The organism is Spirosoma migulaei, from assembly GCF_054776855.1.
This window is the reverse complement of sequence record NZ_BAAHBG010000022.1, coordinates 1-57671: the sequence shown is the minus strand read 5'-3', so window position 1 is coordinate 57671 and position 57671 is coordinate 1. Positions and strand designations below refer to the sequence as shown.

Sequence of the window (57671 nt, the reverse complement as noted above, 5' to 3'; positions counted from 1 at the left end):
ATCAGGTGGTGTTGTGGGTAAAATGATTTCTCCTCAATCCATTGCCGTAGCCGCAGCAGCCGGTAATCTGGTAGGTCAGGAGTCTGAATTGTTCCGCTTTACGGTGAAGCATAGTTTCTTCATGCTACTCCTGATCTGCCTGATTGTACTGGCGCAGGCCTATGTACTGAAGTGGACAATTCCTGTGTACGAAATGCTCGGCACGACGAAAACGACTACTAGTCTGGATGCATCACGAGGGTATGTGTACCTTTTGGGATTGGCTATTTTGTTAGTCACTCTGGCATCGACCATTGTCATGCTGGTGAAAAAGAAGCCCCAGACACCGAATCTGGTGAGCTGATTTTATATGAACAAAAAGAAATTTGTCCATAGAGCGGCCCGTCGTTACGGCACAGAGAACATAGAGTTATTTGGAGCCTTCGGATCTCTGTGCCTCTGTGGTAAAAAATAATAGGTAAACTGAAACCCTATCCTTAATAAACGTGATGAAACGATTCATTTTTCGAAGAGAACGTATGCTGGCATTCTTTGTGATGCTCTGCATAGGTACCTTGAACGCCCAGGTAGTCAAGCGATCGAATGTACCCGCCCCAGCTTTTGAAGTTACCGGAAGTATTTATCCCTGGGAAGTACATGATGAAGGCATTGATCTGATACTCGACAATATGACCAGCATAGCCGGGATAAATTCGGTGTATATGCTGGCGGTTATGCACCAGGAGCATCGTCCGTTCAACAACGATAAATTACCCGGAACCTTTACGTTTAACCATAATCCGGTTCGTAGAGAGTGGGATGCCGAAGATTCCAGAGCGTATTTCCGTCCCGACATGAGCCTGTACGGGCGGATTAAACCCATGTTTTCAAAGTACACCTGGCTCAACGAGACCGACTGGCTGAAACTGGTTCTGGATAAAGCCCACGCACGCGGTCTGCGGGCGGGTGCGGAGGTTTCCCATACGTACATTCCGGTGGAATACCTGAATCAGCATGAAGAGTTTAAGCAGCGGGATATCAACAATAACCCCGTTGAGCGGCCTTGCACAAATCACCCCGATGTGCGTGAATACTTAGTAGCCCTCTACGGCGATCTAGCTAAAAACTACGATGTCGATTATGTTCAGACCTGTATGCTGCTCTTTAGCCGGTCCGATGATCCCGTAAAAGGAGGTACGTGTTTCTGTGAATCCTGCAAACGCAAAGCCAAGGCGATGGGCTTTGATCTGGAAGCGGCTATCCCCGTTCTGAAAGACAATCCGTATGCACAACCGCAGTTGGATAACTGGCGTAATTTCCGGAAAGCATCCACGACCGAGATCTATAAGTTAGTGACGGATAAACTGCACGAGGTAAATCCAAAAATTGACTTTCGCTTGAATGACCTCAATGACCGCACATCTGGATTAGCCCTGGAAGAGCTAAAAAACAACATCAACTCCGTTCACTTATCAACGCACACGGAGCAAAATGGCTATCAGAAATCAGATCGTAAATCCAGGATAGCCACTACTAAATACTTCATGGGAAATGATATTCCCATTATCCCTGGCGTACCAACCCGCTTGCTCACTACACCTGAAATTGTGAAATCCAGCATCAAGATTTCGGTGGATGGGGGTGCCAAAGGAATCGGTGTCAAGCACTACGACGGCTCACCGTATTCGTTGCTTCGGGCTGTACGGAATGGCCTGAGCGAAGCGGGTGTTACCGGATTTACGCCCATTATGGGTATGGAAGTTGAAAACATGACACTCACGGGTTATACGCCTGATAAGTTCCTGATTGAGCCCAGCGTACAGACAACCAGCAAAGGAACGGCAAAATCGACCTTCACGAATCCATCGGGTGTTTATGATATTGTGGTATCCTACGCGGATGAAAAAGGGGGGCAGGGCAGTTTGGCGGTATCCGTTGCTGGAAAGCAGAAAGCATCCTGGAAGCTGACGGATGATGTTGACTGCTGGAAACGCAAGACTATTCCCAACGTGAAAATCAATACGGGCGATGAAATTGAACTCGTTGGCATGGCCAATGGCAGCGAAACCGCCCGTGTCGATTTTATTGAATTTATAGCGCAGCCCGTAGCTGGCAAATCGAAAGCTTCGGCAAAGGCGCACTGATTGTACATTGCTTTTTGCATCATAGGTTGGTTTGGAAATCATGGCGGATATTCTGCCATGATTTTTTATCCTGATGATCACACTTAAAGTATTCAATTTCTCAAAGAAATAGAACGCGGATCTTTATGATCAATATGATTAAAATATGATATTGAAAAATCATAATTGATCGTAATAATCTGCGGGCCATAAATAACATGACTAAAGACAAGGTAATTGGATGGATTGGGACTGGGCTTATGGGAAAGCCGATGGTCAAACACCTGCTACAGGCAGGCTACAACGTAAACATCCAGAATCGGACAAAAAGCAAAGCAGCTGAATTGATCGAACTGGGGTGTACCTGGTATGATACCCCAGCCGAGGTGGCTATTAATTCCGATATAGTTGTCACGATCATTGGTTCACCACTTGATGTGGAGGAATGTTATTTTGGGCAAGAGGGGCTATTTACAGGCATAAAACCCGGTACCATTTTAATCGATATGACAACGACTAAGCCAAGTCTTGCCATAAAGATTGCGGAGGTTGCACGTACGCACGGTGCCCAATTTATAGATGCGCCCGTTTCGGGTGGCGAGGTAGGCGCTATCAATGGAACCTTATCGATTATGATCGGGGGCGATAAATCGGTGTCTGACGCTGTGCTTCCCCTGTTTGAGACGTTCGGTAAAAATATTGTGTTTCAGGGACCTTCCGGTTCAGGTCAACATACCAAAATGTGCAATCAAATTACGATTGCGGGTACCCTGATTGGCGTTTGTGAGGGGTTGATCTATGGCCTGAAAGCGGGACTTAACTTAACCACTATGCTGGAGTCAATTTCCAAAGGGGCAGCGGGTTGCTGGAGTCTGGATGTGCTTGCTCCAAAAATTGTCAGAGGAGATTATTCGCCGGGATTCTCGGTCGATAATTTCGTGAAAGACTTACGCATAGCCCTGGAAGAAGCAGACGCTATGAACTTATCGTTACCCGGTCTGGCGCTGGTCAAACAACTCTATACGTCTATTCAGGCAATGGGTAAGGGTTCGTCGGGCAATCAGGCGTTATACCTTGCGCTTGAAAAACTGTCTGCTATGGACGAGCGCTAGTTTAATGTGGCGTCAGAGTAAGCATCTGACGCCACATTAAAGTACGTACTACATCAGAGCTGCGCCAAAAACCCCGGCGCTATCGCCAAGTTTGGGTTTCAGAAACAGGGTGTTGAGCCGTCCGTCGTTAAACACGTATTTTTTAGCTCGTTCCACCCCTTCCGTATATAACAAGTCGATGTTGCCAACGCCCCCGCCAAGCACAATGGCGTCGGGGTCGAGCATGTTTACGATTGTAGATACCGCTCGCCCAAAATACTCCAGCAACCGCTCAACGGTAGCCGTTGCGTAAGGGTCTGTGCCCTGATAATAACGATCAAGGATTTCTTTCAGGTTGCGGCTTTCGCCACTCTGTTCCAGGTAAAAGCGTTGAAGTGCCGGTCCGGAAATAACCTGTTCGTTACAGCCGCGTTTCCCGCAGTAACATGGATAGCCGTTCTCTTCCAGAATATTATGGCCCCACTCGCCACCAATCCCCTGCCGACCAGCCTGAACGATGGGTATTCCGTCGTAACCGCGAAAAACCACACCACCACCAACGCCGGTTCCTAAAATAACCCCAAAGACCGCCCGAAAATCGGGGACAACGTCCTGTACAATCCCCATCGTGGCTTCCGATAAGGCAAAGCAGTTTGCATCATTGGTGGTCGTAACAGGCACACCCAGCGCACGAGCCAGATCATCCCGGAACGGCTTCCCATTGATGCAGGTCATGTTCGAGTTTTTCATCGTACCGGTTGCGGGATCGAGTGTACCGGGTGTACAAAAACCGATTTTTTCTGGCTGGAGCCCCGTTTCAGCTTTGAGCAATTGGATTAGCTTGCCAATCTGGTTCACGATATGCTCATAGCCATAATGAGCTTCGGTATCAATGCGTTTGCGAATAATTACCGCGTCGGGTGAGGGGGCGGATAACACAACGCCTTCAATTTTGGTGCCGCCTAAATCAACACCCCAATAGGTTTGCATTAGGTAAGGGTTTACTGTTTTAAGTTCACTGTATTCGGTTTTAGGTTTACGGTTGGCTGGCGCGAGAATAAGCTTGCGCCAGCCAACCGTAAACCTAAAACCGAATACTATAAACCTTTTTTATTTTAAGTCAGTGATCGCGCAGAAGTCCATATCCCCGTAGTCGAGGTTTTCGCCGGCCATACCCCAGATGAAGGTATAGTTTGATGTACCAGCTCCGGAGTGAACGGACCAGTTGGGTGAAATAACGGCCTGTTCGTTCTGCATCCAGATGTGGCGGGTTTCCTGAGGTTGCCCCATAAAATGACACACACTTTGTCCCTGAGGCACTTCAAAGTAAAAATAGACCTCCATACGCCGGTCGTGGGTATGGGCGGGCATGGTATTCCAGATACTGCCTGCTTTGAGTTCGGTCATACCCATCTGCAACTGACAGGTTGGCAAAACGCTGTTTACCAATAACTTGTTGATGACTCGATGATTGGCAGTTTCCATGCTGCCTAACTCAACAACCTCCGCTTCGGACCGCGAAATTTTTCGGGTTGGGTAGCTACGATGAGCTGGGGTGGAGTTCAGGTAAAACTTAGCCGGATTGGCATCGTCGTGAGAACTGAACTGGACATCCTGTGTTCCCTGTCCAATGTACAGGGCCTCTTTGTATTCCAGATCATAAGACGTACCGTTTGCCACCACCCGGCCTGGGCCACCAACATTGATGATGCCTAACTCGCGACGTTCCAGGAAATAAGTGGCTTTGAGCTGGTCGGGTGCCTGCAGTTTAAGGCGTTCAGCAACCGGCATAACACCCCCCGTCAGGTACCGATCAAAAAACGACAATACCCAGCGAAACTGATCGACTACAAACAGCTTTTCGATAAGGAAATTCTGTCGGAGCTGGTCGGTATTCATTCCTTTTACTTCGCCGGGTGAGTTGGCGTATCTACTCTCGAAAACAGTTTCCTGTTCGACCTGGCTATTTGCAAGAGGAGTTAATTCAGTTTGCATAAAAGATAGGTGGCCTGCTAATAGCAAGCGTTTAGGTATTTTCCCGTAAAATAAGCACAAAATACGTTGGCTTCTGTGCTCTACTAGCGTTTCAGTCTACAGAGAAATAGTCTTGAACTGGCCTGAAATACCCTGTAAGTTGATAAAATTTTGGGAGTTAGTGTGCTATCTAAAAACCCCTAAATCCCCTAAAGGGGACCTTATCTGAGAGTAAGCAAAGTCCCCTTTAGGGGATTTAGGGGTTTTTAGGCTGAGAAAGAGCTAATTTTTAGATAGTTTCTTACTTCACTTTGTAAAACTTCGCCCCGAACAGGAAAATAACAGTGTAGCAGATTATGGGTAGATAGTAGGCATTCGCTACATCATGCTCAGCTGCCATACCCATCAAAAATGGGAATACAGCCCCCCCCGCTACACCCATTGAAATAAATGAGGCTGCCTGTTGTGTATGCGATCCCAGGTTTTTTAAGCCCAGACTAAAAATGGTTGGGAACATGATGCTGAAAAAGAAATTGAGCATCAGTAACGCAATAAAGGAAGGCCAACCAAAACTCTGCGTAATGATGAGGCACATCAGAATATTAGCAGCTGCGAAGATGGCCAGTAACGTATGGGGAGCAATAAAGCGCATCAGGAAAGTACCCACAAAACGTCCGGCTAGCATCAGACCCATAAACAGAACCATGTAATTGCCCGCCGTGGCATCGGAGAACCCCATTTTTTCATGGCCATAATTGATGAAAAATGCCCAGGTTCCTCCCTGTGCGGCCACATTAAACGTTTGCGCAATTACCGCCCAGACGAAGTGCGTATGTTGAAAAAGCGTTTTGCCAGGTTCAACGTCCACATTCGCTGCCTCAGGGTTGGTCGCTCCGTGTGGGTCTGTTAAAGCGGGTACTTTTACGAAGGAAAAAAGAATTGCAATAGTGGTAATAACACTGCCGATAGCAATGTATAAGGTTTTAACAGAAGTAAGATCTGTACTGCCCTCGGTGTTATTTCGTAGCAGAAAATACGACCCGATAGCTGGCCCGATAATGGCACCTAACGCATTGAATGCCTGCGCAAAATTGATCCGTTGATCGCTGGTACGCTGATCGCCAAGGGAGGCCACAAATGGGTGAGCAACCGTTTCGAGTGTGGAAAGGCCACAGCCGAGTATGAAAAGGGCAATCCCAAAATAGGTAAAGGAAACAGCAGCCGCAGCGGGGACAAACAAAAACGCACCGATTGCAAACAGAGACAGCCCCAGCAACACCCCATTTTTATACCCAAACCGCTTCATAAAAAAGCCAGCCGGGATACCCATGACGAAATAGGCGCCAAAAATAGCAAACTGAACAAAGGCAGACTGGGTCTTGGTGAGGCTCAGAACGTGCTGAAAATGCTTGTTTAAGACATCGCCCATGGTGATGGCAATACCCCAAAACATGAAAAGAGACGTGACAAAGACAAGGGTTACGAGGTATTTACTGTCGGTAAAAGTAGCTGGCGTCGATTTGCCAGTTGCGGTTGTTGCCTGCATGAGAGTAGGTTAATTAATAGCTAAGTAAGTAATCGAGTGTTCGGGCCCTCCGTTGATAAGTATGCACGTCTACAATTGTAAAGGCATTTTCCTGGCTAAAATACCCTTATCGTCTTCAGTTACTCGTTCTATGTAGCCAGCCTCATTCAATTTAGCTTAGTTGGTTACGCCCGATTTGGATGACCCAGATGGATTAGCTGGTATATACATTAGCGGAGAGGAGTAGCTAGACAAACTAGTTTACTTTTCATTCTACTAAATCGAACACGCTAACTGATGGAAAAATCATTTCTTGTCGTACTGAGCAGCTTGATGATCAGTCTACTATCTTCTGCCAATGCCCAAACAGGTACTTTAAAACCGGTATGGGAATCCGATACAACGCTGCGCACACCTGAATGTGTATTAGTTGATCCTGGCAAAAACGTCTTGTATATAGCTTGTATCAACGGAAATCCGACACTAGAGAACAAGAGCAGTTATATTGCTAAAATAGGTCAGGATGGTAAACTAATTAAACTGAAATTCACCGAAAATCTCAATTCGACCAAAGGCATGGGGATTATGGGCGACAAACTGTATGTTACCGAAATGACTCAGGTCGCGGAGATAGCGCTGTCTACCGGTAAGATCCTCAATCGCTATCCGATCGAAGGGGCTAAATTTCTCAATGATATTGCTATTGATACCCAAAAGGGAGTGATCTACGTTACCGATTCGAATGATAGCAAAGTTTGGTCGATCACCAATGGAAAAGCCAGTATTGTCTTGGCGGGTGCTCCACTGAAAGGCTGCAACGGCCTTTTGGTGGAAAATAATCAACTACTGATTGGTAATGGCGATGGTTCTCTACTGACGCTGAATCCTACGACCAAGCAACTGAATACAATAGCCAAAGGCATGGGCGGTATTGATGGTATTGTGGCGTTGGGAAACAAAACCTACATGGTAACTGAGTGGGGTGGCAAAATTTGGTACATTCGCGCCGATGGAACGACTGAACTGAAAATGGATACCTCAAAAGAGAAAATCAATTCGGCAGATATTGGGTACAATCCAACTACCCAAATGCTGTTTGTACCTACCTTTTTTCACAATACAGTTAAAGCGTATTCCCTCAAATAAGCTTAAGTCAAGTCTGTTCGGAATATACAATTCCGAACAGACTTTCCCTTCTTGTTAAATCGAATAGTCGCATAATTACTTACAACATACACCTCACCCTGACTTTCGAGAGGAAGCGAAGATTGTAGAAAACGCTCCTTTTCGTGTAGATAGTCGTTTATTGATTTAGTAGGTTTTTACCGCTTGAGTTTTTGCTTAGTGTAATCTCTTACAGGTAGTACATGAACGTGTTACTCCTGGTAACAGGGCTATCCTGCATCGGAATCTTGCAAGCCGTTCATCATTTTAGAACGTTATAATCTCTCTCAACACGGCAAGCAAACGAATTACCTCAAAACTTTAGGGCAATTAAAGCAGGGGCAAAGGCCGCGAAGGTTGTAAAGCCTGCCACCTGACGATACGGTCTCAACTCTGAATGCTGGCTTACCTGACTCGCCAGAATATTGGTCGCGAGAAAGCCGGTCAGGTGGATAATGGATAAATACTTGTGCAGCTTGACCCCGCTGCGTGCTTTTTGATCGGCCATACGTTTAGGGGGCGCGGATAGCGAAAGCAGGGCCGTTGTGCCATAAGCGATATTGGTGATTGTTAGTGCCGTTTGCTGGGCACTGAGTAGCTGATCATAATTGCTTCCTGTGGCCTTGTTCAATTTCAGATCCAGAATACCCTGCGCCAAAAAACCTGCCAGGGTTGCATACCCTGTAACTTTGTGGGTGATCAGCATGAACTGGCGCACCTTAAGCTCTTTCTGTCGCCCTTCAAGCGTAAGGGGAGCAACCTGCATGGCCCGAAGCAGTCCATTGGGTCCCCAGAAAATCCGTTGCGTAAAGAGCATTTTATGGGGTAATAGCAGCGAATCTGCCGAACTAGCCAGCAATTGATTGTCGGACGAAGCTGTTGGCTGCCGGACATAGGATGTGTCCTGTGCCTGAACCTGTAGACCAAGAAACAGGAGGAGAACGAAAAGTTTTGCCATGAGGAAAAGCAGACGTTTTAAATAAGAATGAGTAAATAGAAAGTGAGCGTACAGAATGGGCTTCTTTTTTCACCGTACGTGGGAAATTCGCCCTTGGTTGCGTTAGGGCCTAGGTTATACGGATAAGCTTTTTCATAGTACTTGCCAGCCTGGAACCGTATTTGTTTTTAACCTGATTGGATTTTGCCCCGCAAATGGCGACGTTTGCGCCGTTTCTTTTCAACTAGCATTTCCTTCCATGAACGACTCGAAACTTAGTGAACTCTTCCCAACCAGCGAAGCCCAGATCCCTGCCGAGTACCGAATTGAACCCATTCACCAGCGCGAGTATTTGCTTGACGGCGAAATGCGTCAGTGGACTGGCGCTGTTTCAGAAGTATACTCGCCCGTTTGTTTACCAGATGCGGAGGGTACGTTACAACGTCAGCTCGTCGGTAGTTTTCCCGTAACAGGTCCTACCGAAGCCGTTGAAGCCCTGAATGCTGCTGTAGCTGCTTACGATAATGGCCGGGGTGAGTGGCCCCAGATGTCGGTGGCGGGCCGGATTGCCTGCATGGAAACCTTCATTGGGAAAATGCTGGAGCAGCGGACGCTGGTTATTAATCTGATTATGTGGGAGATCGGCAAGAACCTCGCCGATGCAACCAAAGAGTTCGACCGTACCGTGAAATACATTTACGATACGATCGATACGCTCAAAAATATGGACCGCAACTCGTCGCGGTTTCGGATCGAAGAAGGAATTATCGGGCAGATTCGGCGGTCGCCGTTGGGGGTTGTGCTGGCGATGGGGCCGTTTAACTATCCGCTCAACGAGACCTACACCACGCTGATTCCGGCGATTCTGATGGGAAACACAATCCTGTTCAAGACACCCAAACATGGATCACTACTGCATTATCCGCTCTTGGAAGCGTTCCGTACCAGTTTTCCGAAGGGTGTTGTTAACTCCCTCTATGGCCGGGGTGCCAACGTGATTCCGCCGGTTATGCAGTCGGGAAAAGTTAATGTCCTGACGCTCATTGGCTCCAGCCGGGTAGCCGACGAACTGCAACGGCAGCACCCGAAACTCAATCGCCTTCGGTCGATTATGAGCCTGGATGCCAAGAACGCAGCCATCATTCTGCCCGATGCGGATTTGAACATAGCCGTTCAGGAATGTCTGCTGGGTACCTTATCCTTTAACGGCCAGCGTTGTACGGCTATTAAAATTATCTGGGCGCATCGGTCCATTGCCGATAAATTCCTGGCGCAATTTGGCCCGGAAGTGAGTAAACTAAAACCCGGAATGCCCTGGGATGCCAAAGTGCAGATTACACCCCTGCCCGAACCAACCAAACCACAATACCTGGCCGATATTATTGCCGATGCGGCAGCGGGTGGGGCGTCGATCGTGAACGAAGGTGGCGGAGAAACGGTGGCATCCCTGTTCAAGCCAGCTGTGGTTTATCCCGTTAAAGAAGGAATGAAACTGTACCGGGAAGAACAGTTTGGTCCCGTAATTCCGGTCGTTGTGTATGATGATGTCGAGGAGTTTATCGACTACCTGATTACGGATGATCACGGGATGCAGGCGAGTATTTTTGGTACCGACACTGCTGAGATCTCTAAGCTCATCGATCCATTAGTGAACCTTGTTAGCCGGGTAAATATCAATGCGCAGTGTCAGCGTGGGCCCGATACCTTTCCGTTTACGGGCCGTAAGGATTCCGCTGAGGGAACGCTGTCTGTGGAAGACGCTCTGCGCTCATTCTCTATCCGGTCGGCGGTGGCTACGAAAGATACGCCGGGGAATAAAGCCATTCTGAATGACATTGTGGGGCATCATCAGTCCACGTTCTTAAGTACGAATTTTATATTTTAATGTAAAGTCGCCCGTCCCGGTCGGCGTGTAGGCAAAAAGCTTACATTCATCTTTAACACTTCGCACCGACCGGGACGGGCGGCTCTACCTATGCTCACTGCCACTAAACTCGTCAAGACCTATAAGTCTGTTCCGGCCGTTCGGAATGTATCCATCACACTCGAGCCGGGTCAGATTATGGCGCTTGTGGGTGCCAGTGGATCAGGTAAAAGTACCCTGCTGAATCTGCTGGCGGGTTTGGCCGATGCGGACACGGGCGAAGTCCGGCTCAACGACGAACGGATACTGGGTCCATCGGAAGTGCTGGTACCGGGCCATAACGATATTCGGCTGGTTCATCAGGAATACCAGTTGATGCCGAATGTATCGGTACGAGAAAACATTGCCTACGCGTTACGTTTCTTCGAGAAAAGCTACCGGGATTTTCGGGTTAATGAATTGTTGAAACTCTGCCGTTTGACCGATGTACAGGATCGGATTCCGCGTCAGGTATCGGGCGGAGAAAAACAGCGGACGGCCATTGCCCGCGCCATTGCCGATAAACCGGCTGTTTTGTTGCTGGATGAGCCATTCAGTCACCTCGATTTACCCAACCGACTCATTGTTCGTGATTTGTTGTTCGATCTGGTTCGGCATGAAGGGACCGGGTCGCGCTCGACATCCTGCCTGTTTGTGACGCATGATGCCTCAGATGCCCTTTCAATTGCCGATACATTGGGGATTCTGCGCGATGGAAAACTGATCCAACTGGGCGCACCCGTGGACATTTATCATCGACCCGTTACGGCCTATGCGGCACGGATGACGGGGCTGGTTACTGTTCTCAAAGCAAAATATTTACCGCTGCTGGGTTTGCCCGAATCTGAGAATCCGGAAGCCTTGATCTGCCTGCGTCCTGAACAGCTTAAACTCGATACTACAGGTACGCCAGCCACGGTTCGGGCGGTGTATTTTAAAGGAAGCCACTATGAGCTTGACGTGGCTCTATCGCGCTACGTATCACTCCGGTTACTTACGTCCCGCGATGATGTGCAGGTAGGGCAGGTTGTTCAGATAAAGCTGACCGATAAGCCCCTATGGCAGTTGAAAGGGTAGGAGATGGAGGAGCCAGAATCTTACTTTCTATAACTATTCGGATTGGGGGTCAGTTGTGATATAAATAATCCAATGACGCGTTATGGAAGCTAAAGATGAGCAGCACGATCCTGGTATTGATGAACCCAACGGAACAGGTGATTTCCTAGTCGGTGAAGAAACGGAAAATGTCAAACCTACCGGTGTAGACGATAAATCGACCGGAATGGGCGATGATGATTATCTGGGGAAAACGAATAGAAAAGGAGAGGAAGGGGATTAAAGGGATGAGTGGGAGGAAAGGGAAAACAGAAATGTCTGTTTTCCCTTTCCTCCCACTCATCCCTTTAATCCTTTTTATAACAGCCTCTTGATCAATTGTTCAACCGAAATGCCTTCCGCTTCTGCCTTAAAGTTTCGGACAACCCGATGGCGCAAAATTGGCATGGCTACAGCGCGAACATCTTCGATATCAGGCGAGTATTTGCCTGTTAGTAATGCATTGCACTTGGCGGCCAGGATAAGCGCCTGCGATGCCCGTGGACCAGCGCCCCATTCTAAATACTGGTTGGCGTCTGGAGCCGCCATGTCGGTATTGGGTCGGGTTTTGTGAACGAGTTTGACCGCGTATTCAATTACATTATCGACCACCGGAACCCGGCGCACCAGGTGTTGAAACTCCCGAATTTCTTCGCCCGTAATCACACGCTGAACATCATATTTGTTGTCGGACGTCGTGTTTTTTACGATGTCGACTTCGGATTGATACGACGGATAATCCAAGTAAATATTGAACATGAAGCGGTCCAACTGGGCTTCGGGTAGCGGATAGGTACCTTCCTGCTCAATTGGGTTCTGCGTAGCCAGTACGAAAAATGGCCGACCCAGGCTGTATTTCTGACCGGCAATCGTTACCGAATACTCCTGCATGGCTTCCAGTAGGGCCGCCTGTGTTTTAGGGGGCGTCCGGTTAATTTCGTCAGCCAGAATAATATTGGCGAAAATAGGCCCTTTAATGAACTTGAAATTGCGCTCCTGATCCAGGGTTTCGGAACCTAGGATATCGGATGGCATCAGGTCAGGGGTGAACTGAATCCGGTTAAAATCCAGATCCAATGCTCCCGCAATTGTCTGAATCAGCAGTGTTTTCGCCAAACCTGGCACACCAACTAGCAAACAGTGCCCCTGACAAAAGATAGCCGTTAACAGCAGTCGAACAGTTTCGTCCTGACCAATTACGACTTTCGAGATTTCACTTTTAAGTTTTTGGTAAGAATTGGTAAGGGCTTCGGCAGCCGCGACGTCTGATGTGTAGGGCATTGTAATGAAAAATGTATAATGAAAAATGTATAATGGTTAGGCTTATTGGCTAATGAATTCTAGTACCTTAACTAGCAGCACTCATTATTCATTAAACATTATCCATTATCCATTAATTGCCTCCTCCGCTGAGGTTGGCTGCACTATTTTGGGTTGTACCAAATATTCGGCAACTGTGGAATTCAGGATCGACCGTGATGTATACATCGGCAATTGATTTTTTGAACCAGTCGTCAATAGCGCGGTTCTTTTTGTTTTGAAGCACAATTGTCTGCAATTTCTCGAAGTCTTTGGTGAAATCGGCCGTGTGGGGCGGAACCTTACTCTTAAAATACAATAATCGTACCGCGCTTTTGCCATCTTCCGTACGGTAAGGCAGTGGAGCCGAAATCTTTCCCACCTGCATGGTATCGAGCATCTGGAACATGGCGTATTCCATTGAGCCATCCATAGCCATCCGGCTGCTGCCTGACTGCGGATCGCGCAATAACCCACCCGCATCAGCGGTATTTTTGTCTTCCGAATAATCGTGAGCGGCCTTCTCGAATTTCAGCGAATCGAGTTGAATCAGGTTCCGAAGACTGTCCAGGTAGCGGGTCGGTCCCGATAAGTCCAGGCGGTTGTAATCGGGTCGAAGCAGAATGTGTCGGGCGCGGTATTCAGCACCGCGGGTTTCCAGCAATTGGATCAGGTGCAAACCAAAATCCGATTCAACAACGTCCGACATTTCATTTGGTTTCAGTTTCAGGGCTGCGCCTTCAAAAGGAGCCACCATCGCTCCCCGTTTCGCAAAACCTAAGTCGCCCCCTTTCTCACCTGAGCCAACATCTTCCGAGTTTTCTTTGGCAAGCTTGGCAAAATCTTCGCCTTTTTCAACCCGATGCTTAAATTCCAGCAATCGCTGCCGGAGGGCTTCTTTCTGTTCTTTCGTCGGTTTGGCAAAGCGAACGATCTGACCAACTTCTACGTCGGCGGGCATATAGGGAAGGCTATCTCTTGGAATCGCATCGAAAAACTTACGCACGTCACGCGGAGTCACTTTCACGTCGGTCGTAATTTTTTGTTGCATTTTCTGGACAACCTTCTGTTCTTTCACCTGGGTCCGCAGCTCACTTTTGAGCATTTCCAGGCTCTTGCCATAGGCTTCAACAATACTTTTTTCGGAACCAAACTGCTGCACCATGTACTGCATGCGGGAGTCGAGTTCGCTGTCTACGATTTTGTCATCAACCACAACCGAGTCAATCTCGGCTTTGGCCAGCATCATTTTGTTGACAACGAGACTTTCCAGCAACTGACATTTTTGCGGAGGTGTCTGGTTTTGACCAACGTAGGATTGGTAGGCTTCGTCGAGATCAGACCGTAGAACATAGTAATTGTCTACTTTGGCGATGATCTTGTTCAGACTAACTCCCTGACCCTGCCCAAAACTGGGTGCCGTCAGGAAACAGCCAACCAAAATAAAGAGCACACTGCTGATTACTTTTTTCATATTCTCAAATATACGTACAGAACGGCAAGCGGTCTGTGTTTTAAGAAATTTTAAGTGGAATTTGGGGTTCGGTGGAGTTAGTGAGTAGTGAAGTAAGTTAAGTGGGTGGAATAGATGGAGTGAGTAAAGTTACTCTCTGTACCAACTACACCTACTTCACCCACTCAACTTACTCTACCAATTTCTACTTCACTAACTTCTGAATTTCGGCTTCGTTTACTTTTACTGGGTATGTTTGCCGGAGTTGCGCAAGCCATTGTTTTTCAAGCAGGGCCTGATATTCGTTAATGACGGTACCACGAGCTTCGGCAAACGTTTTGGTACGAGCGGGCTCGATCCGACTAATGATCACGGCAATTGCTTTAGTATCACGATGCAGGGTGGTTGTGCCCACTTTCCATTGGTTAATTGAATCGAGGTACGGGTTCGTTCCCTGCGCAAAGGATCCTTCGGTAATAGAAAGGGCCGGTGGCATACCCGACGTTACCGGATACTTGCTATTGATGATTTTGGCAACATCATCCTTTGCATTGCTGAAATATTGAAAGGTCACGTTACGCTGAGCATCTTTTGAAACACCTGGCCGCGCCCCCTGATAGTCTTTCTCCATGATTCTGCTCAACGAAATTCCGTTTTTTTGTAGGTAGCCAACCACGTTGCGAATCCGGCCAGCCGAAACTGAATCGCGTTCGGTTGGGTCATGTGACCCGGTTACTTCAACAACGTAATCTGGATTATGTCCCAATACTACCAGCAGGTCGAATAACGTTTCGCGTTGAGCGGGTGTTAAGGCTGTCTGGTTCTTGTCAAACGCAATCGGAGCTGCCGACCGCCGAAGCTGATAGGGTGGTTTCCCGCTGAAGACACTTGATGCCTGTTTCAGAAGGCTATCGGTTTGGGCGATGACCAGCGTAGCAATGGCCCGTTTGGGAAGTCGGTACTCGGCTTTATGTTGCTCATAATACTGGCGCTGTCCCGTCGAATCAACCATCGAACGCTCCCATACATTCTGCTCCATCACCTGCGAAAGCAGTACACCATCGCGAATGTCGCTCATCAGGGACTTGAATTCTGCTGATTTTTTGTCCAGATTCGCTTCTTCAGTGGCAATCAGGCGGTCGCCAACAAACCGATCAAACTGGCGGTACATGGCAACGCTTGGAGAGCCAGCTACCGTGTGCTCTGCGGTTGGGGCTGTTGAGGTTGTCGTAGTGGCCAATGCCGGATTCCGGGGCGGTTGCTGCCGTTGGCGGACATAGGCAAAAAACTGGTTAACGGTATACGGCTGCCCCGAAATTGTGACAATGGGTTTGTTCTGTAACGAGGGATCGAGCGGTTCTGTAAAGCGCCACTGACCTCGGAGTAAACTACTATCGGCTTTGGCTACAGCATTCTCAAGAACGGTTTTATCTTCCTGCACCGTATAGTCTTTTCGAAGTTTCTGAACCGTTGATTGTCGCAACACTTCAGCCCGGCTATCGGTCATGACGCGCTGCCGTAAAGGAGCCGCCATGGTTGCATAAGGTTCCAGTGCTTTGCGTTCAATAAGTTTGATGATGTGCCAGCCGTAATTGGTTCGGACGGGTTTTGAGTAATCACCTACTTTAGTCAGAGCAAACGCAGCATCATCAAAGGCCGGTACCCAGGGCCGGTCGGGCGTTGAGAGGGGTAGCACGCCCCCGTTTGATTTCGAGGTTGCATCATCCGATAGCTCGCGACACACCAGTTCAAACGATTCGCCTTTTTGCAGGCGTGTATAGGCAGCATCAATGCGGTTCTGCGCCATTTTCTGGCCCGCTTCATCGGCACCAGGGCTCATACGTACCAGGATGTGGGCTACCCGAACGCGTCCACGGCTGGGTCGGCGATTGTTAACTTTGATCAGGTGATAGCCAAACCGTGTTCGAACGGGCTGCGAAATGCTACCAACGGGCGTTGTGTAGGCGGCAATCTCGAGTGGATAAACAACCCCAAACGCCGTAATGTAGCCCAGACTTCCTCCAGTTTGAGCCGTTGCGGCATCCTGTGAATACTCACGGGCCAATTTGGAAAAATCTTCACCTGCCAGCGCCTGTTTCCGCAAAGCCAGCGCGCTTTGGTAGGCTTTAAGGGTATCGGCAGGTAGCGCATCTTCGGAAACCGATAGCAGAATATGCGATGCGTTGACGTCTTCCTGCATATGCTGGTAAGCCTCAGCCGTGAGCGCTTCAACAAGCACTTTGTCGGTCAGATAGGACTGCGCCAGTTGCTTCCGGTAGGTATTCATTTCCTCCCGAAAGGCCTCGGTCGTATCACGACCTTCTGTTTCGGCTGCCAGAACTTTCAGTTTTAGATTCGTATAGAGATCGAAGTAGCCTTTGACGTCGGTTCGCTGAGTCGAATCAGACGAAAGCTGGTTTTTGGTAAACGACTGAAAAAAGTCATCGGTCGTAAAAGGTTTGTTGCCCAATGTCAGAATAACTGGCTTCGGGGGTGGTGTTTGCTGAACAACCGGTGCAGTTGTTTTACAGGCTGTTATTACGAGTAAGGCCAATAAAAAACCGCCTGTTAAATGGCGCATAGCGTCTAGTAAAGGTAATTTTGGACGTATAGGTGAAACAGATACAAAGGCAAAAACATTCGTTATCTATAGGGAACGATGTGCCAACACGCTTATTGGCGTACCGGCTGGATTTTCACCGCTTTAAGCTGAATGTCATACTCCAGCCGATAGTCGAAGGCATCTTTCATATTCTGGCCGGTAAACACCGCCGGCACATGCACCAGCCGCTGTTTCTTCTGGCGTAAATCGGCTTCGCGAAGGTCAACACTACTTTGTCCCAGCAGATCATCATCATCCAGTTTATCAACGAGTTGCAATCCAACTCCCGACGCAACCAATCCGGCCGATACATACTTCAGGGGTGTCAGCACCTCGGTGACGGTCAGGAGCAATCCAATCGGAATGGCAACTATGTTATGAATCTTCTGAATTTTCGAAATCGTTTCTTTGGCCTGGTTATAGTCATCGACCTCAATTAAAACGACCGATGCCACAATACGTCCATTTCGAGGCAATGCCAGACTGATCGGTTTCGCAGGATTGTGTTCGGGTGAAGCAGCGGAACGTAGATCAAGCTGTTCATCTTTCCGAACGGTCTCAACGCCCCAGCCTCCATTAACAACAGCGACAGGCTTGTTGTTGGAGTCGTAGCTGGTTAACGAATAGGCCATCATCAGCTCATCGCGCCGACTGATGGTTTCTTCCAGATTAACCGCTTTTAGCGAACGGGGCACCAGTTCTGCGGTGAGCGTTGGTTGGCGGGCGCAGCCTACTAGTATCAGAACCGGGATTACACTGATTAAAATGATTCTCATGATTTTGTTAATAGTCCCGCACCGGCGGACCGGCTGATTTTTAGGATTCAGAGCCACTGGTGTGGTTATGATTTGTACAGATTTTAATCAACTAAATCTTACCTCATCTAATTATCATAAAAATCAGCGTTCTATTGATTTTGTGAAAAATTCATACAAAAACTTCTTCAACAATAGATGTTCCTGAGGAACCATCACCACTGGTCCACTGCCATTGCTCATGCAGACGAATTCGACCGTCGGGTAGTAATTCAGGTGCCGAAGAACAACGACCCGTCATCAACTTACCCTGACTGTTGACATGCTCATAACGCATGTCTAAAAAGCCGCCTTCCAGTACAACCGCAATCAGAAACCCTTTGACGATGTCTCCTCCGGCATACTCAGCCCACACAAGTTTATCCTGCTGGTGATAGTGAAAAAGCGTATCACCACTTACGTCACCATTTGGTGTATTGGTAACGGATCGGAAGGTTTTGTTGTCGTACATGGTTTTGATTAGTGAAGAATGAAGAGTGAAAAATGAAGAATAGAAAAAAGCAAGTCGAACCTATTCTTCATTTTTCACTCTTCATTATCTAAACGCTTGGTTCCTGCTGGCTCAGGCAATGGAAACTGCCCAGCCCCCAGACAATATCGGTTGAATCAATTCCTACGATTTTACGGTCGGGGAAACAGCTGCCGATGATATCCAGCGCTTGCTGGTCTTTAGCACAGCGGAAGGTTGGTACAATGACCGAGCCAGTTGTGATCAGGAAATTAGCGTACGAAGCGGGTAGGCGAAGGCCATCACTCACAACAGGATCGGGCATGGGTAGCTCAACGATATTGAGTTGCTTACCATTCAGCAGCCGCATTTCCTTCAGTTCCTGGTGGATTTCCTGGAGAAACGGGTAATTGGCATCGTTTTGGTTCGATTCATACGCGGCTATGACGGTATCCTCATTGACAAAGCGAACCGTATCGTCAATGTGGCCATCGGTATCGTCGCCAACAATGCCTTCTTCCACCCAAAGTACCTGCTGTACGCCATAGTAATCGCAGAGGTACTGCTCTATTTTCGCCTGGGTCAGGTGGGCATTTCGGTTCTGGTTAAGCAAACAGGCCCGGCTGGTCAATACGGTACCAGCTCCGTTGAACTCCACAGAGCCACCTTCCATAATGATACCGGGTGTCACATAATCCAGGTTACGATAGTGGGCAATTTCAATCGGAATCAGATCGTCGCGATCATAAGGCGGATATTTGCCTCCCCAGGCGTTGTACCCCCAGTTGACAATCATCCGTTCTTTTTTCTCAGGATTAATCAGAAAGGCCGGACCGTGATCGCGGCACCAGGAGTCGTTGGTTGGGTGGGGCAGGAGGGTAATGCGGCTCATATCGGCTCCGGCAGCCAGTAAACGTAGTTTGGCCGCCTGGATAACGATCTCGTTGTGGGCGTTAATGCATACCTGCTCACTTTCGGCAATCGCTTTGATAAACTCAATGTAGGCCGGGAACATCAGCTCCTGTTGCTCGCGGGTCCAGGAGGCTTCGGTATGGGGCCAACTGAGCCAGGTAGCCACATGCGGGTGCCACTCAGGCGGAAAGAAAAAGCCCTCTCGGGCCGGGATCAATGCTTGATTTGTTGTTTCAATCAATGGCTGTATATTCATGCGAACGTTAGAAACTCGGCAACAAAAGTACACAAAATATGCGGCTCAACAGATGGAAACACTGGCTGTTCGTACTTGGATTTATCGTAATAAGACTTACCAACAGCTCCGCTCAGCACGGGCAAAAATTAGTAGCAGAACTGGATGTCTTACCCGGTTGGTATCCTGTTCCTCGCACGGCATCATCTGTGTTTCAGGATAATTCGTTAGCCTATCCGAATGCCTATACAAGCTTTTCTCACCTACTCAAAAAAGTAAAGGAGGGCAGTAAAGTTGAGGCTTTGACCATTGATGGTACTATGTTGAAACAGGGTGGCTTGGCTGACTTAAGCCAGCTGCAGACGGTACGCGTGCTGACCATCAACCTGAGTGGAGCAATGCCTCTGCAAACGGATTCTTTGTTTCAGATAATTCAGAATTGGCCGGCCTTAGAGCGCCTTACTATTACGGTAAACCCTTATTTCCCCAATAAAACCGAATCTGGTGGCTTAGTAACGTTGCCCGCTGCCTTTATGCATTTTCCCAACTTGCATGACGTTCGGCTTAGTGGTTCGGGTTTCCAGTGGGACACGTCATTCAACGCCCTGGCTGGACTGAAATCGCTTCGCTCGCTTGATATATCCAGCTGGCAGCAAGTCAAGCCGTTGCCAATTTACTTCCCACAATTACCTCAGATTACCGCTTTACGAATCAGTGGAATAAATTTTCTGGTCAATCAGCAGACGTTCACCAATCTCAGCACATTAAGCCAGCTGACGCTGACAAATGTTACGATTGATTCGCTTACGTTTCAGCACACCTTAACGAGTCTGTCTCGGTTGGAAACGCTGGCCCTGGAAACCATTCGTTCCTTACGGAAACTAGCGCTTAATGAGTTGAAGAATCTGAAGTCTGTTGAATTGAGCGGCAATCCAGACTTGTTGGTCGATGCGGCCACCTTTGCTGGGTTGCCGGGTTTGGAACGGCTTAGCATTCGAAACCAACAGGCTATAGATATGTCCGGGTTTTGCTCGCTCACTCAGTTGCGCACCTTATCCATAAGTGGGATTCGTACACCTACTCAGATTCCAGATTGTATTAGTAAGCTAGATCAGCTTACCGAATTACGAATTGAAAGTGTTCCGCTTAACCGGCTTTCTGATCGTATTGGCTCTTTAAAGCAATTACAAAAACTGAGCCTTAGCCATTGTGGACTCGATTCATTGCCAGCCACACTTGCTCAACTAACGAACCTGAACGAACTTGGGTTAATGGGCAATAAACTACGTCAGATGCCCAACATCTGGAAGCTGACCAACTTACAGAATTTAAATATTGCCAATAATCAATTGGTTAGTTTACCCGAAGAGCTTGGCCGACTAACCCATTTGGAAACCCTGGCTGCTTATAATAACAAGCTAATCCAACTGCCCGCGTCGATTAGCCGGTTGGTGAACCTTCGTCTTCTTTCGCTCCAGGCTAATCAACTCGAACAGCTCCCGGAAGAACTGGGGAAACTACGGAAACTTCAGTTCCTGTCGCTGAATAACAATCAGTTAACCGGATTTCCTGCTAGTATGGGTCAACTGGATTCCCTAAAAAGATTGTTAATTGGCAACAACCGGTTGAGGAGTCTGCCTGCCACCTTTTCTCAATTGAAAAGCCTGATTGAATTACATATTGGTACCAATGAATTGACCGCGTTGCCTGCCAACTTTGGATCATTGCATACCCTAACCAATTTAACGATTGAAACGAATCCAATCACTGAATTACCCGCATCTATTTGTGAGTTGTATGCATTAGAGTACCTAACGATTATGGGCACTCAGATCCGGCTCTTGCCTGAGCAAATTGGGGCATTGACTAAACTTCGGCAGGTGACGCTGACTAATAATGAATTAATTGCCCTCCCAACTAGCATTGGGCAATGGCAGCATGTGACAAGTATTTCGTTGGAGCGAAACCGGTTAGAGGGTTTGCCAAATTCACTTGGCCGTTTGGGCAAATTGGGGAATCTGAGAATTAGTGGAAAGGATAAAGTTATAGAAGGCGCTATGGGGGGCATACAGCAATTGCCTGATAGCATTGTGCACTGTACACAATTGTGGGATTTATTCATTGACCGACAACCTCAGCTCGATGCCGACGATGTGTTTACCAAAGCTGCCCGGATGAAACGACTAACCCACCTGAAGGTTACTAATTGTAATATCAGTAGGTTACCCATGATTGACTGGAAAAATACAGTCTGGCAAATGCTGGTTCTCTCTCAGAATCTGCTAACTGAATTGCCCGTGGGTCTGCTGGATGTACCTGCTTTGCAGACCCTCGCTGTGGCTGAGAATCGACTTCCTGAATCGCTGAACCGTGATTTTCATGATAAAGAATCGGTACGCGTTGCCTTTATCGAAGCCGGTTTAGTGCCACTGGAAAGTCTAAGTAAACCCAACCGAAGGGTATCTTCTGCCTACATGCAAATGTCAGCTCATAGAGCAAGGCAGCGTGATTGGGCGGGTGTTCTGGGTGATCTGGGGAAAGCCATTGAGTACGCACCCGATACCATACGTTCCTTTGCTTATGGGCAGCGGGCAAGCTTTCATGTTTTTCGAAAAGAATACCCTGAAGCGCTGGCTGATTATGATAAAGCCATTCAATACGCCCCCCAGCTTCGAAAGGAAAAATTGTCGGATACGATGGCTACCACCCGGACGTTGGCTACGTACTGGCAGCAGAAAGCATTCGTGTTAGGTATAATGGGCCAGTATGATGCGGCTCTGTCGGCTATTACGCAGGCTGAATCGTTCCTTCCGCCAGCGGATACCTATAGCCCTTTAACTGGTCTTGTTCATACCGAGCGAGGCCGCTATCTGGCCATGAAAGATAAACTGGCCGATGCGGATTCCAGTTATCGCAAGGCGATTCGGGCGTATGAAAAATTGATGCATCCCGATCCTGGAATCCGTCTGACAATTGTTGAACTGAGTTTGCTAACGGGGCAATATGACCGGGCGAAGCGAGCCATTGCCGATCTGCCGATGGATCAGATGCGGGATGGCTATGCCACGCTGAAGGAATATCTTGAAATCTGCATAGCTGTTCTGAAGAATGAACAGACAGGTGCACAGGCTATGGAACGTCTGACAGCTTATCTGGACAAACATCCGGCTAAGATTTATGGATGGCGTTTCGATCTGTTCGACAATTGGTTGACCAAATCAAAACTGCCTACCGAAAAAATGGCAACGCTACGTCAATTAACCGATGCCACCAAAGAGCGACTGGTTAAACCCGAATGAACGGAATCGGAATAGACTAACTAATTAACTTCTGCACAGCCTCGACCGTTAGTTGCCTAAAATCATCGACAATCAGCGCTGCACCTGTGCCGGCTAACTCATTCCGGGTATGCGTTGTTGCTACGGCTACGACGGTCATACCTGCCCGTAAACCCGCTTCAATACCCGCAAATGCATCTTCAAATACCACGCATCGGGCAGGTTCTATGCCCACGTGCTTAGCCGCTGTCAGGTAAATTTCGGGGTCGGGTTTACCCTTTTTAACCATACTGGCATCTACAATTGCATCGAAATAAGGGCGTAGCGGAAGTCCGTCGAGGGTAAACAGAACGTTGCTCTCGGGTGCCGAGGTACCCACGGCCAGTTTAACGCCCTGCGCCTTCAAGGCACTCAGAAAGTCGAGCAGACCCGGTGCTGGCTGGAGGTGCGGACGATATAACTCGCGGTAAATCGCTTCTTTCTCTTCTGTCAGAACGATCAACTCCCCGGCTGAAATGGGGCGTTGAAATACATAAGCCATCGCATCGGCGGATACGCGCCCATTGATGTTTTCAACGTATTGGTCTTTCGTAAGTGGGCGATTGTGGCGTTGGGCAAATTGTAACCATGCATTGATATGGAAATCAGTGTTGTCGATCAACACACCGTCCATATCGAAAAGGACAGCCCATGAACGGGCCGAAGGCGAATCGGGCATAAAAACAAAAGGGTTAAACCTCGTTCTCTGGTGTTGGTAAAATATCTCCGGCAAGTACAGCCGCTTCGTGAAGGAGTTCAGTGGCTACCAATTCATCTGTTATGTCTTCAATGCGCTCATCAAATGCATCCAGTCCACTATCATTGGTCGACTTGGAGGCATTCATACCTAACAGAAATTTTCCTACATACAGCAGATTAAGCGAAAAACGTAATTCGGGTAGAGCGCGACTGTGGCGGGTCCGGGGTTCGGTTTGCATAAGGTTGGAACAACCAGCGGGTGCGGTTGGGTTCGTATAGCGCGGGTTTCCACAACAACGGCCGACCGTCCACGCTACTTATAACGGTTTAATCTTCAGATTGCGGAAGTAGATGGGAGCACCGGCATGCTTGCCCTGTAAGCCAATATAGCCGTGGAGGGGCAGATCAGCGGGTGGTTTGCTGAGCCATTCAGGCACAGGCGACCCATCGGGATTAGTTTTGGCAGACGTGAATTTCGACAGGTCTATCGTATTCACTAACTGGTTATTGAGAACGATGTAAATCATCTTGCCCTGGCAGGTGATGGTATACCGGTTCCACTCGTCGGGCTTTTTAACTATTTGTTGCTTGATGGCGGCCTGATGGCCAAAAAAAGCACCACACTGCCAGTTTGTTGGCGATTCGGCCCACTGTTTGGCATAATCGTCGGCAATTTGAATCTCCACCGAATTTGGAATCCAGTTGGTGGTATCGCTGGCATGCACCACCACGCCACTATTGGTGCCGTCGGCGGTTTTGAATAGTAAATCCAATATGAAATCGTCGTAAGGCACAGCCGTCCAGATGGCTTTATCGGCAGTAGCGGTCAGAATACCGCCATCATCAATGCTCCAAACGCCTTTTGGAAAACCAGCATCCGAGAGATCACTGGCGAAGAGCGGTCTCCAGCCGGGCCCGCTAGAGTTAGGATGGCCTTTGGGAGGTATACTGACTGTTGGCGCTTGGGCTAATAACTGACCGGCTAAGGCCATTAAAAAGACAGAAAGCAAAAGGTTTTTTTTCATGAAAGGGGTTCTTGAACGGCTAGTTGCTTTACAAATAACAGATTTTAACGACAGAGACACAAAAGACACGGAGGTTTTAGTTTTCTCCATACCCTTTGTGTCTCTGTCGTTACTCGATCTATAGGTTCAACCAGTAACTAAACCGCGCTGGTTGCTGCGACCAGTTGATTGTCCTGCGCTTCGCTTTGCCGAACGTCGTTTTGACGGAAGCTTTTCATTATCCAGCCGCCACCAATGACGTCGTCGCCTTCATAGAAAACGGCAGCCTGACCCGGAGCAATAGCCGAAACCCCTTCGCTGAACAGCACTTCAATTTTGTCGCCAGATTGCGAAATCGTAGCGGGCGTGCCGGGGTCTTTGTAGCGCACTTTGGTTACCGTTTCGAGTGGCCCATTGATGTGGTCGTACTTTTGCAGATTTAATTTGCTGACAATCATGCCATCGCGGAAGAGGTCTTTGTCGACTCCCAAAACCACCTCGTTGGTGTCTTTCCGGATTTCGGTGACGAACATCGGTTGGCCAAATGCCATACCTAGCCCTTTGCGTTGGCCAATGGTATAGAACGGATAGCCCTGGTGTTTGCCCAGCACTTTTCCCGTGCCTTCCATAACGAAATTTCCACCGGCAACTTCGGCTTCCAGACCTGGCATACGCCGTTTCAAAAAGCCCCGGTAATCGTTATCGGGAACAAAGCAGATTTCGTAGGATTCCGATTTAGTAACCAGTTCCATGAAGCCCCGTTCTTTAGCCATTTCCCGAATTTCAGATTTGCGCAAATGGCCCAGTGGTAATTTCGTCCGGCTCAAACTCTCCTGCGATACACCCCACAAAACGTAGGATTGATCTTTCAGCGAGTCAATGCCTTTGGATAAAACAAATCGGCCGCCTTCTTCTCGAATATGGGCATAGTGGCCCGTTGCAATTGATTCACAGTCAAGGCGGTCGGCCCGGCGAAGCAGGGCATCCCATTTGATGTGGGTATTGCACATAACGCACGGATTGGGTGTCCGGCCTTCGAGGTATTCACCTGTAAAGTGGTCGATTACGGCATCACCAAATTCTTCCCGAATGTCCAGAATATAATGGGGGAAACCGAGACTGACGGCAATATTGCGGGCGTCGTTGATGCTGTCGAGGCTGCAACAGCCGGTTTCTTTTTTTGTACCACCTGAGGATGCGTAATCCCAGGTTTTCATGGTCATGCCAATGACCTCGTAGCCTTCTTCGTGCAGCAACACCGCTGCCAATGAAGAGTCAATGCCACCACTCATGGCGACAAGAATTCGTCCGTGTTTGCTCATTTTTGTATCCGCAAGGGGTCAAAGCCCTCCGATTTGATATGCTGGTAAAATTACCTGGTACGTAGCCAACAACTGAACGAAGCGATTTGGTTTCCGATAAAAGCCGGTAAAAAGTGATAGAGGCAGATCTTCCACATGCCCGTGCCCACCTGAGCCGGTAAGTGGATCGACATAGAATGCTAGCCGCACAGCCGAAAGCCAGATAGATGCTGTAACTTATTCATCATGCGTTTATTTCTTGCGACCAGGCTTTTGGGGACTATACCCTTTCTTACCATGAAACCAGTGAGCAGCCTGCCCCGTGAGCCAGAGGTAATAATCCGAACCCAGGTCGGATTCAATGCCAACAAACTTGCCTTCGCCATTCAGGGGCAATTCGTTCTCTCGGCGAGTTTTGAAGATGGCAGTGCCTTCATCAACTTCATCGAACATGGCTACGTAGAGACTCTGGGCATCGGCTGCTTTGGCACCAGCCACCTGCTGCCAGAGGAAATCGCCTTTTAACCGCGGAATCTGGTTATAGACATTGGGACTATTTTTGAGATTCCCCCAGCTAAACCCCGGAAAAACCAGCGGTACGTAATCCACTTTAGCCGCTTTACACCAGGCAATGTCGTCTGCCAGTGTACTGCCCGCTACCGTAGCGTACGTTTCGGGTTTATAGCGACCCACCGCCCAGGGCATAATAATGTCGGCGCTTTTAATGAGCGGATGGAGTCGGTCAGAGACTTCGGTATCTTTGGTCATTGTTCGCCAGTAGTATGATACACCGAGTAGAATCGACGTTTTTTTCGTCGGGCCTTTTACCCGATCCACCAGCACCTGAATATCGGCCGTGGTGTACCGTCGACCGTCGTTAAAGCCTACACCCCAGATTGCCAGGAGGGGTTTGCCGTTGTGCCGCAGATAAGTCGGGTTTTCTTGGTTATTGAATAGCGAAAATAGCTGTTGCACTTCCTCCCAATCCTTTACCAGCAGCTCCATATCAGCGGAGGTTGAGCCACTCAGGTCATACATGATGCAGATGGCCCGGCGGTGTTTCTTAGCTGCTTTCAGCGCATTCTCCAGCACCTTGTTGAAATGTCGCTTTCCTTTTTCAGACTTCACTTCGGTCAGAAATCGCTGCATAAAAACCCCGTCGATCCCGTACTCTTTCATCCAGTTAAAATGCAGGTCGACACTGCTCTCATCAAAAGGGCTGTAGAGGGATGCCGGACTACCATCCGCAAATTGAAAAGCCGTTTTGTACGTAATCGGATAGTCTTTCACATCCGGCCAGAAGTCAATCGATGCGTAACCCGGTTCGAATTTTCCCCGTTTCTGATAATGATGCCAGCCTCGTTCAGAGGCATCGCCCTGGGCGGCAAACCAGCCCTGATAGCCTGCCATCACCAGCCCTTTGTAACGGGTATAAAGGCAACCTTTTTCGTCGTATTTCACCTCGGCAGGTTGGCCTCTACCGATTGTGATACCTAGTAACCAACCTGTCAGGGATAGGAATAGAAATGCAGTTGTTTTCATACGTACTGGTAAATCAGAAAGCAAAAACAGATAAAAAGCCTGCGTGGAAGCGATACTGTTCGATAGCTGTAATTGAATTAATTGAACCCGTCGTGAAGTACGGCGCCCTCACTTAAAAAAATCTTAATAAAGGCTTAATAGGCTGTTTATGAGTGAAGTTTATTGGGCAATTTTAAGAAACTGTACTCGCCCTGCTACTTCATCTTAGGGCGTTGCTTTTCGCCTTTCTGGTTCCAGAAAATGAACGTACCCCGGTCGGTGGACGTAACAATGTCGATAGCACCGTCTTTATTTAGGTCTGTCGCCAGTACATCTGATCCAACCCCTGATCGGTTGTGAATCAGTTCGGGTACAAACTCGGCACCACCCGGCGCTTTGGGGTTCCGAACGGTCCGGTACCAGTACAGAACCGGGGGGCCATATGGGTCCGGGTCGAAGTAGTTATCCAGGTGTGACCAATAGCGTTTCCCCACAATGAAATCAGGTATTCCATCGCCATCGATATCCGCCTGCGTAGAGCCGTGGGGCTGTGAAAAAGTTACGTTACCGGCATTTTTCGTGGAGAAATCGTCACTGATCACGTGCTGAACAAAGGTGATCGTTCCATTAGAGTCCCGTTTCTGTTCGTACCAGCCCAAGCCGAAACCGTGTGCGTTGAGGCCCGTTACAACGTCGTTCAGCTTGTCGCCATTGACGTCGTAAATAGCCATCATGCTGCCTCCCACGCCCGGCCCCCGGTGGCCGTATCGGGCAAATGCCGCTGAATGATAAGGCCATAATTTCCCACTGCTATCAGCCGTGGGCTGTTCCCACCAGCCGTTCGGATTAATCAGGTCGATTCGTCCGTCGCTGTTAATATCCCCAAGGCCAATCCCATGCGCCAGGAAATAGCCTTTTTCTGAAACAGGATGCACGGTCCAGGGTTTCGTGGGGTCGGTAGGGTCAGGTTTGGCATAGCGAAGTTCACCCTCCGCCCCGTAAATCAGTTCGGGTTTGCCGTCGTTGTCAATGTCTTTAAATAAGGTAACCTCCGTCTGAACAGGCACCACGACCTCAAATTTATCCCAGCGACGTGATTCGCCTTTTGGGTTCAGGTACAATGTAGCGCGGGGTGGTCCGGTCAGGATGTCAGTCCAGCCGTCACCATTAAAATCGTAGGTGTACTGACAGTTAACGTCCGTAAATTCTTTCGACGGATTGAACGGAAAAGCCGGATAAATTTCCCGTGACTGGGTGAAATCAGGCCCGAAGTAAATATAAGGACCAGCCACTAGGTCGGGAGTGCCATCCCGGTTGAAATCACCTGCACCTGCACCCCACGAATAATACATGTCGTTGATTCGTTGCACCTGGAAACGATCCGATGTTTTTTCGGTGGGCATGGTCCGCAGGGCGGCATCTTTATAACCAACCTCCTTGAAGCGAACTTCGCCGGTTCCACCTACGTATAAGGCGATAGGGCCGTACCGACCAGCCTCTTCATCGGTAGCTCCACCGGCCATTTCACCACTGTCGTTGAGAAACGTACGGATAATGTTGTTGTCCAGAAAAATCTCAACCTGATTCCAGTCGTTCGGACGATAGCTACTTTCTACGCGCGAAATGGGTAGTTTCAGTCCAAAATAAGCCGGGCGACGGTTCCGGTTAGCAGCCGCATTATTCGCAGTCTCGTTAGGTTTGGGCGGTGGCGCCAGTCGAACAATACTACCCGCCGACCGTAACTTCTCCCGTGTCAATTCATGTCCTTGTGCATCCAGCGTGATACGATAGGAACCTACTTCCGTTTCCCGAATCGATACCAGAATTCCTTTATACCCATCCGCTGTTTTCTCCAGTCTGAACAGAGTACCCGTTTCGCTACCGCCTGTACAGCGGAACTGCGCATGAAATCCTACGTCCTGATAGGAACGATCCAGCACGAGACAGCCTCCCGAAGAGCCAGGTTTTAGCGTGCCAATCAGTTCGCCATTTTCGGCCCGCCAGTCGGCCTGCCCCAGCGAATGCCAACCAGTCAAGCTCGACCCTTTGACGATAACATCGGGCACAAACGTTAGCCCGATGCCAGCTTTGGCTTCCGACGCGCCAGACTGCCCAAATGAAATATTAGCGCAGAACAGCAACAGACAACACAGTAAAGTTTTCACAGGGTAAGTGGTTTGTTGTCTAAATGTTGCGTTTTACGTGCTCAATCAGCCAGTCGGCTACCTTTTCGTAATCCAGATTCAGGTACTTACCACTGTACTGTTCAAGCGAATAAATACCCTTGAACCCCATCCGTTCGGCCAGTTGAACACATTGATCGAAATCGTAGGAGGTGTGTTCCATATGCTCATTGAAACTATCCGCTTTGGCCGAGATCAGGTAGGCATAAGGCATGATCTTCGCCAACGCGTCGAAGCGAGCCGCCTGCGAATAATTACCGAAGTCGGGCAGGGTGTAAATGTTCTTGGGGCCTGCTTCCTGCACGATGCGCACGTGTACATCGGGATTCATCTCTAAGCCGAAGTGGTTTTCGGTCAACAAAATGAGCTTTTTGCGTTGAGCATATTGGTTGACCACTTTCATCGACTCGATGCTCTTTTCAACCGATCCATTCGCCCGACCGGGATTGATACGAACGCAGGGTGAACCCAGATACGCTACGGCATCCATCCACTCTTTCACGTGGGCCAGACTCCGTTGCCGCTCGGTTTCGTCGTTGGATGCCAGGTCGTATGCGCTATCCACCTGCACATTTATCAGGCGCGATGAACTGGTTTTCATGCTGGCTTTAAGCTGATCCAGATACGATTTTTCGAGTGACTCGAAATGATTGCTCCAGAATTCAAGCTGCCGAATGCCAAACCGTTCCTTGTAATAGGCCGGTACATCCAGCAGTGTCAGTTCGTTTGCGATAGTGGCTATTTCCTTTGGCTTTGTCTGTTTAAACCGGTAGCGAAACAAAACCGTCCCCATGGCAATTCGATCCATTTTATCGGGCTTCATCGGTCGGAAAGCCGATGAAGCCCAGACGGTTATTATCAGGCCGGAAGCACTGCTCAGAAAGGTTCTTCGTTCCATAGGGATAAGGTTTACTAAGAGAACGCTGTTTTTTATGACGATTATGATCTGTGTAAATCATGCAGATCATAATAATCGTGTTCTATTAATTTATGATCATTTTTCAGGAAGGGCATACACGACGTAACCCGATGGTAATCCATTAGCCCGAATACTTGTATCGTCCTTAGCCACACTCTCGACGGTAAAGCTGGCCGTAGAGCTAACCACAAGGTATTGACGTCCTTTCGCTTCGTACATAGATAATAGCCCCTGCGTTTCTTTCGGCAGTTCATCCGTCCAGAGCGTCTGGCCCGTTTCAGCATCGAAAGCATAAATCTTCCCTCCCTTGGATGTCGCGAATAGTAGCCCGTTCGATGTGACAATCATTCCTTTCCGTTGCGAACCAATGGGCGTACCGGTATCTTTCCCACCCTGCTTTAGCACCCGGATATCCTGCCCGATAACTTTCTTCCATTTGATGGTTCCCGTATTCAGGTCGTAGGCGACAATAAACGACCAGGGTGGACTCAGCAGATTGGAATATTCCAATCCGTATCCAGAGGAGTATTTATTGGCGGGTCTGGCCACTCCTTCGGGGTAAGCGCGTAATGCATTGGCAGATCGCATGGCCGCAAAACCACTGGGTACATCTGGAGCGCCACCCGAAGCAACCACAGGTCCATTAGGCATCGTTACTGAACCGGCTGGAGCGCCCTGAGGCCGACGGTTGGCGGATTCGATGGTACCGCCCAGAAACCGATACAGGGCGCTTAGCGTCTGTTCGTCGATATGCTGAAAGCCAGGCATTTGGCCTTTACCCACCGCAACCACGCCTTTGAAGTTGTCAAAGTTGAGCCGTGTACCGATGTCAAGCAGTGATGGGCCGACAACACCCGCTCGATTGGCACCATGACACGACTGGCAATTAGTTTTGTAGACAGTCATTGCCCGCGTTACCTGATCGGCGGATAAGGCGGCCTGACCCAGTTCAGTTTTTGCGAGTCGATAGACGGATGGATATTCCTGAGCCGCTACGTACATAATTCCCTTTTGAGGGTTTGCAGCTGTGTTCCCATAATTAGCACCACCCACAGCTCCGGGCATGGCAATTACCTCATATTGATCAGAAATTGGAGTAAACAAACCTGTTTTGGCCGCTGCAATTCGAGTTTTCCAAGACTCCCGTTCTTCTGCCGTCATGTATGGGTTAATATCATTGACGGTTACGTTTTGCCGGTTAAAAGGCGGGAGTACAGTCGGAAAGGGTTGCGTTGGCCAGGCTTGTTCTTCGGGCATATTGCTCGCCGGTACGGGCCTTTCCTGAATAGGCCACAACGGCTTGCCTGTGACCCGATCAAAGGCAAATAAGAACCCCTGCTTGGTGGCTATCGCTACAGCATCAATTAGCTTCGTCCCTCCAGACTGGTTCTTGTGCCGAACCGTCAGCAGTTGCGGGGCTGCCGTCAGATCATAATCCCATAAATCATGGTGAACCGTCTGGAAGTGCCACAGCCGTTTGCCGGTACGGGCGTCGAGGGCCAGGAGGCAGTTGCCAAACAGGTTACTACCAATCCGGTCGGCACCATAGTAGTCATAGGTGGGTGAGCCGACGGGAAAATAGGCAATTCCTCGCTTTTCATCGAGCGTGATTTCACCCCACGTATTCGCTCCACCAACGTATTTGTAGGCATCTTTCGGCCAGGTGTCGTAGCCAAACTCGCCCGGATGGGGAATCGTATGAAACACCCAGGCGAGTTGACCCGTAACGACATTGTAAGCCCGAAGGTGACCCGGTGCCGAAAACAGGTTTTCGCCGGGTGATGATCCCAAAAGAATCAGATTGTCAAAAATACAGCCGGGTGTGGTCGACTGAATACGTCCGATTGTCGATGGATCACGGCCTAATCCTTCCCGCAGTGAAACCGAACCATTGGTACCGAAACTTAGAATCGACTTACCCGTTTGCGCGTCGATGGCCTGTAAGGTATTGTTCAGGCAAAAAAGCAATCGCCGGTCTTTACGATCTTTACTCTCCCAATAATTGATGCCCCGCCAGGTAATTCCGTTCAGATTCGCATGGATCCAGAGTTCTTTGCCCGTTGCCGCATCGAGCGCTACCAGCGAATTATTCTTCGCCAGCACATACATCACCCCATCGACGATGATCGGGTTAAATAAATACTCAACTTTATCAGCCGTCGGATAATGCCAGGCCACTTTTAACTGGCCAACATTCTGCTTCGTGATCTGGTCTAGGCGCACATATTTGGACTGATCCGGCCGACCACCGTATTGGGGCCAGTTCGAATCGGTAGCTGGCTGATCAATGTGTGGATTAACGCCCTTCAGTCCCATCATGGCGATTCCTAACCAAGCCGAAAGGCATAGAGAAACCGGCCAATAGCCAGATGGCCTCCGGTTAGTGAGTCGTGTATTCATCGGCAGGAGTGGTTGAACTCGTTTCGTTTTTCGCCTTGCGATGCCACCAGGAAGCCAAAATGGAACCTGTAATGTTCATGAGTGGGCCGAAGATGGCCGGAGCCAGACCGACTGTTGCCATTTTGCCCATCTGGTTGGCAATGCCCGAAGCCAGTCCACCATTCTGCATCCCTACTTCAATGGCGATAGTCCGGCAATCGCGTTCATCCATCTTAAATAAGCGAGCCGACGAATAGCCAAGCAAATACCCGCATAGGTTGTGAATGAGCACCAAGCCAATCAACACAGGGCCAATGGTTAAGAGATTGGTTCTTCCGGCTGCCGTAATCACGACGATAATGAAGGCAATGCCGAACATCGATACCAGCGGCATGGCCTCATCGAGCCATTTCGATTTACCGCTTAGAAACTTGTTGAATAGTAGTCCGGCCCCGATCGGTAAAATCACCATCTTGATAATATCCCACATCATGTGCAGGGCGTCGATCTGCACAAAAGCGCCCGCCAGTAATTTCATCAGGAAAGGCGTAACGAACGGGGAGATGGTCGTCGAGATGGCGGTAATGGTAATGGATAGCGCCAGATTAGCTTTTGCGAGGTAGGAGATTACATTCGATGCCATACCGTTGGGCGAGCAGCCAATCAGAATGATACCAGCCGCAATTTCGGGAGGTAGCCCGCTCAGATTTGCCAGCGTAAAACCCAGCAGCGGCATGATTAGAAAATGACTCACTACGCCAATGAAAACCCCTTTAGGCATTTTGACGACCCCAACAAAATCCTCGGCACTCATCGACGTACCCATGCCAAACATGATGAGCTGGATGAGGGGCGTAATCAGGCCGGATAGCTTAAATCCATTGACTTCCACAAAGTAGTCTGGATAATACAGGGCCGTTGTGACGGAAGCGAAAATGACAACGGTATAAGAAAAGCCTCTTAATGCCTCGTAGCCTCTAAAACCAATGGCCAAGGCTACAAAAAAGGCAATAAAAAATGGCCCAGCCTGAGCGAACGCACCGGTAAATGCTAAATACAGGGCAATAAGCAGCCCTAGAGCCGCAAAACTGAATGCGAACTTATACATATTCATGTAAGTAGGAAATAGGAGTTTAAGCCGCTACGGCTTCAAAATGGTACCGTCATTTTTACGAACTGTCCAGCGCGATTTAGTGCCAATGGGGTACTTGGCTGCTTCCTTTTCGTTGATGTCAATCCCTAAACCCGGCGATTCACTCACCTGATAATACCCGTTTTTGATAATCGGGCAGCCGGGGAAAACCTCTTTTACTTTGTCGTTGAACATCTGCGACTCCTGGATGCCGAAGTTCCAGACCGCAATATCGATGCTGTTGTTAGCCGCATGGCCCACGGGCGAGGTATCTCCGGGGCCATGCCAGGCCGTGCGGACATTGAACCACTCACCCAAACGAGCTACTTTCATGGCTGGCGTAATGCCGCCAATCTGCGAAATGTGAATCCGGATAAAGTCGAACAGATGGTTGGCCATCGGTTCTTTGAATTCATTGATGTTATTGAACAGTTCGCCCATAGCAATGGGTACGGCGGTTGTCTGACGCAGTAGTTTGAACCAGCTCATGTTCTCCGGGGAGAAGGGGTCTTCGATAAAGAAAGGCCGGTATTCCTCCAGACCCTTGATCATGTTGATGGCGTCGATGGGCTCGGTCAGTTCGTGCATATCATGCAACAACTGAACGTCTTCCCCACAACGTTTGCGCACCACATCGAACATTTTAGGCACCCGTTTCAGATACGTCCGTTGGTCGGAGAAGTCATCGGTTTCCCGGCCAAAGCCAGCCGTTTTGAAATCGGGTTTTAAGTCATTCATGGCACCGACTCCGCCGTAGCCCCCCTGCTGAATCCGCACATGACGGAACCCCATTTCCATAAATTGCTGTACTTTATCGGCGATGGCTTCGGGCGTTGGTCCGCTGGCATGGGTGTAAGTATCCACAGCAATTCGGGTTTTTCCGCCCAGAAGTTGATAAACCGGCATGTTGGCCCGTTTGCCTTTAATGTCCCACAAAGCCTGATCCAGCCCGGAAAGGGCATTGTTCAATACGGGGCCGTTCCGCCAGTAGGAGCTGACATAGGCTGATTGCCACATGTCTTCGATGTTGTCAACATCTTTCCCGATACAAAAATCGTTCAGATACGTATTGATGGCCGGTATGACCACCTGGGCTCGTTGGGTGAAGGTGGCACAGCCCAGGCCGTATAAGCCCGGTTCAGATGTTTCGACTTTCACAATGACCAGATTAGCTCCTCCCGGTGCGGTAGTGATAGCCCGAACACTTTTGATAGTTACGGGAGCCGCACCTTTGGCGTAGGCTGGAGTCGTATAGTGTTCGGCCCTGGCTTCAGGGCTATCGAAAAGACCAAAGATGCCTGCGGTTGACCCCAGTCCCAGCAGCTTAAGTGCGTTCCGGCGGTTCGTTTCGGTTTGTATTTCTGGCTTCGCCATATCAAGTTTATGTTCCGTTAATGGTCTAGAAATTAGTTCAGTTAGGGTATTATTTTGACGGGTCTTTTATATAATACTGGTAGGTAATCTGCCAGGTAATGGTTTTGCCCGGTTCCACATTCAGGTTGATATAAGGTTCTGGGCAAACCGTCGTGGCCGAAGACCAGTACACCAATCGGTCAATCTGCCGATCACCGGTTACGTTTACACCTGCTCCGGTTTTTGTGTTTTCGACGGCAAGGGCGTAACTCACTGATTTTCCGTTAGTGAGATTGGGGAAATAAGCCTGCTCGCGTTTGCCTAACTCGCGCAGGTAGCTAAGCTGGTTATCCTGAAGTTTGACCAGGTCATTCAGACCTTTGCCACCTTCGGTGGAAAGATTGGTTGCCGGTAACGTGACAGAATATGTCGGGCCCGTTGGCTGTTGGTCAATGACGAAAAAGTTGTGGTTATAGACGGTCGTTTCAATCGGACGCTTTCCCGTATTTTTCAGGCTGTGCGTAATCACCAGTTCGGGTTTACCCTTGGTGAGTTTCAGCGTTTTCTGGTACTCGTAGGCGTACGTGCTATCGGCAAGTGTGTGCGTAAACTGCACCTGATCGGCTTTCTTTTTTATAGCCCATTTACCCGAATTGGCCAGGGTATAAAATTTAAATGAGTTATACAGTTTCTCGTCGGACCGGATCAGACTTCCAATACCAATTTTGACAAATGTTCCACCCGGCTTAGCCGTCGAGTACCCCAATGGGCCAAACTCTTCGACCGGTCCCATGATGGCATCATGGGTTGTTGGATTATACGTGTCGAACCACTTGCCATGATACGTATGCCCCTTGTAATCCAGACTGGCCACGACACCCGACCAGTCGAAACGTGTGCCCCGGTAATAGCCAGTCTCCCCATCAGGCAGGTACAACTGTGCATGAACCAGCCCGTTAGAAATCTCTGTTTCGGGAACATCGATAACTGGTTTTAGGCCAAGGGCTAGGCTAATGAAAAGAGCGAAAGAATGAAAGAGTGAAAGAGCGGTTTTCATAAAAATCAGCGTTCTATTTCAACACAAAGGCGATGTAGTTTCCGCCAAGTTTCTGACCTCTTCCTCCTCCAGCAGCAATGACGATGTATTGTTTTCCATTTACCTCATAGCTGATGGGTGTTGCAAAACCACCCGCCGGAAGCTGGTATTCCCAGACAACCTTCCCCGTTTTTTTGTCGAATGCCCGAATCTTTTCATCCTTGGTTCCTGCTATGAACACCAGACCGCCTGCCGTAGCCAGTGGCCCACCATAGCTATCGGTACCGGTTGTAGGAATACCTTTCTTTGCCAGTTCCGGGTATTCGCCCAGCGGCACCCGCCAGAGATAGTCGCCTGTATTCAGATCAATGGCGTTCAGCGTGCCCCAGGGTGGTTTAATACCCGGATAGCCCTCTTTATCTGTAAAGCGTTGCCAGACTTTACTCACGTAGGTTGGCACATAGGGGAAGCCACTCTTGTTCGCTGAAACAGGCGTATTGGTCGAAGCCTGAGCCACCTTTGGCGATCCGGTTTCGGTATTCAGCAGAAAGCTAATAAGTGCGTCACGATCTTTATCCGACAGATGGCCAAACGAAGGCATCCGACCGCTGCCGGTCTTTAGCAGGGTTTTAATCTCATCGACTGAGCGCCTTTTACCAATATCGATAAGCGAAGGCAGTTCGGGGCCACTTCCGCGTCGATCCTGACCATGACAGGCGGCACAATTCGCAATATACAATGCATTGCCAGCCGTGACGGGTGTGTTACGCTGCGCCAGGTCAGCCCGTTTGGTCATGATCAGTTCCCAGGGCTCTTCGTTGACATTCTGGTAAAGAATCCCCGACGGATCGATGGCATTGCCGCCCCATTCGGCCCCACCACTGTAGCCAAAAAGCAACGTGCCTTTTTCGGACGGTGGAGCGAACTTATTATCCGTTTTAAGCTGTAGGAAACGCTCTTTTACGTAGGCATGTGCTTCCGGCGACAGATCGGTAATATCCGCTTCAGTATACACCTGCCGATTTAACGGTAGCGGTTTAATAGGGTATTTCTGTGTCGGCCAGGGATGTTCGTCAGGTAAGCCATTGATCGGAACTTTGCGTTCTTCCACTGGGAATAGTGACGTGCCTTTATCCCGATCCAGTACATACACCAATCCATCTTTGGTCGTCTGTACAACGGCATCGACTCGTTTCCCGTTACGATTCAGGGTAATGAGATTCGGTGGGCAGGGGTGATCCCGATCCCACAGGTCGTGGTGAATGGTCTGATAGTACCACTTTAGTTTGCCTGTTTCGGCCTCTAGTGCCATGATGCAGTTAGCAAAGAGATTCTGGCCTTTACGGTCACCTCCGTAGAAATCGGACGCGGGGGAGCCAGTCCCAAAATACACGACGCCCCTCTTGTCATCGAGTGACATGCCACTCCAGTTATTCACAGCCCCGATTTTCTTGTAGGCATCTTTTGGCCAGGTGTCGTAGCCAAACTCACCTGGCTGCGGAATCGTATGAAATACCCACTTCAGTTTGCCCGTCACTACGTCGAACGCCCGAATATGGCCGGGTGCTGCATCGCCCGACTCCGATACGCTCGATCCGATGATAAACGTATTCTGGTACACAATCCCCGGCGAGGTCGCATTCACCGATAGCTTGCTCACATCGTGATCCAGATTGGTTTGCAGGCCTTCATGCAAATCGGCTTTACCGTCGGTGCCGAAACTGGAAATAGACTCACCTGTTGCTGCATTGATAGCATACAAGCTGGAGCCAACCGTATACAGAATCCGCTTATCGGTCCCGCTTTGCCAGTACACAACGCCCCGGTTCGAGTTGCGCCGATCGTTCCGTGACGGTTCAAACCGCCAGAGTTGTTCACCAGTACCTGCTTTCAGGGCGAATAGGTTCAGATCCGGTGTAGTACCGTATAGAATCCCGTCCACGACAATAGGCTGGCACTGGATAGCCCGATCACGCCGACGACCGTTGGCGTCGGGCTTTTCAGCAGCATCATACATCCAGGCAACCTGTAAGTTTGTTACGTTCCGGGTGTTAATCTGGGTCAGTGGTGAGTACCGATTTCCCGCTTTATTCCCTCCGTAATTGGGCCAGTCCTTACCCGTCGATAGAGGGCCTTCGCCTGTCACCATGCTGGCGGCAAACGCGCTACCCACTACTAGTCCAAGGATTGCCCCTTTTCGGTCCAATCGAATCATAGAAATCAGCGTGTATTGTTATGTATTTTTTAAGAATGTGCCCAGTTAGAAAAGAGCAAATGTCGATTTCTATATAAAGACACATGAAGAAGGAAAGTGGATAAAGAACGAGTGTAGTTTGCGTAAAATTTTTGTCAATAAGAAGAATAATAGGGCCTGCTTTAAAATTGATTTTGTCAGAATATATTTTTTTGTCATGCTGACGCAGGAAGCATCTTAAGGTATCCTAATTTGATAGTAAGGAAACTTTAAGATGCTTCCTGCGTCAGCATGACAAAAACTACTTTCGCCTACTTTCTTGATGGCTATAGTTGAGCTGTGCGGATAGAGCTAATGCTTCTTTATTAGTAGGATCAATCTTTAAAACTTTTTGTACGTAGTTTGATGTTCCTTTCTTATTATCCATACGATAATAGGCACTGGCAATTTGAGTTAAAATCGACACGTTGGCAGGCTCAACAACAGCGCGTTGTTCGAGAGAAATAATCTGTTCGATATTGGTTTTAACCGAATTTAAATCAAATCGGGATTGGTTGTTCTGAATGGCATAATCCAGATACGGCATGGCTTCCTGAGGTCGATCAAGTTGGAGATAAAGCACAAACAGATACCGTGCTTTGTCGAAGGTTGGGGCTAATGCAAATGCTTTTTTGAAATAGAAAATAGCCGTTTCCTGATCGTTCAGTTCTCCACTGAGCATAGCTGCCTTTTCATAATAGCGGGCGTCAGTCGGGTATTCCAGTGCCAGCGTTTCGACTACTTTCCGTGCGCTACTCAACGCACTACTGCGCATGTAAAAATCATACAAATTACGCAAAGCTTCATCCCAGGTCGTTTGCTGCGTCATCAGGCCATAAGCCAGTTTCTCTTCAACCGATTCAACTCGAAACGACTGCGCCGACATGACTTCATTAAACGGCCAGTTCCGTTTGAGATTGGCTACTTTATATAAACCCGCCAGCGAATCTACTTTCGTAATAGGCATATCATGAAGTAGCTGGGCAAAGCTCATTTCCTGTTTATCGTTAACTGTAATAAGCTTCCCTTTTTTCAGCGCTTCATAAAATACCTCCGACAATAAGGCATAGCCTTTCAGATCAGGATGAACGTGTTCTAAAATCAACTCATCACCAATAATCATGTTGGCTGAATAGGCTTCAAAAAGGGCTTTAGCGTCTACTAGATGCGTGTATTTGTATTGCTGAGATAACTGACTAAGAATGCCATTGAATGATTCAGGCGCCCGGAATCGCAGGCCATCTAAGTCTCTTGCCCGCGAGAAAAGTCGTTTTGCCTCAACGAAATCACCCTGCAAATAAGTTGTTCGCCCCAGGTAGTACGTACACAGCGCGTGGGTGTTATTCAACTGATTGGCCGCCTTGAAATATGAATAAGCGACTGGCAGATTACCTGTTGTAAGGGCATTCAATCCGAGGTTGTACTTCTTGTTAAATTCGGAGGAAACACGCTTGCTGACAGGAAAACTAACAAATGGTTTCAAGTCTTTTTCATTGCTGACCAGATTGCTGACGAAAACCGGAATGCTTTGGTCTGAGAGCAATTGAAGGGTTCGATCCATGTTCCGGCGAAACTGTTCTACACCTCGCCCATACAGATCTGAACCATAAGGAATCTGTTGATCAGCAACCATCAGCTTCATGCGCGTACCGCCTGAACTCGATTTGTCTCCTCCGGCCATGCGCTGTAGCGTTTCGTAGCTATTGGTCAGCAACTGCACAAGTCGAAACTGGCGTAGGTATAGAATCAGGTCTACCAGTTGCGGATTGCCACCAATGCGCTCGGTTGAACCAACACCCAGCGCCCCGTAGTATTCATTGTGCCCAGTATAAATCAGAACAGCGTCTGGTTCATAATTGATGAGTTCTTTGGCAAAACCAAAGACGGTATACGAATTTACGGCTGTCAATGAGAGATTGATAATCTCAAAATTTCGATTGGGAAACGTGTGGGTTAAGCGATATTGAAGCCATCGATGAAATGAGCCGTTGTGAAAATAAGGATAGCCTATTGTAGTCGATTCGCCCAGGATAAAAATGCGTAAGGTGTTCTCGTCTTTTTTCTTTTTAAAGGGTTCACTATTTCCGGTAGTGGCGATTTTTTGATTCGTAAAATATCGTTTAGAGGCATCAGGGTTTAATACGTAATACGCTTTGTCTTCTGGGTATTCAATAAATAAATTGACGTTATGGCCGTAATGAAAAACACGCAGTATAATTTCAATTAACCCTAGTAAAAAAAACGGAAGTAAAATAGCCGTAATTTTATAGAGTACTACTCGCCGGGGAGATGGCTTTGCGGGAGGAGTATATTCTTTCAGCGCATTCATCTGTAACGTAGTAAAAATCAAAATGTCTTCCTTGAAAATACCCTTAGTTTGTAAAAAGCATAGCAGAAATTCCACTATGCTTTCCAAGCCAACCTATAATGAATGCGTAATACCGCTTTCCAGTAGTTTCTCTTATCATCCCCACCCCTAATGGGCAGGGCTGTTAAGTTCCAATCCCGTAGGGGTGACATATAAACTCTTTATATCACCCCTACGGGGTTCTGTACGATTTGATCCCCTTTTTTCTACAACCATTCCACCCCTTCGGGGTTAAAAAGTTAGCACTTAACAGCCCTGCCCTAAAGAGAGTTCTGGTTGACTATTCTCGACCTAAGCCCCCTTTAGAGGATTGGGGGTAATGAGCACTTAATAGCCGTCATTCTGCGTCCAGGTCGGATTCCTGGACATTTCGTTCACTGGGATGGGGGCTAAGTATTTCTGGGCGAAATTTGTATTCGCCGGAATTGGATTTTCGGCCGAACTTCGGGCGGCTACAATCTGAGGCAGTAGCTGTAACCGAACAATATCAAACCACCGCACACCAAACTCGCCCGCAAATTCATAGGCCCGTTCATACACAACCGCATCCCGGAAAGCAGTCGCCGAAAGGCCTGTCGTCAGGTCGGGCAAACCTGCCCGTTTCCGTACCTGATTGATGGCGCTATAGCTTGCTGCGGTTGGCCCACCGGCGGCCATGGCTGATGCTTCGGCATAGATTAACAGCACCTGTGGATAGCGAATGACATCGTACACTTTGTTCGTACTCGGATTGATGGCATCTATGGTCGTTTCGGTTTCCGACACGCCATCGCCATTTAAACCCGCCCGGAACTTCTTGTAATAGGGGTGACCAGCGTGCGTTTCGGGTGAGTCCCAGGGAACCAGCTTAAACGTTTTTCCATCGGGCTGGCGTAATTTGATCGTCGTATAAAACGTTGCATCCGTCCGGGAACATTTGGGTGCATTTTTATAGAAATTGATTTCCGGATAGTAATCATCCCAGCCACTTGATCCGTTCGTTGCGATTTCATCGAGCGGTACAGAAGAAGACCCTGCACTCCGAAGCGGAAGCCCCCCGCTTACATTGTACTGGAAACCAAAAATAGACTCGGAGCTATTGTTGGTCGTGAACACGGTTGCGTAAGGCGTATTGAGGTTATAGACACCCGATTGCATGACCGAATTCGCTTCATCGGCCGCCAGTTTGTAATTACTCTCCTGGTTAAGTGGCCAGCCCGTCATGCTCAGGTACACATCGGCCAGGAGTGAGCGGGCGGCCATCTGGTTCGCCTTGCCCGGTTGGTTCGGGAATGAAATGGGCAACAGCTCCTTCGCTTTCTGTAAATCGCTGATGATAGCTGCGTACACTTTGTCGACCGGATCACGCGGAGGGCGGTCGTTTACATCGATCTGGGTCAGAATAATCGGGACGGGCCCAAATGTTCGAACCAGATAAAAATACCCTAAGGCCCGCAAGAAATACGCCTGACCCGCTGCCTGATTTTTCAGGACATCTGTAGAGCCCACTTTCGCGTAATTAGCGATTACGTTGTTCGCCTGATAGATTCCCTGCCAGGGGCCTTGCCATTGAGCAACCAGACTGCCGTTGCCACTACCACCACTCAGGCGGTCAAAGAGCCGGAAATCTTCTTTATTCAGGCCGGGGTCGGTGGTAAAGTCATCCGAGCCGAAATAAGATGTACTTCGGTTGGTAAATCCCCAGGCACCATCCCGCGCAAACTGAATATAGATAGCCGATACGGATGCATCCAGATCCGACTGGGTTTTAAAATAGGTTCCGGGTGTCAAACTGCCTTTGGGGTCTTCAAGTAAACTCTGACAGCCGCTAACCAAAATCAAGGCAAGAAAGACAAGGAATAAGGAATATTTGGTGTTCATGGTTTTGTCTTCTGATTGAATGTTTAATCGTACAAACAGTACTTATAGGCCAAGGCGTACGCCAATCGTATACGTTTTTGGGTTTGGTATAACACCCATTTCGAGTCCCTGTGTGATGGCGTTCGTTCCATTCGATACTTCAGGATCATAGCCAGGGTATTTGGTGATCATGAAGAGGTTCTGACCACTCACGTACACTTCGAGGTTGCGAATTTTCGCCTTGTTCAACAGATTATCAGGCACCCGATAGGTAAGCGACAGGTTCTTCAGCTTGGTGTAGCTGCCATCATACACGTAACGGCTACTGTTATTGAAGTTCTTGCTGGTATTGCTGAAGGCCGGATTGTCGGTCTGATTTTGGGCTGTCCAGATGTTCAGCGCTTCGGTGGTTGTCGCGTTCCGTTGGTCACCCAGGCCACCCCACAGGTACGCCAGTGTCTGTGAGTAAATCTGGTTGCCGTGCGTTCCCTGGAACATGAAGCTAAGGGTGAAATTGCCGTAGCTGACGTCATTGATGAAACCAAATGAGTAGTTAGGCGTTCCATTACCGATCGGTACCCTGTCGGCCGCTGTGTAAGCATGATCGCCGTTGACATCCACATATTTGGCGTCACCTGGTTTCATTCCAAACTGGGCTGCCTGATCGGCTTCGCTCGTTTTCCAGGTTCCCAGAAATTGATACCCATAAAACTCACCCAGTGGGCGACCAACCCGCAGAATGGAGGCACTGTTCAGGGCAGAGCCAACGCCGTTAACGATCACATTGTCGAGACCTCCCAGATCGGTTACCTTATTGCGATTAAAGGAGATGTTGAAATTACTAGTCCAGCGGAGTTTCCCCGCAGCAATGGGTGTGCCACTGAGCGAAAATTCGAGCCCCTTGTTTTCAACACTACCAATGTTTCTTAAGTAGTTGCCGCCACCTAAATAGAAAGGAGCCTGGTAGCTATACAAGAGGTTGGAAATGTTTTTCAAATATGCATCGGCGGTAAATCGTAAGCGACCGTTCAGGAACGACGCGTCGATACCCGCATCATATTGGGAAGTGGTTTCCCATTTCAGGCTATTGGATACGGGCGCGCCGAGTGGCGTTGCTACACTAGGGGTCTTGCCATCGTAATAATAAGCTGGCTGGCTTCCACCCGTGGTTATTTGCGCAATGGTGGCATAGGCACCTACAGCCTGATTGCCCGTTTGCCCATAACTTGTCCTGATTTTCAGGTCTGAAAACAATTTAGAAGTTTGCAGGAAGCTCTCTTTCGACAGATTCCAGGCCAGCGCCAGAGAAGGAAAGGTACTATACTTCTCGGTCAGGTGCGACGAACCATCGACACGAACGCTGGCGGTGAGTAAGTACTTCTCCTTGTAGGCATAGTTGACCCGCCCCATATACGATTGCAGGGCGTCGGCAGAATAGCCGGAAGAGGTCTGCTGTGTTCCACCCAGACTCAAATTGTAGTATCCCAGCGCGTAAGTAGACAGGCTGTTGGCACGGGCTGTTGCCGACATACCCTGCCCCTGTTGCTGTTCGTACAGCGCTGTTACGGTAACGGCATGATCGCCAAAATTGCCTTTGTAGGTCAGGAAGTTACTGTTCTGGAAATTCCAGTTTCTGGACGAATTAACTTGGGCATACAAGACCCCATTGCCTGTCCCCGGTCCAAACAACGTCTGGTTAAATGGGGAGGAAATCTGATAGGTCGTATTCGTTGTGAACGTCAGTCCTTTCAGAATCTGGTACGTTAGTATACCGGTTCCCGCAATGTTTGTGTTCCGGCCTTCATCGAACTGACCGAGTGCCCGCGCTACGGGACTGTACTGGATGGAGGCATAGGGGGCTGTATACACGAGCGCGCCTGTTGTTGGATCGCGCACTGGCGAGGTTGGGTCCCATTCGGTTGCCTGCGTGAACGGATCGGTCAGATCGCCCGAATAGTTCGTGTTCCGATTCTGGGGGATTACGGCCGCTACGTTAAATTTCAGGTTGATCTTTTCGTTGATCTTGGCGTCGATATTTGCCCGCAAGGTGGCCCGTTTGTAATACTGGTTGAGAATTAAACCAGGCTGATCGAGGTAATTAGCTGAAATCAGATACCGCACACCCGACGTACCACCTGATAAATCAATCTGGTAGTTTTGAATGAGCGGCTCCTGATGAAGTTCACGCTGCCAGTCGGTACCGCCGTTGGCTTTCAGTTGCTGGAGCCGATCATCCGAAAAGGCAGGCGGGTTGCCCGTCGAAGCAAACTGCGTATTGACTGTCCGCGCAAAGTCATAAGCATTCATCAGTGATAGTTCTCTGGGCATCATGCCTTTGCTGAACCAGGTGCTGAAATTAACCTTGGCTTTGCCTTCCTGACCCGACCGGGTGGTGATGAGAACGACGCCGTTTGACCCCCTGGACCCATAAATCGCCGTTGCCGAAGCATCCTTTAGAATTTCGAGCGATTCAATATCATTCGGATTGAGCGACTCAATGTTTCCGCCGATAAAGCCGTCGATAACATATAAAGGCTCATTAGAACCCGTTATGGAGTTGGCTCCCCGGATACGGACACTTAGGCCACGGCCCGGCTGCCCACTGCTGCTAGCGACAACAACCCCGGAGGTAGTGCCTTGTAACGCCTGTTCGACCCGTACCAGCGGGCGCTTGGCAATTTCTTTGGCTGTTACCGTACTGGTAGCACCTGTTACGTCGCTTTTGCGTTGTTCTCCATAACCAACAACGACCACCTCCTGTAAACCGCGCTCGCTGACCTTTAAGGTTACATTTAGGGTAGCCTGATCGCCCGGCTTAACCTCCTGCGATTCATAACCGACAAAGCTAAAAACCAGCGTAGTCGATCGGTCGGGGATCTCAAGCTGGAACTGCCCTCTTGGATCTGTTGTGGTTCCGCGTTGCGTTCCTTTGATAACGATACTCACACCTGGTAACCCTTCGCCTTTTTCGTCGGTGACTTTACCAATGATCGGAATTAATAAGGGCCGGATAGTCTGCACGCGACCAACCAGTTGTTCGATTGTTTTTCGCTCAAATTCCGCACTGGCATCCAGTTTCAGCCCAGCTTTAGCGTCGGGAAAAAGCGTCGGTACCTCACTAACGGGTTTAAGGGTAGTGGCGCTTTCCTTCTTTTTAATAACAATGGTTTTGCTAACGATGGAATAGCTTAGTGGCTGGTTCTTAAATACTTCTTCCAGAACCGTTTCCAACGGCGTATTTTTCAGCCTAACCGTAACCCGCTTGCTACTGGTTAGCAAATTCGTTTGCAGAAAGAAGGAATAACCGCTCTGTTTTTCCAGTTTATCCAGTACTTTTTCAAGCGGTGCATTCCGTTCATTAATTGAAATTAACTGGCTATAACTGGCCGCGTATACATGCAGGCAGGCGATTAGTAAGAATATGCTGATAAAATTTAGGCGCATAATCCATTTGCGTTTCGTATCCCGACTCATGTAGATGAATCGGGGAGTCATTCGGTGCCTAAGCTGTGCCCATGATTCTGGCTGGCACAGTCGTAGGTAAAAAGTAGAATAATTCATACTTTTATGCTGGTTTTGGGGTTGGTAAAAACTTGTACGTCAACAGGTTTTGCTTTTCTGTTTTTTTGACAGAGAAATCCCAGCTTTTGCCGGAAGTGCTCGCAACACGTTCCGGCTTTTTTTATGGAAAACTCTGGGGCTATTCCGAGCCTGGCCCGGTTTAGCGATTGTCGATCAGGATTTTACGGTTATTTTTCTGCCTTCTATTTTAAAGTTGATACCACTTAACTGGAGAATCTGAAAAATTTGGGAGAGCGGTACATCCCTTGAAATCTTACCTCTAAATTTTGTGTCGGGAAGCTTACCCTGAAAATCAACTTCAACATCGTACCAGCGGGAAATCTGCCGCATGATGGTAGGCAGGTCGGTGTCTTTAAACTGAAACTGCCCGTTCTTCCAGGCCACTGCTTCTTCCAGGTCTGCTGCCGGAACCAGATTAAGCCTGCGCTTGGCGTCGGCTGTTAACTGAGCCTGTTCGCCAGGTTTAAGGATAATTTCTGCTGAACTTTCTGCCCGACTTGGGCTTGTCTTGATAACCTTCACTTTGCCTTCCAGCAAAGTCGTTTTCACACTGCTTTCGTCGGCATAGCTGTTGATGTTGAAATGCGTGCCCAACACTTCCACAACCTGACTGGCTGAACGTACCCGGAAAGGCATAGCCTGCTTATAAGCGTTTTTCAGGGGCATTATTTCAAAATACGCTTCGCCCATAAGCGTTACAGTTCGCTCGTTACCCGTGAATTTTGTAGGATATCTCAGAGATGAAGCCGCATTGAGCCAGACTTTGCTTCCATCAGGAAGGATAATCCGAAACTTCCCACCGCGAGGGGTGGTAATGGTGTTATAGCCGGACGGCACCGTAGCTGCTTTGCTTGAAGTAGTTGCTGAACTTTCTGCATAAGCCAGCTGTCCATCAGCAGTTTTGGTAATCAATACGTCAGCTTGTCGGGCAATTTGCCCATCTGCTACATCGTCCAGAATTATTTTCGACGCATCAGCTAATGTCAGAACGGCCTTGTTACTGCCGGGGGCGAAATCAGTTGGTTTTTCGGCCACTTGGGTAGTGGGCCGCAATGGGTTATTGAAGGGATAGAGGAGTAGTCCCGCAATAATGACAACGGCAGCGGCTGCTGCGTAACGGAGTAAACGGCTACCTATATACGATTTGTGGTCTGGCGTATTATAGCCTGTTTCGGATACTATTTTCTCCCAGGCTTCTGTTTTGTCGGCCAAACCGAATTTGCCCAGTTCAGTATTAATAGTCGCTTCCTGAGTTAATCTGGTAAATAGAGTCTGATTATGATCGCTTTGGGCAATCCAATCATCCAGCTCTTCCCGTTCCTGATCACTGAGTTCCCCCTTGAGGTATTTAGCGATCAGATCACCCTGTCTAAAATAACGGCTATAATTTTCCATGGCATTGCTTTACTCCATAGAGACACGCAAACCAGGAAATAGGATAAAGCGAATATAAATTTTAATCTATTTTTTTGGGCCTAGCGAAAGAGAGGGCAAAATTGACGCTAGTTCCAGTGTCCATATGATGTAACTTTTTGTCAGCATGACAAAAAATTACATCATATGGACACTCCCGATGGTGAGTAAGATAGCAAACACCTCCGGTGAAAGGCGCATTCTAAGTAATTCAAGCGCCCGTTGCTTTTGTTTCTTGACGGTGTTAATCGACATGCCTAGCTCATCGGCAATCTCCTGATTTTTTTTGCCTTCCAGATAACTCATCTCGGAGATAGTGCGGTAATTAGCGGGCAATGCTTCAATGGCCGAATGAAGTTCAGCCATGACTTCAGAAGATATGATCGCATCCATAATGGTCAGTTCTTCCGATTCCGATGGCCTATGCTGTTCCTGATAGTCGTCAACGACCTTGTTATGCCGGATCACGTTCAGACTGGCATTCCGCACGGTGCTGTATAAGTAGTTTTTGATGGCCACTTTATTGGGAAATATGGCCTCTCGTTCCTGCCAGTATTTGATAAACGCATCCTGCGTGATGTCCTGCGCCTGTGCCTGGTCCCGTATTAGTTGTACTGAAAAGTAGACAAGTCGATCATAGAATTCTTTAAAAAGAGAGTCCAGCTCCAGCGACTCCGAAGCCGCCACTGGACTTTTTTTTGCCGAGGTCAGTTGCTTTAGCACACTCATAATAAGGTGAATTTTACGTAGAAAAAGCAGAATTACTGGTTTAATACTTGCGGCTAGTTGATAAGGGATACAGTTTTTAACGCCGAATTAACTTAGCAGAAGCAGTTTGCGGTCATTCTATGAACCTGATTGAAAATGATACTATTCAGCCTATTCTGCGTGAATAATTTCAAAAATCCATTATTTTTCTGGATTAATTCGGCACTAAGTACAGTGAGGTACCTTAATAAAATCTTAATAAAACCTTAATTTTTAAAAACACGCTCGTTAAAATGCGCTAATGCGCTCTAGCGCACCAGCCTGAACCGGGGCCAGGTTAGTGCGCTAGAGAGCGTTGACAGAAGCAGTTGTTTCTTTTTCGGAAAGGGATTGAGCGCAGTACGTTTTAGTCGATAATGGCTGAGAAAGATTGTTCGTATTCTTCGCCATAGATGGCTTTATAGTCCCGAATAAATCGCTCGAAGGTATTCTTGGCCAGCGTATGCTTACCCATTAACGACAGGGCTTTACATTTCAGAATGATGGCGTCTTCACTAACGGGATCATAATCGAAAATGAAATTTGTAATCTGGATTAAAAGCTCCGGCTCCTCGCTGATCGTTAATGTATTGGCATACTTTAGAAATGTATTAATAATCTTGTTCGAAATATCAGCTTTGAAATCGTCTAACCAGTAATACTCCGTATTTTGAAGGAAAGGCCCCCGTTTCGTAATCTCGCCTAACTCAATAATGGCCTGTTTCGTCAGAATGGTTTTGTCATTGATAATGGCCGTATACCGTTCATAATCGACATACAGTTGCTGGTTAAAATTGAATTCTATTTTCCAGTAGCCAGACTCCTTTGACAGCGAACAAAACTCAACCTTCTCTAACAGATTTCGCAGTTTCGTAATGTTAACCGAGCGATTATTACTGGCTTCCCGGCCCGACTTATCAGGCCAGAGAATTTCATTCAGTTTTTCAGAGGCTACGCCCCGCTGTTTACCAAGGCTGTTGAGGGACAGCAGTAGAAAAAGTTCTTTCAGTAAGGGGGTGAACGATTTGGTTATATCGATGCCTGAGTGATCCAGTACCTGAAAGTTGCCAAAAAAGAAAATGCTGGATATCAACGCGGGTTCCTTTGACAAGGGCGAACGAGCTAATGGAATTTCCGGCGTTATCAGCAACGTTGGTTGCGGCAATGTATCGACTGGTAACGGCTGTTGTTGGACAGGTGGCGAATCTGGTTCCTGCTGCTTGCTTACTAATCGGCGACGTCGCCGGACGTATAGGAAGATCGTTCCTCCCACTATCGAAATCGCCAAAGCGAGCCACCCATAAAGAAGTGTTGCCGATTCATCCTGCTGCGCCTGCACATTCAGAGCGTCAGGGGGGAAGGAAATCGAATACAGTTTTACGTCTGTTGTATTGTTCTCCTCGTTTTGATACAACGTAACGGCTAGTAATTTTTGGCTGACTGGACAGTAGTATAAATCAGCGTATGAGTGAATATCGTGAAACGAATAAGGAATAGGGTTTCCCACCACTTCGTACGTTGGCGTAGTCAACGACCCCCGAATCAACTGCAACTGAGCCTTAAACTGCTGATTAGGAAAGATAAGGCCGTAGTACTGCTTCGATTTTGCATCGATCATCAACGAATTGGCAAAAGCAAAATCCGTTTTAGGAAGGTTTAACTCATGAACCTTTCGGAAAGTATTTTTCCTGACCAGATATTCCAGTAAATCATACGAGTTTTTAGGGTTAAGCATTTGCTCGCCCGTTAGACTTCCGTATCCTCCCAGTACATAAGCCGTGTCATTCGAAGAAGTTGTTCCTAAAGCGGCCAGATAACGTGGCGTATAGACACTAGCGTTTGAAGTAAGTGTATCCCAGCTTCTAGTGCCAAAATGGTAGCGCAGAATACGGTTTTTGTAGGTTAACTGACCATAACCACCTAAAATGTAGAGTGACGAATCAAATCGGGAAATGAATTTATTCGCGTGCCAGTATTCAGTTACCTTGATCGCGTTTGGCGTACTGGTCTCCACAAGCCAGTCTCCGACAGAAGGATTACAACTGTAGACGGACTTTTGATCCACGAAAAAATTGTAGAGCCGACCAGTCAATGGATTATAAATGGCCTGACTACCCCGAAGCAGATTTTGGGGTGGGTTTTTGTGCCGCTGAACGGTGGTCTGGTGCGTTGGAACGACGTATTGATACAGCTTATCGGAGCCAACTACGTAAACCGTTTCAGTAATGGGATCAAAAGCAACATTCGCATAACCCTTCAGGGTGAACTGATCCGTCTTTTGCCAGGCAGTATGTAACGATTTAATCCAGACTGGGTTTTTGACCGTGGCTGTCAGCCCGCCAACCTCATCTCTGGCTGTGGCACCGTTTACTTCCTGCAACGGCCAGTGGTGTTTTGGCCGACCATTTTCTGTCAGAACAATGTCTTTGATATTCATGGGAGGCAAGTCCTTCGACTTGAATTGCCCAAACTCATTGCTGCCAAAAAACAGTTTAAAACACCCGCTTTCCTTAAAAGCTACATGATCCCTGATGATCGGTGTATTGTTGACAGACACCAGCAGCGATCGCTGGGTTAGATTCCAGTTGATGGTAAAGTGGTTCCATTGGTTAAACAGTTTCGCTGAATCGATCTGGATAACCGATTGGGCCAAACGACCACCAATAATGAGTTTGAAACTCCTGGACTTCTGATCATACAGGAGGTCAAGATTCTGGTTATCGTCCTGAATAATTCTGAAGATATAGCCAAAGTACGTTTGATAATTGGGGACTAGCATCAGATCAAACGAAACCTCGACATTGCCTTTAAGGCACAGCGGATGGTCAGGGGTAAGATTCAGTGAGGTACGACTATCCTGGATTTCTTCATGTCCTACAAAATGTAAGCCATACGATTGGGCATTGATGGTGGTCGAAGCCATCAATAGCACAACTACGCAGTACGTGATAGTACGTACGAATCGATGATATATATATCGATGGGTTGTCAAAGTTCTTTTAGTTGCTACTCGTATTCAGCTTCTATAACGGGAAAGCTAAGGGCTGGTTTGTTGCTTTCTACTGAACGTGTAAGTATAGGCACTGCTCTATCCCATAGAGGCTCTAATTTACCGGATATTCATTAGCTATCAAAATGAACAGTACGCACTGGAACTAATAAGAAAATTCACAAAATATAGCTTTTAAGTCTAATTATTAAGCTTTTATTAAGATATTTTTAATCTCCTCCGGCGTTCTTCGTGCCATGTTTAATCCAAATAAATCCGGGTTTATGCAAATAAAATTATCTACTAAACGAAGAATGAGGAGGGCAATTCGTCAGTCGATGTGGGCCGTCATACTACTAAATGGTGTACTCGCGATGCCTGTCGGAGCTCAGCAGTTACTGGTTCGCCGGACCGATGTAGCTGCGGGAACACCAACGAACGGAGGAGTAGGGGCCTCGTTAAACCGTGCACCCATGGACCGAACCATAACGGGGAAAGTCGCCGATGAAAAAGGAAGCGCTTTACCAGGGGTGAGCGTTGTCTTGAAAGGATCGACCCGCGGTACCACAACCAGCGATAAAGGCACGTACTCATTAAGTGTTCCTACCGGTCAGGCTGTATTAGTTTTTTCATTTGTCGGTTATGAATCACAGGAAGTTGAGGTTGGAAACCGTAACAGTGTCGATATAGCCCTGAAAGAAGATGCCAAGGCTCTGAATGAAATAGTCGTCGTTGGCTATGGCGTCCAGAAAAAAGTGAACGTAACCGGAGCCATTGCTACCGTTGCCAACAAGGAACTGGTGATCAACGCCAACAGCGACGTAACCAACACATTAACGGGCCGGGCTCCGGGGGTTCGGGTTACGCAGTTATCCAGTCAGCCGGGCAAATATGATTCACAGATTGATATACGGGGCTTTAGTTATACGGATCCCAACGACATCAATGGGAATCAGACCGGCGGACCACTGATCATTGTCGACGGGGTGCAGCGCGATAAAGCGGGTTTCGATCGCTTAGATCCGAACGAAATTGAAAGCGTGTCTGTCCTGAAAGATGCTACAGCGGCTATCTACGGTGTAAAGGCAGCTAATGGTGTTATTCTGGTAACCACCCGGAAAGGAAGCCAGGGTAAAGTGCAGGTAAATTATACAGGTCATTATGGGCAGCAGATCATCACCCGCTATCCGGAACTGTCGAATGCCTATCAGTACGCAACTCTCTATAACGAGCAGCAGATTAACAACAATATCAGTAACCGGCTGGAGATGACCCCACCTAAGTATTCGGATCAGCAACTAACCGATTTTCAGAGTGGTAAATTACCCAGTACGGATTTCCTGAAAGCTGTTATGCGCGATCGGGCAGGTCAGCAGCAGCATAACCTGACTATCAATGGGGGAACCGATAAGCTTCGGTATTTTACATCAGTAGGTTATTTCGGAGAGGGTGGTTTGTTCAATTCGGATATAATGACCGGTAAAAAATACAACCTGCGCTTAAATATCGATGCAGAATTGGCGAAAGGGCTAACTATGGGTGCCAATCTGGCCTTCATCAATTCTGTTAGCAAAGAGCCAAGTCAGGCTATCTGGGCGTTATTAAAAAATACCTGGCAGTGGGACCCAACTGAACCACTCTACTCAAACAATGACCCAAACTACTTACGGCAACCGCTAAGTTCGCTGAGCCACCCCATCGCCGATTTTTCGGAGACTTATAGTGGATACAACAAAAATGATGAAAAGTTTCTGACCTCAACTTTCCAGTTATCATACCGTCTCCCCTTCATCGAAGGATTAAGCGTTAAAGCGCAGTATGCGTACGATATCAACTATAGCTTCCGAAAGCAGTTTACCAAGAAATATAATCAATACGACTATGTAGTTGATCCAGTTACAAATCAGTTGGCTCAGAAGGCGTATACGCACCTGGCGCCTTCCCGATTAACCGAAGCATTTGGACAGGGACGACGGAACGATATTCAGTTATCGTTCAATTACCAGCATACATTCGGCAAGCATACCCTGGGTGCGCTGGGTCTGTATGAGCAGATTGATCGGGAGAACAACAGCAATAATGCCAACACGCAGTTTATTATCGACGCCGTAGATCAACTTGTGGCTGGCAATCGTAAAACCGACGCTATTGGATCTGGCTATAGCTCAAGTGCCAATATGAGCTACGTGGGTCGTGTGAATTACGATTACGCTAGTAAATACCTGGCCGAAGCCGGTTTCCGGTACGATGGCTCATCCAGTTTCCCAAAGAACAGCCGCTGGGGCTTCTTCCCATATGTTTCGGCTGGCTGGCGGCTATCTGAAGAACCGTTTATTCGCAACAACGCACCCTTTATTAGCAACCTGAAACTACGTGGTTCGTACGGGATTCTGGGCGATGACGGTATTTCGGGTGCTTCTTTTCAGTTCCTGACTGGCTATACCTATCCCAGTAGCGGCTACCAGTTCGGGACAACATTCGTGGGTGGTCTCGGCTTTAAAAACTCGGCAAACCCGAATATTACCTGGTATACCTCTACAACAACGGATTTCGGTATCGAAGGCGCTTTCTGGAATGGCTTGGTGTCGTTTGAAGCAGATGTCTTCCGGCGTGACCGGGATGGCTTGCTCGCCGATCGGATTTCGACCATTCCGGCCACGTATGGCGTAAACCTGCCCCAGGAAAACCTAAATCAGGATCGTACGCAGGGATTTGAGATCGTGCTGGGACACCGCAATAAAGTTAAAGGGATCAGCTATTCGATCTCGTCCAACATGAGTTATGCCCGGACGCAGTATCGGTACCGCGAAGAAACACCGGCTAACAGCGATTATGATTACTGGCGTAACCGGAATGCCGGGCGGTTTAACGACATTGTCTGGGGGTATAAAACGGATGGACAGTTTACCAGCTACGAGGAAATTCGAAACTGGCCTATTATGGATGGAGCAGGCAACCGAACCATCCTGCCGGGCGACATTCGCTACGTTGACTTAAACGGCGATGGGATTATCAACAACCTTGATGAAACCGTTATTGGACGTGGACAGAGCAAGCCTTCCATTTATTTCGGTACGAATATCACGTTATCGTGGAAAGGCTTCGATGTGGCTCTTCTGTTTCAGGGTGCTACTATGTATCAGGTGGCTTATCAGGATCAATTATCGAGACCCTTCTATTTTCAAACAGCCAACCCCATATCCATCTTCAACGACCGCTGGCATCGCTCCAATGTGGCCGATGCTGCCAGTGAATGGATTCCAGGCAAATACCCGTCAACTGGCCAACGTCAAAATTACAAGAGTAATGAATTCTGGCGGTTCGATGCAACCTACCTACGGCTAAAAAGCCTGGAAGTTGGCTACAGTTTGCCCAAAGCCATGTTGGCTAAGGCGCACATCAGAGGGCTGCGGGTTTTCGCCAACGGCTATAACCTCTATACCTGGTCGAAAGGGCTTGATTTTGTTGATCCGGAATATACCGACGACCGGCTATATAGCTACAATTACCCGCTGACGATGAACCTGAATCTGGGTATCCAACTTTCTTTTTAATCCGTAATCACGATGAAAAGTCTAAAAAAATACGTTATCCTACTATGCATCAGTGGTTTATATGCCTGTAATGATAGCTTACTGGATAAACGACCTGTGGATCTGTTAACGCCCGAACAGGTGTACAACAGCCCTGAAGCAGTCGAAGCCTACTTTGCCACCCTGTACAAGGATTTACCCATCGAAGACTTCAGCTTTTGCAACGGGCGGTTTGGTGAATTTCCGGCAAACGGCGATGGCTATACTTCCAACTGGACCTGGGAGACCACCAACTCAACCAATGCGTCGAACAATGATGAAAACTGGGGAAAACTGTACCGCGCCATCCGAAACGTCAATACGTTCATCAAAGAGATTGCATCGGTCAATATTCCTGAGGCTACTAAAAACACATACACTGCTGAGGCTAAATTCGTACGGGCTTATTATTATCAGGAACTGGTAAAGTTCTGGGGGGGCGTTCCCATTTTATTGGAGCCGCAAACCATAACCAACGGTAATACAGCCGACCTGAACCTGCCCCGGAGTAAAGAAGCGGAGGTCTGGGATATGGTTAAATCAGATCTTGACTTTGCCGTCGCCAATCTGCCCGCTACCAGTGTTTACGGACGGGCCAATAAATACGTGGCGCTGGCATTATTGTCGAGAACCATGCTTCATGCCGGTTCGATTGCCAAATTTGGAACGGTTCAATTAGAGGGATTGGTCGGCATTGACCCGGCAAAGGCGAATGGGTATTTGCAGGCTTCCTACGATGCCTCGAAAAAAATCATCGACGACGGGAAATACAGTCTCTTTAATAAGTATCCGACCGATAAGGCGCAGAATTTCCAGATGCTTTTCTACGAACTCCAGGGCAACTCGGAAGCAATTTTCTGCAAAGGCTGGGACTATGAATCGACCCGCCGAACGCACTCGCAGGATTTGATGGCGTTACCTGTAGTGATTCAGTCGCCCATCGGATATGCTAACCGCATGACACCAACATTGGATATGATCGAACGATTTGATTATGTGGATGGTACGCCTGGGACACTGAACATTGGCACGCCCACTGCTTACGTACACTACAAGAGTCTGCAGGATGTGTTCAAAAATAAAGACCCGCGCTTTTTTGGTTCCGTTATTTCGACGGGTAGTCCGTTCAAAGGGACTGAGATCACCGGCCAGCGGGGTGTTATTTACAACGGTGTGAAGTATAATGGCACGGCTCTCAATCAATATTTTGACATTGATAAGAAGCAGATTGTCGCAGCGCCAACGGCTAACTCAGTTCGGGCGACTGGTAATTCCAACAATGGTGCAGTTACGTTCTGGCAGAAAAAGTTTTTAGATCCTAGCCGACCCGCCAATTTATGCGTAGACTGGTCGTCAGAGACGGACTGGCTGGATATGCGGCTGGGCGAAGTGTTGCTAAACTATGCAGAGTCCGCTTTTGAATTAGAGAAACCTGCTTCTGAAGCTCTGAATGCGATTAACCAGCTCCGCACGCGGGCCGGTGTAGCTCCTCTGACGACCATCGACCGGGACAAAATCCGTAAAGAACGTTCGGTCGAACTGGCTTTTGAAAACCGGACGTTCTGGGATTTACGCAGATGGCGCACGTTAACAACTGAATTTAGCGGCTGGATTCCAACGGGTCTCTATATCTACTACGACGTCAATGCCAGGGATTACGTCTTAGAAAAAACGCCGAATGGCGGTGGGAAAACCTACCAGGCTAAGGACTATTATTTCCAGATTCCCGCTGCCGAACGTAGTAAAGCAGGCTCAAAACTAGGTAACGGAAATCCTGGCTATTAAACGGATCAAACCATGAAAACTCGTCAACTTCTAGGTATACTTTCTTCTCTACTGCCCATTGCACTCTGCGGGTGTGCTAAATGGGATAATTTTGTTCAACCCGAATCGGGGGTCTATGGTAAACTGACCGATGCTGAAAATGGCCAGCCGCTTCAACTTCGGCAGCCAGGCGGAGGAACCGTGCGGTTTATCCAATGGGATAACGTAAAATATCCGAATCCAGGAACGACTGATATTGAATTAAAAGCCAATGGCGAATTCTCGTCAACTCAGTTTTTTGCCGGAACATACAAAGCCCTCCCGCGCGACGGTGCTTTTCTGTATCAGCCCGCTGATTCGGCAACTGTAGCGCTCACCAACGGGAATAAAACCGAGGTAAATTTTAAGGTAACGCCGTTTTACCGGGTTTCTGCAAGTGTATCCGATAGTACGTTTACCTATACCATTACTAAACCGGCAGCTAATACGAGTACAAAAATTTCGCAGATAATCTTCATGATCAATGACTATGCCATTGTCGATGAAAGCGTTAGTTCCAATACGTCCGGTTATTTCATTAACCTTTGGCGACAGGATATTCCATCTGCAACAACCGATGCCAGTATTGTGGGCATCCCTCGAACATTCACATTTAGATGGGCAGAGACCCATTTGCCGAAAGGAGACTATTATTTTAGGGTTGGCCAGGTTAAACGCATTAAAATAGTGGCATTTTGTCCTAGTTCAGATCTTTGTGACATGAAC

Annotated in this window: 39 protein-coding genes (1 of these 39 running past the window's edge); 11 read left to right on the top strand and 28 right to left on the bottom strand. The window is 48.3% G+C overall.

Annotation, left to right across the window (positions count from 1 at the left end):
- The 3 genes from ACYVGO_RS21515 to ACYVGO_RS21505 all read left to right on the top strand — a co-directional run.
- Nucleotides 1-343, top strand: the final stretch of a protein-coding gene (locus tag ACYVGO_RS21515) for an L-lactate permease (RefSeq protein WP_460971033.1). Its footprint begins 1427 nt before the window's first position; the window shows 343 of its 1770 coding nt (coding positions 1428-1770); its start codon lies beyond the left edge, outside the window; the stop codon is at nucleotides 341-343.
- Between the two features lie 145 nt (nucleotides 344-488).
- Nucleotides 489-2123, top strand: a complete 1635-nt coding sequence (locus tag ACYVGO_RS21510) for a hypothetical protein (RefSeq protein ID WP_460971032.1) — start codon at nucleotides 489-491, stop codon at nucleotides 2121-2123.
- Nucleotides 2124-2320: 197 nt separating this feature from the next.
- Nucleotides 2321-3214: an NAD(P)-dependent oxidoreductase gene (locus ACYVGO_RS21505; RefSeq protein ID WP_460971031.1), complete on the top strand. Its 894-nt coding sequence runs from the start codon at nucleotides 2321-2323 to the stop codon at nucleotides 3212-3214.
- A 48-nt stretch (nucleotides 3215-3262) separates the two neighbouring features.
- On the opposite strand, the gene ACYVGO_RS21500 is transcribed toward ACYVGO_RS21505, so the two are convergent.
- The 3 genes from ACYVGO_RS21500 to fucP form a co-directional block, all read right to left on the bottom strand.
- Nucleotides 3263-4183, bottom strand: a complete 921-nt coding sequence (locus ACYVGO_RS21500; protein ID WP_460971030.1) for an ROK family protein — start codon at nucleotides 4181-4183, stop codon at nucleotides 3263-3265.
- A gap of 120 nt (nucleotides 4184-4303) precedes the next feature.
- Complete coding sequence (gene kduI / locus ACYVGO_RS21495; protein WP_460971029.1) at nucleotides 4304-5188, bottom strand: 5-dehydro-4-deoxy-D-glucuronate isomerase; 885 nt, start codon at nucleotides 5186-5188, stop codon at nucleotides 4304-4306.
- 280 nt (nucleotides 5189-5468) lie between these two features.
- Complete coding sequence (gene fucP / locus ACYVGO_RS21490) at nucleotides 5469-6713, bottom strand: L-fucose:H+ symporter permease (protein ID WP_460971028.1); 1245 nt, start codon at nucleotides 6711-6713, stop codon at nucleotides 5469-5471.
- 276 nt (nucleotides 6714-6989) lie between these two features.
- Between fucP and ACYVGO_RS21485 the strand changes: the two genes are divergently transcribed.
- Complete coding sequence (locus tag ACYVGO_RS21485) at nucleotides 6990-7838, top strand: SMP-30/gluconolactonase/LRE family protein (RefSeq protein ID WP_460971027.1); 849 nt, start codon at nucleotides 6990-6992, stop codon at nucleotides 7836-7838.
- A 331-nt stretch (nucleotides 7839-8169) separates the two neighbouring features.
- Here ACYVGO_RS21485 and ACYVGO_RS21480 read toward each other — a convergent pair whose 3' ends face one another.
- Nucleotides 8170-8814, bottom strand: a complete 645-nt coding sequence (locus tag ACYVGO_RS21480) for a hypothetical protein (protein ID WP_460971026.1) — start codon at nucleotides 8812-8814, stop codon at nucleotides 8170-8172.
- A gap of 238 nt (nucleotides 8815-9052) precedes the next feature.
- Between ACYVGO_RS21480 and ACYVGO_RS21475 the strand changes: the two genes are divergently transcribed.
- The 3 genes from ACYVGO_RS21475 (at nucleotide 9053) to ACYVGO_RS21465 (ending at nucleotide 12035) form a co-directional block, all read left to right on the top strand.
- Nucleotides 9053-10678 carry an NADP-dependent glyceraldehyde-3-phosphate dehydrogenase gene (locus ACYVGO_RS21475; protein WP_460971025.1) on the top strand — a complete coding sequence of 542 codons (1626 nt, stop codon included), beginning with the start codon at nucleotides 9053-9055 and terminating at the stop codon, nucleotides 10676-10678.
- Nucleotides 10679-10768: 90 nt separating this feature from the next.
- Nucleotides 10769-11773, top strand: a complete 1005-nt coding sequence (locus ACYVGO_RS21470; RefSeq protein ID WP_142772048.1) for an ABC transporter ATP-binding protein — start codon at nucleotides 10769-10771, stop codon at nucleotides 11771-11773.
- Nucleotides 11774-11855: 82 nt separating this feature from the next.
- The gene (locus tag ACYVGO_RS21465; protein WP_142772049.1) at nucleotides 11856-12035 is read left to right on the top strand and encodes a hypothetical protein; all 180 of its coding nucleotides are present in this window, start codon (nucleotides 11856-11858) and stop codon (nucleotides 12033-12035) included.
- A 74-nt stretch (nucleotides 12036-12109) separates the two neighbouring features.
- On the opposite strand, the gene ACYVGO_RS21460 is transcribed toward ACYVGO_RS21465, so the two are convergent.
- From ACYVGO_RS21460 to ACYVGO_RS21435, 6 genes are all read right to left on the bottom strand, one after another.
- Nucleotides 12110-13072, bottom strand: coding sequence for an AAA family ATPase (locus ACYVGO_RS21460; protein ID WP_142772050.1), 963 nt, complete (start codon nucleotides 13070-13072; stop codon nucleotides 12110-12112).
- Between the two features lie 112 nt (nucleotides 13073-13184).
- Nucleotides 13185-14564 (bottom strand): peptidylprolyl isomerase, encoded by a 1380-nt coding sequence (locus tag ACYVGO_RS21455; RefSeq protein ID WP_142772051.1) that lies wholly within the window; start codon nucleotides 14562-14564, stop codon nucleotides 13185-13187.
- A 184-nt stretch (nucleotides 14565-14748) separates the two neighbouring features.
- Nucleotides 14749-17124, bottom strand: coding sequence for a peptidylprolyl isomerase (locus ACYVGO_RS21450; RefSeq protein WP_460971024.1), 2376 nt, complete (start codon nucleotides 17122-17124; stop codon nucleotides 14749-14751).
- 92 nt (nucleotides 17125-17216) lie between these two features.
- Nucleotides 17217-17921, bottom strand: coding sequence for a hypothetical protein (locus ACYVGO_RS21445; protein ID WP_460971023.1), 705 nt, complete (start codon nucleotides 17919-17921; stop codon nucleotides 17217-17219).
- Nucleotides 17922-18072: 151 nt separating this feature from the next.
- Nucleotides 18073-18411: a n-acetylglutamate synthase gene (locus ACYVGO_RS21440; RefSeq protein ID WP_142772054.1), complete on the bottom strand. Its 339-nt coding sequence runs from the start codon at nucleotides 18409-18411 to the stop codon at nucleotides 18073-18075.
- A gap of 88 nt (nucleotides 18412-18499) precedes the next feature.
- Entirely contained in the window at nucleotides 18500-19576 is a 1077-nt protein-coding gene (locus ACYVGO_RS21435) for an agmatine deiminase family protein (RefSeq protein ID WP_460971022.1), read from the bottom strand.
- A 38-nt stretch (nucleotides 19577-19614) separates the two neighbouring features.
- Here ACYVGO_RS21435 and ACYVGO_RS21430 point away from each other — a divergent pair, with 38 nt between their 5' ends.
- Nucleotides 19615-22854 carry a leucine-rich repeat domain-containing protein gene (locus tag ACYVGO_RS21430; protein WP_460971021.1) on the top strand — a complete coding sequence of 1080 codons (3240 nt, stop codon included), beginning with the start codon at nucleotides 19615-19617 and terminating at the stop codon, nucleotides 22852-22854.
- Between the two features lie 16 nt (nucleotides 22855-22870).
- On the opposite strand, the gene ACYVGO_RS21425 is transcribed toward ACYVGO_RS21430, so the two are convergent.
- From ACYVGO_RS21425 to ACYVGO_RS21340, 18 genes are all read right to left on the bottom strand, one after another.
- Nucleotides 22871-23551 (bottom strand): HAD family hydrolase, encoded by a 681-nt coding sequence (locus tag ACYVGO_RS21425; RefSeq protein WP_460971020.1) that lies wholly within the window; start codon nucleotides 23549-23551, stop codon nucleotides 22871-22873.
- Nucleotides 23552-23564: 13 nt separating this feature from the next.
- Complete coding sequence (locus tag ACYVGO_RS21420; RefSeq protein ID WP_142772058.1) at nucleotides 23565-23810, bottom strand: hypothetical protein; 246 nt, start codon at nucleotides 23808-23810, stop codon at nucleotides 23565-23567.
- 78 nt (nucleotides 23811-23888) lie between these two features.
- Complete coding sequence (locus ACYVGO_RS21415; RefSeq protein WP_460971019.1) at nucleotides 23889-24596, bottom strand: 3-keto-disaccharide hydrolase; 708 nt, start codon at nucleotides 24594-24596, stop codon at nucleotides 23889-23891.
- Between the two features lie 137 nt (nucleotides 24597-24733).
- Nucleotides 24734-25897 (bottom strand): tRNA 2-thiouridine(34) synthase MnmA, encoded by a 1164-nt coding sequence (gene mnmA / locus ACYVGO_RS21410; RefSeq protein ID WP_142772060.1) that lies wholly within the window; start codon nucleotides 25895-25897, stop codon nucleotides 24734-24736.
- Between the two features lie 231 nt (nucleotides 25898-26128).
- The gene (locus ACYVGO_RS21405; RefSeq protein WP_460971018.1) at nucleotides 26129-27418 is read right to left on the bottom strand and encodes a glycoside hydrolase family 71/99-like protein; all 1290 of its coding nucleotides are present in this window, start codon (nucleotides 27416-27418) and stop codon (nucleotides 26129-26131) included.
- A gap of 194 nt (nucleotides 27419-27612) precedes the next feature.
- The gene (locus ACYVGO_RS21400) at nucleotides 27613-29562 is read right to left on the bottom strand and encodes an FG-GAP-like repeat-containing protein (RefSeq protein WP_460971017.1); all 1950 of its coding nucleotides are present in this window, start codon (nucleotides 29560-29562) and stop codon (nucleotides 27613-27615) included.
- A gap of 19 nt (nucleotides 29563-29581) precedes the next feature.
- Nucleotides 29582-30478, bottom strand: a complete 897-nt coding sequence (locus ACYVGO_RS21395) for a sugar phosphate isomerase/epimerase family protein (RefSeq protein ID WP_460971016.1) — start codon at nucleotides 30476-30478, stop codon at nucleotides 29582-29584.
- A 96-nt stretch (nucleotides 30479-30574) separates the two neighbouring features.
- On the bottom strand, nucleotides 30575-32899 hold the full coding sequence (locus ACYVGO_RS21390; RefSeq protein ID WP_460971015.1) for an outer membrane protein assembly factor BamB family protein: 2325 nt from the start codon (nucleotides 32897-32899) through the stop codon (nucleotides 30575-30577).
- On the bottom strand, nucleotides 32880-33992 hold the full coding sequence (locus tag ACYVGO_RS21385) for a bile acid:sodium symporter family protein (protein ID WP_460971013.1): 1113 nt from the start codon (nucleotides 33990-33992) through the stop codon (nucleotides 32880-32882). The genes ACYVGO_RS21390 and ACYVGO_RS21385 overlap by 20 nt, the downstream gene beginning before the upstream one ends.
- Before the next feature lie 27 nt (nucleotides 33993-34019).
- On the bottom strand, nucleotides 34020-35384 hold the full coding sequence (locus tag ACYVGO_RS21380) for an enolase C-terminal domain-like protein (RefSeq protein WP_460971012.1): 1365 nt from the start codon (nucleotides 35382-35384) through the stop codon (nucleotides 34020-34022).
- Between the two features lie 49 nt (nucleotides 35385-35433).
- On the bottom strand, nucleotides 35434-36420 hold the full coding sequence (locus ACYVGO_RS21375) for a hypothetical protein (RefSeq protein ID WP_460971011.1): 987 nt from the start codon (nucleotides 36418-36420) through the stop codon (nucleotides 35434-35436).
- 13 nt (nucleotides 36421-36433) lie between these two features.
- The gene (locus ACYVGO_RS21370; protein WP_460971009.1) at nucleotides 36434-38614 is read right to left on the bottom strand and encodes an outer membrane protein assembly factor BamB family protein; all 2181 of its coding nucleotides are present in this window, start codon (nucleotides 38612-38614) and stop codon (nucleotides 36434-36436) included.
- Nucleotides 38615-38894: 280 nt separating this feature from the next.
- A complete protein-coding gene (locus ACYVGO_RS21365; protein WP_460971007.1) occupies nucleotides 38895-40961 on the bottom strand; it encodes a hypothetical protein in 2067 nt (688 codons plus the stop codon).
- Between the two features lie 366 nt (nucleotides 40962-41327).
- Complete coding sequence (locus tag ACYVGO_RS21360) at nucleotides 41328-42860, bottom strand: RagB/SusD family nutrient uptake outer membrane protein (protein WP_460971006.1); 1533 nt, start codon at nucleotides 42858-42860, stop codon at nucleotides 41328-41330.
- Nucleotides 42861-42902: 42 nt separating this feature from the next.
- Nucleotides 42903-46400, bottom strand: a complete 3498-nt coding sequence (locus tag ACYVGO_RS21355) for a TonB-dependent receptor (RefSeq protein ID WP_460971005.1) — start codon at nucleotides 46398-46400, stop codon at nucleotides 42903-42905.
- A gap of 174 nt (nucleotides 46401-46574) precedes the next feature.
- Nucleotides 46575-47816, bottom strand: coding sequence for a FecR family protein (locus ACYVGO_RS21350; RefSeq protein WP_460971004.1), 1242 nt, complete (start codon nucleotides 47814-47816; stop codon nucleotides 46575-46577).
- Between the two features lie 156 nt (nucleotides 47817-47972).
- The gene (locus ACYVGO_RS21345) at nucleotides 47973-48563 is read right to left on the bottom strand and encodes an RNA polymerase sigma-70 factor (RefSeq protein ID WP_460971002.1); all 591 of its coding nucleotides are present in this window, start codon (nucleotides 48561-48563) and stop codon (nucleotides 47973-47975) included.
- Between the two features lie 385 nt (nucleotides 48564-48948).
- Nucleotides 48949-51504, bottom strand: coding sequence for a galactose oxidase (locus ACYVGO_RS21340; RefSeq protein WP_460971000.1), 2556 nt, complete (start codon nucleotides 51502-51504; stop codon nucleotides 48949-48951).
- A 380-nt stretch (nucleotides 51505-51884) separates the two neighbouring features.
- On the opposite strand from ACYVGO_RS21340, the gene ACYVGO_RS21335 reads away from it, so the two are divergent.
- The 3 genes from ACYVGO_RS21335 to ACYVGO_RS21325 all read left to right on the top strand — a co-directional run.
- Nucleotides 51885-55124, top strand: coding sequence for a SusC/RagA family TonB-linked outer membrane protein (locus ACYVGO_RS21335; protein WP_460970999.1), 3240 nt, complete (start codon nucleotides 51885-51887; stop codon nucleotides 55122-55124).
- Nucleotides 55125-55136: 12 nt separating this feature from the next.
- Nucleotides 55137-56927: a RagB/SusD family nutrient uptake outer membrane protein gene (locus ACYVGO_RS21330; RefSeq protein WP_460970997.1), complete on the top strand. Its 1791-nt coding sequence runs from the start codon at nucleotides 55137-55139 to the stop codon at nucleotides 56925-56927.
- A gap of 12 nt (nucleotides 56928-56939) precedes the next feature.
- Nucleotides 56940-57671, top strand: a 732-nt coding sequence (locus ACYVGO_RS21325; protein WP_460970995.1) for a DUF3823 domain-containing protein, incomplete at its 3' end; no start/stop codon positions are given.

Coding starts and splice junctions, on each gene's coding strand:
- ACYVGO_RS21355 (WP_460971005.1), bottom strand. CDS start 46,400: ATGAATTATTCTACTTTTTACCTACGACTGTGCCAGCCAGAATCATGG.
- ACYVGO_RS21485 (WP_460971027.1), top strand. CDS start 6,990: ATGGAAAAATCATTTCTTGTCGTACTGAGCAGCTTGATGATCAGTCTA.
- ACYVGO_RS21470 (WP_142772048.1), top strand. CDS start 10,769: ATGCTCACTGCCACTAAACTCGTCAAGACCTATAAGTCTGTTCCGGCC.
- ACYVGO_RS21510 (WP_460971032.1), top strand. CDS start 489: ATGAAACGATTCATTTTTCGAAGAGAACGTATGCTGGCATTCTTTGTG.
- ACYVGO_RS21395 (WP_460971016.1), bottom strand. CDS start 30,478: ATGGAACGAAGAACCTTTCTGAGCAGTGCTTCCGGCCTGATAATAACC.
- ACYVGO_RS21450 (WP_460971024.1), bottom strand. CDS start 17,124: ATGCGCCATTTAACAGGCGGTTTTTTATTGGCCTTACTCGTAATAACA.
- ACYVGO_RS21370 (WP_460971009.1), bottom strand. CDS start 38,614: ATGATTCGATTGGACCGAAAAGGGGCAATCCTTGGACTAGTAGTGGGT.
- ACYVGO_RS21455 (WP_142772051.1), bottom strand. CDS start 14,564: ATGAAAAAAGTAATCAGCAGTGTGCTCTTTATTTTGGTTGGCTGTTTC.
- ACYVGO_RS21350 (WP_460971004.1), bottom strand. CDS start 47,816: ATGGAAAATTATAGCCGTTATTTTAGACAGGGTGATCTGATCGCTAAA.
- ACYVGO_RS21460 (WP_142772050.1), bottom strand. CDS start 13,072: ATGCCCTACACATCAGACGTCGCGGCTGCCGAAGCCCTTACCAATTCT.
- ACYVGO_RS21345 (WP_460971002.1), bottom strand. CDS start 48,563: ATGAGTGTGCTAAAGCAACTGACCTCGGCAAAAAAAAGTCCAGTGGCG.
- ACYVGO_RS21380 (WP_460971012.1), bottom strand. CDS start 35,384: ATGGCGAAGCCAGAAATACAAACCGAAACGAACCGCCGGAACGCACTT.
- ACYVGO_RS21385 (WP_460971013.1), bottom strand. CDS start 33,992: ATGAATATGTATAAGTTCGCATTCAGTTTTGCGGCTCTAGGGCTGCTT.
- ACYVGO_RS21480 (WP_460971026.1), bottom strand. CDS start 8,814: ATGGCAAAACTTTTCGTTCTCCTCCTGTTTCTTGGTCTACAGGTTCAG.
- mnmA (WP_142772060.1), bottom strand. CDS start 25,897: ATGAGCAAACACGGACGAATTCTTGTCGCCATGAGTGGTGGCATTGAC.
- kduI (WP_460971029.1), bottom strand. CDS start 5,188: ATGCAAACTGAATTAACTCCTCTTGCAAATAGCCAGGTCGAACAGGAA.
- ACYVGO_RS21335 (WP_460970999.1), top strand. CDS start 51,885: ATGAGGAGGGCAATTCGTCAGTCGATGTGGGCCGTCATACTACTAAAT.
- ACYVGO_RS21405 (WP_460971018.1), bottom strand. CDS start 27,418: ATGAAAACAACTGCATTTCTATTCCTATCCCTGACAGGTTGGTTACTA.
- fucP (WP_460971028.1), bottom strand. CDS start 6,713: ATGCAGGCAACAACCGCAACTGGCAAATCGACGCCAGCTACTTTTACC.
- ACYVGO_RS21445 (WP_460971023.1), bottom strand. CDS start 17,921: ATGAGAATCATTTTAATCAGTGTAATCCCGGTTCTGATACTAGTAGGC.
- ACYVGO_RS21500 (WP_460971030.1), bottom strand. CDS start 4,183: ATGCAAACCTATTGGGGTGTTGATTTAGGCGGCACCAAAATTGAAGGC.
- ACYVGO_RS21425 (WP_460971020.1), bottom strand. CDS start 23,551: ATGCCCGATTCGCCTTCGGCCCGTTCATGGGCTGTCCTTTTCGATATG.
- ACYVGO_RS21340 (WP_460971000.1), bottom strand. CDS start 51,504: ATGGCTTCGACCACCATCAATGCCCAATCGTATGGCTTACATTTTGTA.
- ACYVGO_RS21440 (WP_142772054.1), bottom strand. CDS start 18,411: ATGTACGACAACAAAACCTTCCGATCCGTTACCAATACACCAAATGGT.
- ACYVGO_RS21465 (WP_142772049.1), top strand. CDS start 11,856: ATGGAAGCTAAAGATGAGCAGCACGATCCTGGTATTGATGAACCCAAC.
- ACYVGO_RS21360 (WP_460971006.1), bottom strand. CDS start 42,860: ATGAACACCAAATATTCCTTATTCCTTGTCTTTCTTGCCTTGATTTTG.
- ACYVGO_RS21505 (WP_460971031.1), top strand. CDS start 2,321: ATGACTAAAGACAAGGTAATTGGATGGATTGGGACTGGGCTTATGGGA.
- ACYVGO_RS21435 (WP_460971022.1), bottom strand. CDS start 19,576: ATGAATATACAGCCATTGATTGAAACAACAAATCAAGCATTGATCCCG.
- ACYVGO_RS21430 (WP_460971021.1), top strand. CDS start 19,615: ATGCGGCTCAACAGATGGAAACACTGGCTGTTCGTACTTGGATTTATC.
- ACYVGO_RS21375 (WP_460971011.1), bottom strand. CDS start 36,420: ATGAAAACCGCTCTTTCACTCTTTCATTCTTTCGCTCTTTTCATTAGC.
- ACYVGO_RS21420 (WP_142772058.1), bottom strand. CDS start 23,810: ATGCAAACCGAACCCCGGACCCGCCACAGTCGCGCTCTACCCGAATTA.
- ACYVGO_RS21415 (WP_460971019.1), bottom strand. CDS start 24,596: ATGAAAAAAAACCTTTTGCTTTCTGTCTTTTTAATGGCCTTAGCCGGT.
- ACYVGO_RS21330 (WP_460970997.1), top strand. CDS start 55,137: ATGAAAAGTCTAAAAAAATACGTTATCCTACTATGCATCAGTGGTTTA.
- ACYVGO_RS21390 (WP_460971015.1), bottom strand. CDS start 32,899: ATGAATACACGACTCACTAACCGGAGGCCATCTGGCTATTGGCCGGTT.
- ACYVGO_RS21365 (WP_460971007.1), bottom strand. CDS start 40,961: ATGAATGCGCTGAAAGAATATACTCCTCCCGCAAAGCCATCTCCCCGG.
- ACYVGO_RS21475 (WP_460971025.1), top strand. CDS start 9,053: ATGAACGACTCGAAACTTAGTGAACTCTTCCCAACCAGCGAAGCCCAG.